This is a genomic window from Quatrionicoccus australiensis, assembly GCF_020510525.1.
In the GTDB taxonomy this organism is placed as follows: Bacteria; Pseudomonadota; Gammaproteobacteria; order Burkholderiales; family Rhodocyclaceae; genus Azonexus; species Azonexus australiensis_B.
Map to the genome: position 1 here is coordinate 168806 of NZ_CP075188.1, position 57671 is coordinate 226476.

Consider the following 57671-nt stretch of genomic DNA (forward strand, 5'->3'; position numbering starts at 1 on the left):
GCGGCTGAAGCCGAGTGTCATGGCGACGGCCAGGGCGAGTGCGATGCGCAGGCGGAAATCGACGACCAGCGCGGCGATCGCCACGGTGGCGATGACCCCCAGCCAGGCCGACATCTGGCGGCGGTCGGAGGCCCACCAGGCGGCAGCGCCGAGGCCGTAGGAGCCGAAGAAGTAGATCGCCCAGTTGTCGAGTTCGGCATCGCGGTTGAACCAGAACAGCGACGCGGTGGCGACGAGCAGAACCAGTGCCGGCGCCAGGATGCGGATGCGGCCGGACCAGAGCAGGACAGCCATCAGTGCGAAGAGCTGGAAGTCGATCGCGATGTACCAGACGCCGGCCGACAGCGCGTCGATGCCGAGCACGCCGTGCAGCAGCAGCGCATGTGCCAGCCACTGGCTGAAGGTGGCGCGGGCCGGGATCGCCTCGTCGTCCATCCATTGGTCGGCGAGCGCGGCGGCGGCAATGGCCAGGCCGATTGCTGCCAGGTAAGGTACGGCCAGACGCAGGTAACGTTTCCAGAGCAGCGGCAGCGGCGACACGGCGAGCGCCTGGCCTTCGCGCGACAGGGCGCGGGCGGCGAGGAAGCCGGCGATGACCAGGAAAATCTGGACAGCCATGCGGCCGTATTCGAAAAGCCAGCCGAACAGGCCCGGAAACGCATCGCGGGCAATCGCCGCGAGCGGGCCGTAGGACGAAAAGTGATTGGAGAGAACGAGCAGGGCCGCGATTGCCTTGAGGGCGTCGATCAGCGGCATGCGATTTGAATTGATAGCCATGGCGAGTTATTTTACACCGCGTGCTGCGGTGCACAAATCAGATTCCCGGGTGTTTTGTAGGGGTAATTACACAAAACGCGCGACGAAGGATTTGGTGTACAAGGCCGGCAAATCAACCCAGACCCGGTGACCGCTGCCCGGCGCGACGGTGATGGCCTCGCCGGCCTTGTTTTCCATGCGCAGCAGTTGCCAGACATGGTTGCCGGCCGGATGCACGCATTCGAGGCGGTCGCCGACGGTAAACTTGTTTTTGACCTCGATTTCCATCAGGCCGCGTACCTCGTCGAAACGCACGGCGTCACCGACGTAGAGGCTGCGTTCCGATTCCGAATGGCCGCGCAGGTAGTTCTGGTAATCGGCATCGTGGTGGCGCTGGTAGAAGCCATCGGTGTAGCCGCGGTTGGCGAGGCCTTCCAGTTCGCTGAGCAGTTTCGGGTCGAGCGGCCGGCCGGCGACGGCATCGTCGATCGCCTGGCGATAGGATTGCGCGGTGCGTGCGACGTAATACGGGCTCTTGGTGCGGCCCTCGATCTTCAGCGAATCGACGCCGATCTCGACCAGGCGCTGGACATGCTCGATGGCGCGCAGGTCCTTGGAGTTCATGATGTAGGTGCCGTGCTCGTCTTCCTCGATCGGCATCAGTTCGCCCGGACGCTGGCGTTCTTCGAGCAGGATTTCCTGGTCGGGGTGGCTGTAGAACTGTACCGGCTGGTTCAGTGTCTCGCCGGGCTTGTCCGAGCTCGACACCTTGTAATCCCAGCGGCAGGAGTTGGTGCAACTGCCCTGATTCGGATCGCGGTGATTGAAGTAGCCGGAGAGCAGGCAGCGGCCGGAATAGGCGATGCACAGCGCGCCGTGGATGAAGACTTCGAGTTCGATGTCCGGGCATTGCTGGCGGATTTCGGCGACTTCGTCGAGCGACAGTTCGCGCGACAGGATGATGCGGGTGAGCCCGAGCTTCTTCCAGAAACGCACGGCCGCCCAGTTCACGGTATTGGACTGGACCGAGAGGTGGACCGCCTGGTCCGGCCAGGTTTCGCGAACCATGTCGATCAGGCCGGGGTCTGACATGATCAGCGCGTCCGGCTTCAGTTCGATGACCGGCGCCATGTCGGCAAGATAGGTGGTGAGCTTGGCGTTGTGCGGGAAGATGTTGCTGACGACAAAAAACTGCTTGCCGCGGGCGTGGGCTTCGTCGATGCCTTCCTTGAGCGCGCCTATGGTGCTGAAGGAGTTGTTGCGCACGCGCAGGCTGTAACGCGGCTGTCCGGCGTAGATTGCGTCGGCACCGAAATCGAAGGCGGTGCGCATCATTTCGAGCGAGCCGGCAGGGGCGAGAAGTTCAGGCGCCTTGCGCATAGTAGAATCCAGCAAAAACCGCGAATTGTAGAGTGTATGAGCGAAGAAATACTGATCAATTTCACGCCGCAGGAGACCCGCGTTGCCGTGATGCAACAAGGCGTTGTCCAGGAATTGCATATCGAGCGCACCGCCAGCCGCGGTCTGGTCGGTAATGTCTATCTCGGACGCGTCGTGCGCATCCTGCCCGGCATGCAGTCGGCATTCGTCGATGTCGGGCTTGAACGCACCGCTTTCCTGCATGTTGCCGATATCTGGCAACCGCGCGAGACGGCCACCGAGCGGCCGATCGAGAAAATCCTCTTCGACGGTCAGAGCGTTCTCGTGCAGGTCGTCAAGGACCCGATCGGGACCAAGGGCGCCCGCTTGTCGACGCAGATTTCGATCGCCGGCCGCATGCTGGTCTATCTGCCGCAGGAAAAACATATCGGCATTTCGCAGCGCATCGAGTCCGAAGCCGAGCGCGAGATGTTGCGCGAGAAGATCACCCGCCTCGTGCCGGCTGACGAGAAGGGCGGTTTCATCGTCCGCACCATGGCCGAGAATGCCAGCGACCAGGAGTTCGCCAACGACATCGCCTACCTGCGCAAGACCTGGGCCGACATTCGCGAAAAGGCCCGCGTTTCGCCACCGCCCAGCGTGCTCTATCAGGAGCTGTCGCTCGGCCAGCGCGTACTGCGTGACTTCGTCAATCCGGAAACCGGCCGCATCGTCATCGACTCGCGCGAAAACTTTCAGAAACTGACCGGCTTTGCCGAGGAATACACGCCGGCCGTACTGCCCTTGCTTGATCACTACATTGGCCAGCGACCGCTGTTCGATCTCTACGGCGTCGAGGAAGAAATCCAGAAGGCGCTGGCCCGCCGCGTCGATCTCAAGTCGGGCGGCTACCTGATCATCGACCAGACCGAGGCGATGACCACCATCGACGTCAATACCGGCGGTTTCGTCGGCGTGCGCAATTTCGACGACACCATCTTCAAGACCAATCTCGAAGCCGCCGTCACCATCGCCCGCCAGCTGCGCCTGCGCAACCTGGGCGGCATCATCATCGTCGATTTCATCGACATGGAAAACGAAGAGCACAAGAAGGCCGTGCTCGAGGAATTCAACAAGGCGCTGGCGCGCGACCATACGCGCCTGACGGTCAACGGCTTCACGGCACTTGGTCTGGTCGAGATGACGCGCAAACGGACGCGCGAATCGCTCGCCCACATCCTCTGCCAGCCCTGTCCGACCTGTGGCGGGCGCGGCGAGGTCAAGACGGCGCGCACCGTGGCCTACGAAATCCTGCGCGAGCTGCTGCGCGAGGCGCGTCAGTTCAATGCCCGCGAATACCGCATCCTGGCCGGGCCGGCCGTCGTTGATCTCTTCCTTGACGAAGAGTCGCAGGCGCTGGCCATGCTTTCCGACTTCATCGAGAAGCCGGTTTCCCTGCAGTCGGAGCCGAGCTACTCACCGGAGCAGTACGACATTGTTTTGATGTAATCAGAAAATGGAGACAGGCGCATGCAAACCGATCCCGAGTTCGACAGTCTTGTTCCGGCACAGTCCTTCGATCGCCGGAGATTTCTCGTGACCAGCCTGGGCGCAGGTTTTGCCGCGGCCGTACAGCCGGTGATGGCGCAGACGGCGATCAGTACCGATGTTGCCGGCCTGTTGGCAGGCGAGGTCAAGGTACCGGTCGGTGATGGCGAAATGGTTGCCTACCGCGCGACGCCTGCAGGCAAGGCCAAGGCGCCGGTCGTGCTGGTTGTCTCGGAGATATTCGGTGTGCATGAGTACATCAAGGACGTTTGCCGCCGCCTCGCCAAGCTGGGTTACTGCGCGATTGCGCCCGAATTGTTTGCCCGGCAGGGCGATCCGCGTCTGACCAGCAGCATTCCCGATATTCTTGCCAATATCGTCAACAAGACGCCGGATGCGCAGGTGCTGGCCGATCTTGATGCCTGCGTCGCCTGGGCGGCCGGGCAAGGAGCCGATGGCAAACGGCTGGCGATCACCGGCTTCTGCTGGGGCGGGCGTATCACCTGGCTGTATGCCGCCCACAATCCGCAGCTCAAGGCCGGGGTTGCCTGGTACGGTCGTCTGGTCGGGGCGACAAGCGAATTCATGCCGAAATATCCGATTGATCTCGTTGGACAATTGCAGGCGCCGGTGCTCGGCCTGTATGGCGGTCTCGATACCGGCATTCCGCTGGAAACCGTCGAGGCGATGGAGGCAGCCCTCAAGCAGGGCAACGCGGCGGCACGGGCTTCGCACATCGAGGTTTACGACAATGCACCGCATGCCTTCCACGCCGACTATCGGCCGAGCTACCGCAAGCCGGAAGCCGAAGATGGCTGGCAGCGCATGCTGGCCTGGTTTGCCCGCAACGGGGTCTGATCAGGAAATTGGGAATGGGAAACCGGAAATGAAAAAAGGCCAGTCATCGACTGGCCTTTTTAGAATCTGGTGGGGCGCGACAGATTCGAACTGTCGACCTACGGATTAAGAGTCCGCTGCTCTACCAACTGAGCTAGCGCCCCAGATTTCCCTTTTTCCGACTGGTGGGTCGGGCGAGATTCGAACTCGCGACCAACGGATTAAAAGTCCGCTGCTCTACCGACTGAGCTACCGACCCGCCTAGGGAGCCGCGAATTATATAGATGCCGCATGGGGTCGTCAACGCACTTTTTGCTTTGTGAAGAATTGTTTTTGCCGGGTATCCAAAGGGATTCGCTGGCTAAAATGCCTCCGTTGGCAACATTTGTTGTCCAAGTGATTGAAATTTAAAATTTTTGGAGGATTGCGATGACAGAACAGGATATTTCCCGCTATCAGGATCTTTTACTGACAACGGCCACCGATATTGGCCTGAAAATCCTGGCGGCAATCGTTTTCTGGGTCGTTGGCCGCTGGTTGATCGGTGTCGCCTTGAACATGGTGCGTGCTTCGCTGGAGCGCCAGAAGGTTGATCCAACCGTGTTGCGCTACCTCGGCTCGGTGATTTCGGTGACCCTGAATGTGCTGCTGGTGGTTGGTATTTTGGGTTATTTCGGTATCCAGACGACGACCTTCGCGGCCTTGATTGCCGCGGCCGGCGTCGCCATCGGCATGGCCTGGTCCGGCCTGCTGGCACATTTTGCTGCGGGTGCCTTCCTGGTCGTCCTGCGCCCGATGAAGGTGGGCGATTTTGTCACCATCGCCGGCGTGACCGGTACCGTGACCGAGCTTGGCCTCTTCACGACGACCCTGAATACGCCGGACAACGTGCAGACCATCATCGGCAACAACAAGGTTTTTGGCGACACGATCCAGAACTTTACGGTCAACCCTTTCCGCCGGGTTGATTTGAAATGCCAGTTGTCGGGCGCTGCCGATCATCAGGCAGCCATGGTTTTGTTACGTGAAAAGATTGCGTTGGTAGCGAATGTCTTGCCCGAGCCCAAGGTCGATGTCGAAATTCTGGATTTCAATCTGGTTGGCCCGGTGCTGGCGGTACGGCCGTATTGCCATAACGACAATTACTGGCAGGTTTATTTCGATTGCAACAAGGTCTTGCGTGAAGCCCTGGCCGATGCCGGTTTCCCGGCGCCGATGCCGGCCCAGAGCGTGATAGTCACGCAGGCGGCCTGAGTCCGTCGGAAAAAAAGGAGCCCGTCGGGTGACGGGCTCTTTGCAGGGAAAGCAGCTTTTCGCGGAAGACTTTCCGACTTTTATTCCTTGAACGGCTTTTTGCAGCCGGAGTCCGCGAAGGGTCCCTTGACCGCAACCCAGTCGTCGCCTGGTGAAAACTGTGCGCAGATCTCAATGTCGGCGGACGGGCTGCGCCACTTGTACCAGGCAGCTGGGCCGGCCCAGACGGTGGTGCAGAGCAGTGTTGCGGCGACGATCAGTGCGCTTGCCTTCATGTCTTCACCTATCCCTTGCCGTGATTGCGGGTTTGCTCAGCCGAGACGCTTGCAGATTTCCGTGGTCAGCGCCGACTGGTTCATTGAGTAGAAATGCAGGCCGGGGGCGCCGCCCTGGAGCAGACGTTCGCACAGTTCGGTGACGACATCGAGGCCGAAGGCGCGGATCGAGTCGGCATCGTCGCCGAAGCTCTCGAACTTCTTGCGCATCCAGCGCGGGATGTCGGCGCCGCAGGCATCCGAGAAACGGGCCAGCTTGGTGAAGCCGACGATGGGCATGATGCCGGGGACGATGGGCACGTCGACGCCGAGCGCCTTGGCTTCATCGACGAAATGGAAGTAAGCGTCGGCGTTGTAGAAATACTGCGTGATTGCCGAATTGGCGCCGGCCTTGACCTTGCGCGCGAAGGCATCGAGGTCGTCCTTCGGGCTGCGTGCCTGCGGGTGCCATTCCGGGTAGGCGGCGACTTCGATGCTGAACCAGTCGCCGGTTTCGGCGCGGATGAATTCGACCAGTTCGTTGGCGTAGCGGAATTCACCGGTTTCGGCCATGCCCGAAGGCAGGTCACCGCGCAGGGCAACCGTGCGCTTGATGCCGGCGGCCTTGTATTCGCCGAGGATCTCGCGGATCGAGTCGCGCGTCGAGCCGATGCACGACAGGTGCGGTGCGGCGTCGAAGCCCTCGGCGGCGATTTCCTTGACCACCGAGAAGGTGCGCTCGCGCGTCGAGCCGCCGGCACCGTAAGTTACTGAGAAGAAGGCGGGATTGAGTTTGGCCAGCTCGGCGCGCACAGCACGCAGCTTATCGACGCCTTCCGGCGTTTGCGGCGGGAAAAACTCGATGGAGATTTCTTTGTTCATTTTTTCAACCAGATGAAGAATTCGCGGTTACCGTCGCCGCCGGTGATCGGACTGTCCAGCCATTGCCGGACGGTCAACCCGAGATTTTGGGCCGTTTTGCGCAGCTTGCCTTCGACTTCGCCGTACAGCGCAGGGTCGCGCACGATGCCGCCCTTGCCGATGTTTTCCGGGCCGACTTCGAACTGCGGCTTGACCAGCACCAGGATGTCACCCTGATCGGCGAGCAGGGCCGGCAGTTGCGGCAGGATCAGCGTCATCGAAATGAAGGAGACATCGCCGACGATGAGATCGAAACCGCTGGCCGGAAAATGCTCGCCCAGATCGGCGGCGGTCAGGTTGCGACAGTTGATGCCTTCGATGGCGGTCAGGCGCGCTTCGCCGAACAGGCGGCGACTCAACTGGCCGTGTCCGACATCGACCCCGACCACGTGGCCGGCCCCGGCCTGCAGCAGGCAGTCGCTGAAACCGCCGGTGGACTGGCCGACATCGAGGCAGTGCTTGTTGCCAACTGAAATGCCGGTTTCGGTCAGTGCGCCGGCCAGTTTGAGGCCGCCGCGCGAGACGAAACGGTCTTCCGGATCACTCTGTACGGTCAACGTCGTTTCAGAGGGCAAATCCAGCGCCGGTTTCTTGACGATGCCGCCCGGCCAGCTCACCCGGCCGGCCGCGATCAGCCGCTGGGCGGCTGTGCGCGAAGCGGCGAGGCCGCTTTCGACGAGCAGTTGGTCGGCGCGTGCCACTCAGCGTTTTCCCGGTGAAAAGAGGATGGCGCTGAGTGCCCAGGAAATCAGGCTGTAAACGATGGAACCGAGCAAGGCAGACGAGAAGCCGCCGACATTGAAGCCGTCGACCAGATTGCCGGCGAGCTGGAAGAGCAGGGCGTTGATCACGAAAATGAACAGGCCCAGCGTCAGCAAGGTCACCGGCAGGGTCAGCAGAATCAGCAGCGGGCGCAGCACGGCGTTGATCAGCCCGAGAACGAGGGCGACGAGCAAAGCCGTGCCGAAACTCGCCACCTGGACCGACGGCACGACATACGGCAGCGCCAGCAGGGCGAGCGCGTTGATGGTCCAGATGGCAAGCAGGCGCATGGCTTAGTAGCGGTAGTGGTCGGCCTTGTACGGGCCTTCCTTCGGTACGCTGATATAGGCGGCCTGTTCGTCGGTCAGTTCCGACAGCTGGGCGTTCAGCGTCTTCAGTTGCAGACGGGCGACCTTTTCGTCCAGGTGCTTGGGCAGCGTGTAAACGCCGACCGGGTACTTGTTCGAACCCTTGACGGCTTCCGTCCACAGTTCGATCTGGGCGATGGTCTGATTCGCGAAGGACGACGACATCACGTAGGACGGATGGCCCGTACCGCAGCCGAGGTTAACCAGGCGGCCCTTGGCGAGCAGGATGATGCGCTTGCCGTCCGGGAAGATGACGTGATCGACTTGCGGCTTGATCTCTTCCCACTGGTACTTCTCGATCGAGGCGACGTCGATTTCGTTGTCGAAGTGACCGATGTTGCAGACGATGGCGTTGTTCTTCATCGCGGCCATGTGGTCATGCGTGATGACGTGGAAGTTGCCGGTCGTGGTGACAAAGATGTCGGCCTTGTCGGCAGCGTATTCCATGGTGACGACGCGGTAGCCTTCCATCGCGGCCTGCAGGGCGCAGATCGGGTCGATTTCGGTAACCCAGACTTGTGCCGACAGGGCGCGCATGGCCTGGGCCGAGCCCTTGCCCACGTCGCCGTAACCGGCGATGACGGCGATCTTGCCAGCGATCATCACGTCGGTGGCGCGCTTGATGCCGTCGACCAGCGATTCGCGGCAGCCGTAGAGGTTGTCAAACTTGGACTTGGTCACCGAGTCATTGACGTTGATGCCGGGGAACTTGAGTTCGCCGCGCGCATGCATCTGGTACAGGCGATGCACGCCGGTGGTGGTTTCTTCGGTGACGCCCTTGATCTGGGCCAGACGCACGGAATACCAGGTCGGATCGACAGCCAGCTTGGCCTTGATGGCGGCGAACAGGATGGTTTCTTCTTCCGAACCCGGCTTGGCCAGAATCGAGATGTCCTTCTCGGCACGGGCGCCGAGATGCAGCAGCAGGGTGGCATCGCCGCCGTCGTCGAGGATCATGTTCGAATAACCGCCATCGGCCCATTCGAAGATGCGGTGCGTGTAATCCCAGTAATCAACGAGGGTTTCGCCCTTGACGGCGAAGACCGGGATGTTCTGCGCGGCGATCGCAGCGGCAGCGTGATCCTGCGTCGAGAAGATGTTGCAGGAAGCCCAGCGGACTTCGGCGCCGAGCGCGGTCAGCGTCTCGATCAGCACGGCGGTCTGGATGGTCATGTGCAGCGAACCGGTGATGCGCGCGCCCTTGAGCGGCTGGGTCTTCGCGAATTCTTCGCGAATGGCCATCAGGCCGGGCATTTCGCCTTCGGCAATGAGGATTTCCTTGCGACCCCAGTCGGCAAGGGAAAGATCGGCAATAACGTAGTCTTTGAATTCAGCCACAGTAAGCTCCTAAATAACTGTGACGGGGAGGGGAATAACGGCGTTGTTGCTCACCGGCGGCCCCCTGCGCCCGGCAGGGTTGATCAGTGAGCGCCGTTTTAAACCGAGCCTGGGAGAAATCTCCTGCAGCGCCCCTCGGTAGGTTGCGGATTATAAACCGCTTTCAGGCTGTTTCGGCAGCCCAGTAGCGGTCAACATCCTTGATACCCCATTTTTCGGCATCCTCGCGGCCGGCAATTTTCTCGGCACTGCGCGCCAGATCAATGGTTTCGGGTTTGATGTAGGCCTGCGATCTGGTCGAAAAGAAAACTTTGACCCTGGGCTTGAGCAGCGACTGCTCGCCTTGCTCGGTAACAACGCCGAGCTTGCCCGATTCCAGGCGAACCAGCGAACCGATCGGGTAGATGCCCAGGCTCTTGACGAAGGCCTGGAAGACTTGCGGGTCGAAATGGCCTTTCCATTCGGCCATGCGCTTGATCGATTCGGCCGGGTCCCAGCCCGCCTTGTACGGGCGGTTCGAGGTGATCGCGTCATAGACGTCGCAGACTGCACCCATCTTGGCGAACAGGCTCAGTGTCTCGCCATTCAGTGCTTTGGGATAACCGCTGCCATCAACCTTTTCATGGTGATGCAGGCAGACATCCTTGACCACGTCGCTGATGCCCTGGCCTGAGAGCAGAAGCTTGTGACCTTCAGCCGGGTGGGTCTTGATGATGGCGAATTCGGCATCGGTCAGCTTGCCGGGCTTGCTCAGTATTTCATTGGGAATCAGCGCCTTGCCAAGGTCGTGCAGCAGGCCCGCCATGCCGGCGTCGCGGGTCTGTTCCTCACTCAGGCCAAGCTGGCGAGAGAGTGCAATCATCAGGGCGCAGACGGCGACCGAGTGCATGTAGGTGTAATCGTCGGAGGTCTTCAGACGGGCCAGGCTGATCAGGGCGCCCGGGTTGCGCATCACCGAATTGGAAATTTCTTCAACCAGCGGTGCCGCCGCTTCGGCCTCGATCGCCTTGCCCATGCGTGCTTCCTGGAACATCGAGACAACGGCTTCCTTGCCGCGTGCGCAGATTTTTGCCGCGCGCTTTACTTCATCGTTGAAGGAGGTTTTGGCAACGCTTTCCGGTGGCGGGGCCGGGATTTCCTCGGCGGTCGACGCCTCCAGATTGCCACTTTCTTCGCCGGGTTCGATGTCCAGACCCTTGGCCAGGTTGATCCAGACTTCCTTGATCTGGCTTTCCTGGATCAGGGCGATGTCTTTCGGATCGGTCAGAACAAACTTGGTCCGCCAGAACGGATGGTCCAGCCAGGCGCCGCAGAATGCCTGCAGGTGCATGCCGAGACGAACATGTTCAACGGAGATTTTTTTGAGCATATTTGTTAATTTTAACGAAAAAAGGGAGCCGTAGCTCCCTTTTTGTATGCGGCGAGAATGCTGGCCTCGCCAGTTGTGCTCTTCGTGCTTACAGCCCGGCGTCGTTGCGCAGCACTGCCGCGCGATCCGTCGAGTTGGCTTCGGCCGGCACAATGTGCCTTAACCTGGCCGGCGAGCGGCCAGGTTAGCCTCATCCGGCGAAGATTCGCGGCTTCGCCAGGGCTGCAAGCTGGCGCTTACAGCCCGGCGTCGTTGCGCAGCACTGCCGCGCGATCCGTCGCCTCCCAGGTGAATTCCGGTTCGTCGCGGCCGAAGTGGCCGTAGGCGGCGGTTTTCTGGTAGATCGGGCGCAGCAGGTCAAGCAAGCTGGCGCTTACAGCCCGGCGTCGTTGCGCAGCACTGCCGCGCGATCCGTCGCCTCCCAGGTGAATTCCGGTTCGTCGCGGCCGAAGTGGCCGTAGGCGGCGGTTTTCTGGTAGATCGGGCGCAGCAGGTCAAGCATGTTAACGATGCCCTTCGGGCGCAGGTCGAAGTGCTTGCGGATCAGTGCGGTCAGGGTTTCGTTGCTGACTTTGCCGGTGCCGTAGGTTTCGACCATGATCGAGGTCGGTTCGGCGACGCCGATGGCGTAGGAAACCTGCACCAGGCAGCGCGAGGCCAGACCGGCGGCGACAATGTTCTTGGCGACGTAGCGGGTGGCGTAGGCAGCGGAGCGGTCAACCTTGGACGGATCCTTGCCGGAGAAGGCGCCACCGCCGTGCGGCGCGGCCCCGCCATAGGTGTCGACGATGATCTTGCGGCCGGTCAGGCCGCAGTCGCCCTGCGGGCCGCCGACAACGAAGCGGCCGGTCGGGTTGACCAGGAACTTGATGTCGCCCTTGATCAGTTCTTTCGGCAACACCGGCTTGATGATCTGTTCGATGGTCGATTCGCGCAGGTCTTCCAGGCTGATGTCCGGCGAGTGCTGGGTGGACAGCACGACGGTGTCAATGCAGTAGGGTTTGCCATCGACGTACTTGATGGTGACCTGCGACTTGGCATCCGGACGCGCCCACGGCAGGCGGCCATCCTTGCGCAGCATGGCCTGGCGCTCGACGAGGCGGTGCGACAGGTAGATCGGCAGCGGCATCAGCGACGGGGTTTCGTCGCAGGCGTAGCCGAACATCAGGCCCTGGTCGCCGGCGCCCTGATTGAGATTGTCGTCGTAGGCCTTGTCCACGCCCTGGGCGATGTCCGGGCTCTGCTTGTCGTAGGCGACGAGCACGGCGCAGCCTTTGTAGTCGATGCCGTATTCGGTATTGTCGTAGCCGATGCGCTTGATGGTGTCGCGGGCAACCTGGATGTAATCGACGTTGGCGTTGGTGGTGATTTCACCGGCCAGGACAACCAGGCCGGTGTTGCACAGGGTTTCGGCAGCAACGCGGGAATGCTTGTCCTGGGCCAGGATGGCATCGAGGATGGCATCGGAAATCTGGTCGGAAACCTTGTCCGGATGACCTTCGGAAACAGATTCCGAGGTAAAGAAATACTCGCTCATGGCTACTCCATTCGGTCCTTGGTCCGGCGTTACCGGCTTCGGACCACGAGCGGGCGACGCTTTAGCGGTATTTATTAGTCGCCCCGCAAGTTGTCTCTTTAACTCGGCGAACGGATAATACTAAACTTTTCTCGGCAGGTTTCAACCCCCGGAGCAGCATGGTTTCTATCTTCCGTTTTCTCGGCTGGCTGCCGTTGTGGCTGGTGCATGTGCTGGGTGGGGCCCTTGGGCGCCTGGCCTACTGGTTGTCGCCGACCTATCGCCGGCACTTGCGCGAGAATCTCGCCCAGGCCGGCATGGATCCGGCTTTGCGTCTGGCGGCGGCCGCCGAGTCCGGCAAGCAGATGCTGGAGTTGTCGCGCATCTGGATGCGGACGCTGGATGAGGCTTGCGAGCAGGTGGTCGAGGTCGTCGGCTGGACGCATGTCGAGGCAGCCAGGGCGAGCGGCAAAGGCATCGTTTTCCTGACGCCGCATCTCGGTTGTTTCGAGATTACGGCCCAGTATCTGTCGTCGCACTTTCCGATCACCGTGCTCTATCGACCACCGAAAAATGCCAGTTTCCAGTACCTGATCGAGACCGGCCGCCAGCGCGAACAACTGCACCTGGCACCGGCTGATCTGTCCGGCGTCCGTTCGCTGATCAAGGCACTCAAACGTGGCCAGGCGGTTGGTTTGCTGCCCGACCAGGCACCGAAGACCGGCGAAGGTGTCTGGCTGGATTTCTTCGGTCGCCCGGCCTATACGATGACGCTGGCCGCCCGCCTGACCGAAACCGCGGCGACGACGCTGATGACCTGGGGCGAGCGACTGCCGGATGGGCGCGGTTATCGCGTTCATTTTGCACCGCCGCAAACTGAGCTCACCGGTGATACGGTCAACCGTGCGCAGCAGATAAATTCCGAGGTCGAGCACCTGGTGCGCCAGTGCCCGGAGCAATATCTCTGGGGCTATAACCGTTACAAACGTCCTGCCGGTGCCGAAGCGCCGCCAGAACGACAAGGGATTTCACAATGAGGGCTGGCTTTACCTATCTTCTTCTTGGTTTCCTCTGGCTGTTGCACTGGTTGCCCCTGCCTGTCCTGCGCCTGATCGGCCGCGGGTTGGGCAAACTGCTCTATGCTTTCGGACATGAACGGCGCAATGTCGCACTGATCAACCTGCGCCTGTGTTTCCCGGAAAAGACGGAAGCCGAGCGCGAAGACATCGCCCGTCGCCATTTCATTGCCCTTGCCCAATCCGTGCTTGATCGCACCCTGGGCTGGTGGGCATCGCCGGAGCGGCTGAAGCGCATCATCCGCGTGCATGGTCTGGAGCATCTTACCGATTCCTGCGGTGCGCCGACCATCCTGCTTTCTGCCCACTTCGTCGGGCTCGATGCGGGGGCGACGCGCATCACCATGGATGTCGAGGGCTGCAACATCTACTCGCAGCAGAAGAACAAGGTGTTCGAGCGGGTCATGCAGAACGGCCGCAAGCGCTTCAAGGAAGGCATCCAGCTGTCGCGTCAGGACGGCATGCGCAAGATCATCAAGGCGATCAAGGCGGGCTATCCGCTGTATTATTTTACCGATATGGATTACGGCCCCAAGGAGTCGATCTTCGTGCCCTTTTTCGGCGTTCCGGCAGCTACCATCACCGGTGTCTCGCGTCTGGTTCGCCTGACCGGTGCCCGCGTGGTGACTGCAATCACGCGCCAGGTCGAAGATGGTTACGAGGTCGAGATCAGTCCGCCGTGGACGGATTTTCCACGTGAAAGCGTTGAGGCCGATACGTTGTACGTGAATCAGTATATTGAAAGCCAGGTGCTGCGCATGCCGGAGCAGTATTTCTGGGTGCATAAACGCTTCAAGACCCGGCCGCCCGGAGAACAGAGGTTTTACAAATGAACAGCCTGAACATCGAAATTCGTCCCGTCACGCCACCCGACGTGCCGGCCATCTCGTCGTTGGCGCGTGAAATCTGGCAAGCCACCTACCCGGGCATCATCACCCAGGACCAGATCGACTTCATGCTCGAGCAGCGCTACGGGCATGAGCGCCTGTACGATGATCTTGAAGATGCCGACAAATGGCTGGACCAGGCCTTCCAGGACGGGCGCCGGGTCGGCTTCGCCTTCAGCGAGATCTACAAGGGCGAGTTCAAGCTCGACAAGCTCTACATTCATCCGGATGTGCAGCGCAAGGGCGTTGGCGGCCAATTGATCGAGCACGTCGCACAGCGGGCAAGAAAGCTGGGTTACCCCTGCGTCATCCTGGCGGTCAACAAACGCAACGAAAAAGCGATCGGTTCGTACAAGAAATACGGTTTCGTCGTGCGCGAAACGATTGTTGACGACATTGGCCGCGGCTTCGTGATGGACGATTTCATCATGGAGAAAAAACTTTAAGAATTTGAGGTAACTTGCTGCCTCTGTTATTCTTTTTTAATTAATCAACGGAGCAGCTTGTGAAGCTCAAATTCTCGAAAATGCATGGTTTGGGCAACGATTTCGTTGTCCTTGATGGCGTCCGCCAGGCGGTTTCCCTGACGCCGGAACAACTGCGCTATCTGGCCGACCGCAATTTCGGTGTCGGCTGCGACCAGATCCTGCTTGTCGAAGCGCCTGGCCAGGCCGGCGTCGATTTCCGCTACCGCATCTTCAATGCCGACGGCAGCGAGGTCGAGCAGTGCGGCAACGGCGCGCGCTGCTTCGTGCGTTTCGTGCATGAGCAAGGCCTGACCGACAAGCGCGAGATCAAGGTCGAGACGAAGCGCGGCATCATTACGCCGCGCCTCGAGGCGAACGGCAGCGTCACCGTGGACATGGGCGAGCCGCGCTTCCTGCCGGCCGAGATTCCCTTCCTGCACGACGAGGACGTGGTCATCTACAACCTCGATGTGGCCGACGAAACGCTGGAAATCAGCGTCGTCTCGATGGGCAATCCGCACGCCGTACAGGTCGTCGATAGCGTAGACACGGCGCCGGTCGGTCAACACGGTCCGTTGATCGAAAACCACGAACAATTCCCGCAACGCGTTAACGCCGGTTTCATGCAGGTTGTCGACCGGCATGCGATCAAGCTGCGCGTTTTCGAGCGCGGTTCCGGCGAAACGCTGGCTTGCGGCACCGGCGCTTGCGCCGCCGTGGTCACCGGTATCCGCCGCGGCCTGCTCGACTCGCCGGTGCGCGTCACGACGCGCGGCGGCGACCTCAATATCGCCTGGGGCGGCCCCGGCCGTCCGGTCCTGATGACCGGCCCGGCGATGACTGTATTCACTGGAGAAATCGAATTATGAGCGCGCTGTTCCCGGAAGAAGTTGCCGATTACCTGAAGAACAATCCCGGTTTCTTCGAGCAGTACGCCGATCTGGTGGCGCAGATTTTCGTGCCGCATCCGCACGGCGGGCGGGCGATTTCGCTGGCCGAACGGCAGATGCTGACGCTGCGCGAGAAGAATCGCCAGTCGGAAAGCAAGCTGGCCGAGTTGATCGCCTTTGGCGAAGAAAACGACGCGATCAGCGAAAAGGTGCATCGCCTGGCGGTCGGCCTGGTCGCCGCGGAAACCTTCCAGGCGGTCATCCATTTGCTCAATTTTCACCTGCGTGACGATTTCTCGGTGCCGCATGTTGCCTTGCGTCTGTGGAACAAGCCGGCCGATATCGATGATCTGCCGGAATTCGCTGCGGTCAGCGAGGAGTTGCAGGTTTTTGCCGAAACGCTGGGGCGGCCGTATTGCGGCTCGACCGCCGGTTTCGGCACGGCCTCGTGGTTCGGCGAGCACGCCAACCACATCCGTTCGCAGGCGCTGATCGCGCTGCGCAACGGTGGCGGCACGATCGGCATGATCGCGCTGGGCAGCGAGGAAGCCCAGCGCTTTTACGCCGACATGGGCACGCTCTATCTCGAACGTCTGGGCGAGATGGTCTCGGCCGCGCTGGCCCGGGTGACCAAGAGCGTTCTGTGAGTCAGGCGGCTGACGCCGTTGCTGCCTGGCTGGCCGAGCTGGCCGAGCAGCGCCGGTTATCGCCGCACACGATCAGCAATTACCGGCGCGATCTCGACAAGTTGCTGAGCGCGGCCGGTGAAATGCCGCTCGCCGAATTGCACGGCCAGCAGATTCGCCGCTTCATTGGCCAAATGCACGCGCAAGGCCTGGGCGGTCGCTCGCTGGCTCGCACCCTGTCGGCCTGGCGCGGCTTTTTCGCCTGGCTCGGCAGGCATGGCGCAGTGCCGGCCAATCCGTGCGAGGGCGTGCGTTCCCCGAAGTCACCCAAACTGTTGCCCAAGGCCTTGTCGGTCGATGAGGTCAATCGCCTGCTCGAGCCTTTCGCCGACGACGATCCGCTGCTGGCGGCGCGCGATACGGCGATGTTCGAACTGTTCTATTCCTCCGGCCTGCGTCTGGCCGAGCTGGCCGCGCTCGACCGCGATGCGCTCGATTCCATCCTGCACGAAGGCGAGGTCAGGGTGCTCGGCAAGCGCAGCAAGGCGCGCATCGTGCCGGTCGGGCGCATGGCGCAGCGGGCGCTGGCGGCCTGGGCCGAGGTGCGCGACCAACTGGCCGGTGCCGATGAGGTGGCCTTGTTCGTTGGCCAGCGCGGCCGGCGGATCAGTCATCGCGTGATCGAGGATCGCCTGGCCAAGCGTGCCGTGCAGCTCGGTCTGCCGCGCCACGTGCATCCGCACATGCTGCGCCATTCGTTCGCCTCGCATGTGCTGCAGTCCTCCGGCGACCTGCGCGCGGTGCAGGAAATGCTCGGTCATGCCAGCATCGCGTCGACCCAGGTTTATACGCATCTCGACTTCCAGCATCTGGCGCGAACCTACGATGCGGCGCATCCGCGGGCCAAGCGCAAGCCCTGATCCGGGCTGGCAAAATCGCCTGTGGCAGGCGGTCGACCGCTAAAAAAGCAGGAAAATCCGGCTTCAATTGACCTGCGGGCTGTCTACCTCTATGATTCACGGTTTTGAAAATTCGCCGGAATCAAGGAGTTAGTCATGGCTATCAATCGCACCCGCCGCTCTTCCCTCGAGCGCCGCAGCATTTCCAAGTCTGCCAAGCGTCTGTTCAAGGGCGACGGCAAGACCGCATTCAAGGTCATCTACGCTGCCGAATGCCACGCTCGTAACCGCAAGGCACTGGGCGCTTAAGCTGCTGTACCGTATTTCGAGCCCCGGTTGCCGCAAGGCAGCCGGGGCTTCTTTCATTGTGAAGCCGCTTTTTGCCGGCTTCGTGGCGCGACAAGGCGGAAAAATCTTATGGCTCAACTGATCCTGATGCCGGGCAAGGAACGTTCGGCGTTCAAGCAGCATCATCCCTGGGTGTTCGCCGGCTCGGTCGGTCGCCTCGAAGGGCGTGCCCGCCCCGGCGATACGGTCGAGGTGCTGGCTGATAACCTGCGCCCGCTCGGGCGCGCCGCCTACAGCCCGAAATCGCAGATTCGTGCCCGCTTCTGGACTTTCGATGCCGAAGAGTCGATCGACGACGCCTTCTTCAAGCGCCGTGTCGCGAGCGCCGTTGAACGCCGTCGCGCCTTGCCCGAGTTGCGCGGCCAGCAGGGCCTGCGCCTGATCCATGCCGAATCGGACGGCCTGCCCGGCGTCATCGCCGACCAGTACGGCGACACCATCGTCGTCCAGCTCACCTCGGCCGGTGCCGACAAGTGGCGCAACGCCATCGTTGCCGGTCTGGTCAAGGCGACCGGCTGCGCCCGCGTCTATGAGCGCTCCGATTCCGACGTGCGCGGCATGGAAGGCCTGGAGCCAACCACCGGCTGGCTGTATGGCGAAGCGCCGGCGACACCGCTGTCCATCGACGAGAATGGCGTGCGCCTGGCGGTCGACGTCGTCGGCGGGCACAAAACCGGTTTCTATCTCGATCAGCGCGACAACCGTGCGCTGCTCGGCCAGCTCGCGGCCGGCAAGGACGTCCTGAACTGTTTCTGCTACACCGCCGGTTTCTCGCTGCAGGCGCTGGCCGGCGGTGCCGCCAGCGTGCTCTCGATCGATTCCTCCGGCCCGGCCCTGGCGCAGGGCAAGGCCAATCTGGCGCTCAATCCGCAATTGCCGGCCGAACGCGCGCACTGGCAGGAAGCCGACGTCTTCCAGGCCTTGCGCGATTTCAAAAAGGAAGGCCGTCAGTTCGACCTGATCGTGCTCGATCCGCCCAAGTTTGCGCCCTCCGCCTCGCACGCCGAGCGCGCCGCCAAGGCCTACAAGGACATCAATGTCTTCGGTTTCAAGCTGTTGAAGCCGGGCGGCCTGCTGATGACCTATTCCTGTTCGGGCGGTATCGGCCTCGAACTGTTCCAGAAGATCGTTGCCGGTGCGGCGCACGACGCCGGACGCGAGGCGCGCATCGTGCGCCGCCTGGCCGGTGCGGCTGACCACCCGGTCGCGTTGAACTTTCCGGAAGGCGAATATCTCAAAGGTCTGCTCGTCCAGGTCGATTAAGTTGCCATCTTGAATCCGCTGCGCCATCTCCTTCTCGTTGTTGTCCTCTGCTTCGCCCAACTGGCGGCGGGGGCGCATGCCGTCGAGCATGCCGCGGGCAAGGAAGGGACGCTGCCGGCGCATGCCTGCGAACTCTGCCTGGCGGCACACGACCTGGGGGCGGCGCTGCCATCGCTGGCGGTTCTGCCGCCGGTGGTGGCTGCCTGTCTCGTTCCGGAAGCGCTGCACTCGCATGCGCGTACGGCTTTCCCCTCGCCGCTGGCCCGCCAGCGCGATCCTCCTGCTGCCTGAAAACTGCCCTTTTTGAAGCGTCGACCGTCTGACGCGCCTGTCTTTGCCGACAAGCGCTGACGCCGGTCGCAACCGTGCATTTTCAGGAGAATTCCCATGCAAAAGTCCTTTGCCATGGCTGCCTTGCTTGCCGCGTCCTGCGCGGCCCAGGCGGCTGGCAGCGACGCAGATCTGGCCGCCATCCGCGCCCAGATCGCCGATATGAAGAAAAGCTACGAGCAGCGCATTGCCGCGCTCGAGAACAAACTTGCCGAAGCGGAAAGCCGGACGGCCCAGAGCGCCCAGAGCGCCCAGAGCGCCGCTGCGCCCGTCGTCGCCGCTCCGGCGGCCCAGTCCGCGGCCAATGCCTTCAATCCCGAGGTGTCGCTGATTCTGCAGGGCAAGGTGCGCCGTTCCAAGGACATCGCCAATCGCGGCATCACCGGCTTCTTCCCGACCGAGGTCGAGGGGGCCAATGCGCGCGGCTTTTCGGCTGACGAAACCGAGCTGGTGCTTGCCGCCAATATCGATCCCTACTGGCGCGGTCAGGCCATCGTCGCCCTGGCCGGCGGCGAAGCCGAAGTCGAGGAAGCCTGGTTCCAGTCGCTGGCGATCGGCCACGGTGTCGGCCTCAAGGGCGGGCGCTTCCGCTCGGGCATTGGCTACCTCAACGAGCAGCATCCGCATGCCCGCGATTTTGCCGATGCACCGCTGATGTACCAGGCGATGTTCGGTGACAGCTACGCCCAGGATGGTGTGCAGCTCAAATGGCTGGCACCGACGCCGCTGTTCGTCGAGTTCGGCGCCGAAGTCGGGCGTGGCGCGAACTTCCCGGGGACCGACCGCAATCGCAACGGCGCCGGCGGTTCGGCGCTGTATGTGCATGTCGGCGACGATCTGGGGGTTTCGAACAATTGGCGGGTCGGCCTGTCCTGGCTGAAGACCAAGGCCAGCGAACGGAGCGCCGAGTTCACCGATCTCGGCGGCGTGGCGGCGCAGGGTGCCTTCACTGGCGACTCGACGACCTGGCTGGCCGATTTCGTCTGGAAATGGGCGCCGAACGGCAATCCGAAATACCAGAACTTCAAGTTCCAGGGCGAGTATTTCTCGCGCCAGGAGAAGGGCGCGCTGAATTGCAGCTCGGATGATGCTGCCAGCCTGTGCAATGTCGCCGTTGAAAGCAGCTACCGCACGCGTCAGTCCGGCTGGTATACGCAGGGTGTTTACCAATTCACTCCCGAATGGCGGGCCGGTCTGCGTTACGAGCAGCTCGACAGCGGTACGCGCGATTTCGGCCTGAATGCGGCCAACCTGGCGGTCGACGCCTACAAACCGAAGAAAACCACGGCCATGGTCGATTACAGCTGGAGCGAGTTTTCGCGCGTCCGCCTGCAGTACGCCCAGGACAAGTCGATGGCGGGGATCACCGACAACCAGTGGACCCTGCAGTACATCATGAGTCTCGGCGCCCACGGTGCCCACAAGTTCTAGGAGCCGACGATGAACAAGCTGTTTGCAATCCTGCTTTTGACCCTGGCCGCACTGCCGGCGCAGGCTGATCTCAAGGTCTTTGCCACGGTGCCGGAATGGGCGGCGCTGGCGCGCGAGATCGGTGGCGACAAGGTGCAGGTTTACGCCGCAACCACCGCCTTCCAGGACCCGCACCGGATCGAGGCCAAGCCTTCGCTGCTGGCGCAGGCGCGCCAGGCCAATCTGGTCGTTGCCGCCGGCGCCGATCTGGAAATTGGCTGGCTGCCGCTGGTGCTGCGCGATTCCGGCAACGCCGCGATCCAGCCATCGCAGCCCGGTTATTTCGAGGCCTCGGCCTGGGTCAACCGCCTGGAAGTGCCGACTGTCCTCGACCGGGCACATGGTGACGTGCACGCTGCCGGCAATCCGCACATCCATCTCGATCCGCGCAACGTGCTCAAGGTCGGCGAAGCGCTGACGGCGCGCATGGCCGAGCTCGATCCGGCTCAGGCCGCGACCTATCGGGCCGGTTTCAAGACTTTTGCCGGCAAGTGGCAAGTCGCCATGGCGCGCTGGGAGAAGGAGTCGGCACCCTTGCGCGGCGTCGGCGTGCTGGTGCATCACCGTTCTTTCGTCTATCTGGAGAACTGGCTGGGCATGCGCGAACTCGGTGCCCTTGAGCCGAAGCCGGGCATCGAGCCGACCAGCGGCCACCTGACCAGCCTGCTCGCCCGCCAGCAGGCGACGCCGGCGAAGATGGTCCTGCGTGCGGCCTACCAGCAGGATGGTCCAAGCCAGTGGATTGCCGGCAAAGCCGGTATCCCGGCCGTGTTGTTGCCCTATACCGTCGGCGGCACGCCGGAAGCGAAAGACTTGTTCGGGTTGTTCGACGATACCGTGCAACGTTTGCTGAAAGGCCTGCATTGAGTCTGTTGCTCGATGCACAAGGTCTGGTGGCCGGCTGGGAACAGCCGGCCACCAGACCCTTTGATTTCTCGGTCGGGGCCGGTGAAGTGGTCGGCCTGACCGGGCCGAACGGCGTCGGCAAGAGCACGGCGCTCGCGGTTTTTGCCGGCCGTGCGACGCGTTTTGCCGGTCGCCTCGAACTGGCACCCGGCCTGCGCCTCGCCCTGCAAACGCAGGACGTGCCGCCGCTGCTCGGCCTGCCGGTTTCGGCGCGCGAACTGCTCGCCCTGACCGGCGCCACGCCGGACGGTCTGCCGCCCTGGCTGGGCGAGCGTCTCGACCTGCGCCTCGACCGCCTTTCCGGTGGCCAGCGTCACTATCTCGCCTTGTGGGCCATCCTGCAGGCGCCGGCCGATCTGGTGCTGCTCGACGAGCCGACCAACAATCTCGATGCGGCCGGTGTCGCGCACCTGACGGTCCACCTGCGTGAACGGGCCAAAACCGGCGCCGGCATCGTCGTGGTCAGCCACGACGCGGCCTTCGTCGCCGATGTCTGCGATCGCGTCGTCGTGTTGGGAGCCAGCGATGTGGCATGAGCTTTTCCTGGTTCCTTTCCTGACCGGGCTGGTCCTGGCCGTGCTGCTGCCCTTGCTCGGTTGCTACCTGCGCCTGCGCGACGAATGGCTGGCGGCGCTCGCCTATTCGCACGTTGCGGCAGCCGGCGCCTTGCTGGCCCTGGTCGCCGCTTTGCCCCCGGCTCTGGGGGGCTTGGGAGCGGCAACCGTGGTCGGTGCTGGCAAGCGTTTTTTTGCTCGCCGTCTGGCCGGCGGGGCGAGTTATGCGCTCCTGCTGCTCGGGGGCTGGGCCGTCGCGGTGCTGGTTGCCGCCAACCAGCCGAGCGCGGAGCGCCTCGGGCATGCCTTGTTCGACGGTCAGCTCTATTTCGCCGACAGCCTGCAGCTGTGGCTGGTCAGCCTGTTTGCCGGCGTGGCTTTACTGGTATTGCGCCTGTTGTCGCAGCACTTGCTGCTGGCCCATCTTTACCCCGATTTTTTCCGGGTGCGTGGTTTGCAGGCCTGGCCGATCCAGAGTGGCTTCGACGTGCTGGCTGCGCTGGCACTGGCGCTGGCGACCATGAGTCTGGGTGTGATGGGCGCTTTCGCCCTGGTCTTCATCCCGCCCTGGCTCGCCTTCCGGCGGGCGGCGAACTGGCGCAAGGGGCTGCTCCTGGCCGTGCTGATCGGCGTACTGGCCTATGTTGCCGCTTTCCTCGGCGCACTGGTGCTGGACCAGCCATTCGGACCAATGCTGGCTCTTGTGTTAATCACTGTCGGCCTGGTGATTGCATGACATTCGGCGGCGTGCTAAAACACTGGTTCTGTGTGCGGAGCAGTTATGGTCTTTTCCTTTTTCAAGAAGCAACCCCAAAAAATGCCGGAGCGGCCGGCGGCTCGTCCCAAGGCGCCGGTGGAGTTGCCGAAGGAGGCTTTGCCTGACATAGCACTGCCGCCGCTCGATGATCTGGAATTCACGGCCAGTGAATTGCCTGCTGCCGTGGCCAAGCAGAATTCCGCACCAGCCCAGACTGCCATGCCGGAAAAGCCAGCCAAGCCGCTGGCCGTCGACGACGATCTGGATTTCACGATGGCCGAGTTTGATCGTGACTTCACCGATTCGAGCGTCATGGCGATTGACGTCGATCACGACCTTGATCCCTTGCAGGCCGATCTCGAACAGGCCGTCGTGCTCTTCGCCAACGGTCAGGATGCCGCCGCGCGTTCCCTGCTCGAAGTTCTGATCCGCGCCTATCCGGGCAGCGAGGGCAAGCGTTTCTGGCAACTGTTGTTCGATCTGCTGCAGATTGTTGGCGACCGTGCTGCCTTCGACAAATTCGGTGTCGAATTCGCCGAGGCCTGTGAAACCTCGCCGCCCGCCTGGCGTCTCGAGCAGCCGGTCGTGACCACGACCGAGGAAGGCGCCAAGCTTTTTACCCTGCAGGGCGTGTTGACCGATGAGTGCATCGCGCCGCTCGCCGAACTGGCCGATCTGATTGCCCGCAAGCAGGCGGCCATGGTGGACTGCGGCAAACTGATCGGTTGCGATGACGAAGTCGCCGGGCGTTTGGCCACTCTGCTGGCCAGTGCCCGCAAAAATGGCGTGGCGATCACGCTGCTCCAGCCGGAGGCCTTCCAGCGGCGGCTAAATGACCGGCTGCAGGTGGGCGAGGCGGTGCATGCACCGTCCTGGCTGCTGTTGCTCGAACTGCTGCAGCGGCACGGTACGCAGGAGGCCTTCGAAGAACGCGCGGTCGACTATGCCGTCACCTTCGAATTGTCGCCGCCATCGTGGGATGTCCGGCCAGCCGTCGCGGCCGCCAAGACGGCGACACTGCCGGTACTGCGTGATGATGCGCACTACCTGAGCGGTGATCTGAAAAGTTGTCGCTTCGAGGATCTGGTTCCGGTCATCGAAGGTCAGGAAACGCCCATTCTCGATTTCTCCGGCGTGCGCCGGATGGATTTTTACTCGGCCGGGCAACTGGTCAACCGGCTGGCCCCGTACAAGGCGGCTGGCCGCGAAGTCGTCGTGCGCAGCCCGAACCATCTCGTTGCCGAGTTGATGGCCGTGGTCGGCCTCAACAAGCAGGCGCGCATCATCGTTCCCAAGTCTTGAGGTAGCAAAACATGGAGCAATATCACGGCACGACGATCCTGTCGGTGCGCCGGGGCAGCGTCGTCGCCATGGGCGGCGACGGCCAGGTGACGCTGGGCAATATCGTCATCAAGGCGACCGCCAAGAAGGTGCGTCGTCTCTATCAGGGCCGCATCCTGGCCGGCTTTGCCGGCGGTACGGCGGATGCCTTTACGCTGTTCGAGCGCTTCGAGGCCAAGTTGGAAAAGCATCAGGGCAACCTGACGCGCTCGGCTGTCGAGTTGGCCAAGGACTGGCGTTCCGACCGCGCCTTGCGCCGGCTGGAAGCCATGCTTTCGGTCGCAGACAAGGATGTCTCGCTGATCATCACCGGCAACGGCGATGTGCTCGAGCCGGAGCATGGCATCGTCGCCATCGGATCGGGCGGCTCCTACGCGCAGAGCGCGGCGCGTGCCTTGCTCGAGAACACCGACTTGTCGCCGCGCGACATCGTCACCAGGTCGCTGGAAATCGCCGGCGACATCTGCATCTACACCAATCGCAACTTCACCATCGAGGCGCTCGAATGACGACCATGACGCCGCAGGAAATCGTTTCCGAACTCGACAAGCACATCGTTGGCCAGCACAACGCCAAGAAATCGGTCGCCATTGCCCTGCGCAACCGCTGGCGGCGTTCGCAGGTCGCCGAACCGCTGCGCCAGGAAATCACACCCAAAAATATTCTGATGATCGGCCCGACCGGCGTCGGCAAGACCGAAATTGCGCGGCGTCTGGCGCGCATCGCCAACGCACCCTTCATCAAGATCGAGGCGACCAAGTTCACCGAGGTCGGCTATGTCGGCCGCGATGTCGAGACCATCATCCGCGACCTGGTCGAGATGGCGATCAAGTCGCACCGCGAACGCGCCATGAAGCAGATGCGGGCGCGCGCCGAGGATGCCGCCGAGGATCGCATCCTCGATGCCTTGTTGCCGCCGGCGCGCAGTCCGGGCTTTTTTGCCGAAAACAGCGAGTCGACCGCTACGGATAACACGACCCGCCAGAAATTCCGCAAGAAGCTGCGCGAAGGCGAACTCGACGACAAGGAAATCGACATCGAGCTCGCCGCGCCGAGCATGCAGGCCGAAATCTTCGCGCCGCCGGGCATGGAAGACCTGACGCAGCAGATCCAGGGCATGTTCCAGAACATGGGCCAGGGCCGCAAGAAGTCGCGCAAGCTGCAGATCAAGGAAGCCTTGAAGCTGCTCACCGACGAGGAAGCCGCCAAGCTGGTCAATGACGAGGACGTCAAGCTGGAAGCGGTCAAGGCCGTCGAGCAGAACGGCATCGTCTTCCTCGACGAACTCGACAAGATCGCCAGCCGCTCCGAGGCCCAGGGCGCCGACGTCTCGCGCCAGGGCGTGCAGCGCGACCTGCTGCCGCTGGTCGAGGGCACCACGGTGTCGACCAAGTACGGCATGATCAAGACCGATCACATCCTGTTCATCGCCTCCGGTGCCTTTCACCTGTCGAAGCCGTCCGACCTGATTCCGGAACTGCAGGGCCGTTTCCCGATCCGCGTCGAGCTGGATTCGCTGTCGGTCGCCGATTTCGAATGCATCCTGACCCAGACCGATGCCTGCCTGACGCGGCAGTATCAGGCGCTGCTCGAAACCGAGGGCGTGCAGCTGCAATTCGCCGACGACGGCATTCGCCGCCTGGCCGAGATCGCCTTCCAGGTGAACGAGAAGACCGAGAACATCGGTGCGCGGCGTCTGCACACGGTCATGGAAAAACTGCTCGAGGAAATTTCCTTCGAAGCCGGCAAGGCCGGGCCGCAAACCATCGTCATCGATGCCGCGGCGGTTAACGAGCGTCTTGGCGAACTCGCCGCCGACGAGGATCTGTCGCGCTACGTGCTGTAAGCGGCTGCGGCCGGGCTCAGGGTCATCCCTGATCGCCCGGCCGCGCCAACTGCGCCGATAATCGGCGCCTCATTCCTTTTTTTCAAGGTGCCCGCGTGGACGAACAAAGCCTGAGTTTTCGCCTGCTGGCCATCCTTTTCCCGATTTTCGCCATCGTTGCCGCCGGCTTTTTCTACGCGCGCAAGCACAAGCCGGAAATGGCCGTCGCCAACCGGCTGAACATGGATGTCTTCGTGCCGGCCCTGGTCTTTGCCGCGATGGCCGGCAAATCCTTCGATCTCACGGTTTACGCGCCGCTCGCCCTCGGCGGTTTTCTCGTGCTGGCGACCTGCGGCCTGCTCGCCTGGCCGGTTGCCCGGCTGTTCGGCATCCAGCCCAAGACGCTGGTGCCGCCGATGCTGTTCAACAACTCCGGCAACATCGGCCTGCCGCTCGCCGTGCTGGCCTGGGGCGAAAATGCGCTGCCGGCGGCGGTGATCCTGTTCATGGTCGAAAATACGCTGCATTTTTCCTTCGGTGCGCGCCTGCTCGACCCGACGACGCGCTTGCTCACCCTGTGGCGCATTCCCGTGGTTTTTGCCGCCATTGCAGGGTTGACCGTCGCGCTTCTCAAAGTGCCGGTCTGGCAGCCGGCGGTGATCGCCATCAAGATGCTCGGCGACGTCTCGGTGCCCCTGCTGCTCTTCTCGCTGGGGGTGCGCATGACCGACGTCACGTTCGGCGAATGGAAGCTGTCGCTGGGCAGCGCGCTGCTGCGGCCGCTGGCCGGCATGGCGGTGGCCTACGGGGTGATCGCCCTGCTCGGCCTGCACGGGCGCGATGCCGCCATGCTGCTGGTGTTCGGTGCCTTGCCGCCGGCCGTGCTCAACTTCCTGTTTGCCGAGCGCTACAAGCAGGAGCCGCAGCGGGTCGCCTCTATCGTGCTGGTCGGCAACATGGCGGCGCTGATTTTCCTGCCGCTGGCCCTGGCGCTGGTTTTGTAGGTTTCTGGACGGTCGACCGTCCAGAACAGGCAAAAATGCCTAGCGCAGGCGATCCATCTGACGGCGGTCGCGCTTGGTCGGCCGGCCGTGGATTTCGGTGGCCGGTTCGTGCTCGAACTTGCGTCTGGCCTGTTCCGCTTCGCGGGCGGCAATGCTTTCCGTTGTTTCTTCGTAGAGCAGGCGGGCTTCGGCGGCCGGGCCGCGCTTTTCGGCAAGGGCCTGCACGACGACACTCCAGCGCGTCTCGCCATTGAAGACGTCGAGCTTGTCGCCGACCTTGACGTCACGCGCCGGCTTGGTCGGCGCCCCGTTCAGCTTGATCTTGCCGCCGCTGACGGCATCGGTGGCGAGGCTGCGCGTCTTGAAGAAACGCGCAGCCCACAGCCACTTGTCGATGCGGATGCCGTTCAAGCCGGCAGAACCTGCTCGCCGGCGTAGAGTTGTTCGACCGTTTCGCGCTGGCGAATGACGTGCACCGTCTCGCCATCGACCATCAGTTCGACGGCGCGCGGCCGCGTGTTGTAGTTCGAGGCCATCGCCATGCCGTAGGCACCGGCCGACATCACGGCGAGCAGGTCGCCGGCTTCGATGGCGAGTGGCCGGGCTAGGCCGAGGAAATCGCCGGATTCGCAGACCGGGCCGACCACATCGTAATCGCGCGTCGCGCCGCTACGCGGCACGACCGGCAGGATGTCATGCCAGGCTTCGTACAGTGCCGGGCGCATCAGGTCGTTCATGGCGGCATCGATGATCGCGAAATTCTTGCCTTCGCCGGGCTTCAAAAATTCGACGCGGGTCAGCAGCAGGCCGGCATTGCCGACCAGGCGGCGGCCCGGTTCGAGCACGACCTTGAGGCCGCGACCGGCCAGCTTGTCGAGCAGCGGCGTCAGGTAGGAAGCGACGGTCGGCTGGACCTGGTCGTCCTTGTACTTGATGCCGAGGCCGCCGCCGAGGTCGAGGTGATGCACGTTGATGCCTTCGGCGGTCAACTGGTCGATCAGGGCCAAAACGCGGTCGAGTGCCTCGACGAAGGGCGCCGGGTCGAGCAGTTGCGAACCGATGTGGCAGTCGATGCCGGCGACTTCGATATTCGGCAGCGCAGCGGCGCGGCGGTAAAGGGCCAGCGCATCGTCGTAGGCAACGCCGAACTTGGCTTCCTTGAGACCGGTCGAGATATACGGATGGGTCTTCGGATCGACATTCGGATTGACGCGCAGGCTGACCGGCGCCTTCTTGCCGCACTGGCCGGCAACCGCGTTGAGGCGCTCGAGTTCGGGGGCGGATTCGATGTTGAAGCAGAAGATGCCGACGTCCAGCGCCAACTGCATTTCGGCAGCCGTCTTGCCGACGCCGGAGAAAACGACTTTCTTTGGATCGGCGCCGGCGGCCAGCACGCGCTGCAACTCGCCGCCGGAGACGATGTCGAAACCGGCACCGAGGCGGGCGAACAGGTTGAGGATGGCGAGATTCGAGTTGGCCTTGACGGCATAGCAGACCAGCCCGCCAGCGCCGGCCGGGTGAGCGGTCAGGACGTCGAGAAATTCGCGCAGCGCGCCTTCGAGGGCGGCGCGCGAATAGACATAGGCCGGCGTGCCGAACTGATCGGCGAGGGCGGGCAGGGCGACGGATTCGGCGTGCAGGACGCCGTTCTTCAGGCTAAAGGAGCTCATTGGGGATTCGCGGTTTTGGTTTTGGTGGCCGTGCTAACATTCGGCGCAATCGTTGCCGGCTGGCTGGCAGCGGGTTTGGCGTTGCCGAGCAAGGGTTCCGGCGTCGGTCTGTCCGGCATCCGGAGCGGGGCTTTCGTGCCACAGGCTGCAAGGCACAAGGTCAGCAAAACGGTGACAACTCTGGACATTGGTGACGAACCGGTCAGCAAAGAGCGGGATGGTAGCATACGATGGAAGACAAGGAATTTAACGCGCTGGCCGACCTGGCGTTGACCGCGATAGATGCAGCACTTGAGGCGAGCGGTGCAGATGTCGATTGTGAACTTGCAGCCGGCGGCGTGCTCGAAATCGAGTTTGCCGATGGCAGCAAGATCATTGTCAATCGGCATGGTGTGGCGAAGGAAATCTGGGTCGCGGCCCGCGCCGGCGGTTTCCATTTTCGCTGGGACGGCGCCGTCTGGCGCGACACGCGCGATGGCACCGAACTGATGGAAAAGCTGTCTGCTCTCGCCAGTCAGCAAGCCGGCGAGAGCATTCGTTTCAACTGATCAGTCGCTTGGCGGCTTGTCGAGCTCCGGCTTGGGCAAGGGGGTTGCCTCGGCTTCTTCGGCCGGGCGTTCCTTGGCTGCATTTTCAGCGTAGATGTAACTGCGCTCGCGTCCCTCGCCGTAGCTGATGATGCCTTCCGGCGCCTGCGGGGTCTGGATGGGAACATCCTTGAGCGCCCGGTTCATGTAGCCGATCCAGATCGGAAGCGCAGCCGCACCGCCGGTTTCCTTGTCGCCCAGTTTTTTCGGCTGGTCGAAGCCTATCCAGGCGCAGCCGGCAGCCGTCATCTGATAGCCGCAGAACCAGGCGTCAATGTATTCATTGGTGGTGCCGGTCTTGCCGGCGAGATCCTGCCGTTTCAACGCAACGGATGCGCGGGCGGCGGTGCCGTAGATGGTGACGTCGCGCAGCATGGCATCCATCATGAAGGCATTGCGCGGGTCAATGGCGCGGATGGATTCGTCGCCGGCTTCAACTTCGGCTGAGCGGGCGAGCACCTGGTTTCTTTCGTCGCGAATCTCGCGCACGACAAAGGGATTGATCTTGAAACCGCCGTTGGCGAATACCGAGTAGGCCGTCACCATCTGCCATGGCGTTACCGAGCCGGCACCCAGCGCCATGGTCAGATAGGGCGGATGCTTCTCCGGGTCAAAGCCGAAACGTCCGGCGTAGTCCTGGGCGTAGTGCGTACCGATCGATTGCAGGATGCGGATCGAGACCATGTTTTTCGACTTGGCCAGCGCCGTGCGCATTTTCATCGGTCCTTCGTATTTGCCGTCGTAGTTGTGCGGTTCCCAGGCTTGTGCGCCAGTCTGGCTGGCCGGAATGACGATAGGCTCGTCGGCGATCACGCTGTTCGGGCTGAACCCCTTTTCCAGCGAGGCTGAATAGATGAAGGGCTTGAAGCTGGAACCCGGCTGGCGCCACGCCTGTGTGACGTGATTGAACTTGTTGCGATTGAAATCGAAGCCGCCGACCAGGGCGCGAATGGCCCCGTCCCTTGGGTCGACCGCCACGAATGCCGACTCGACCTCCGGCAACTGGGCGATTTGCCAGCTGCCCTTGTCGTCCTTCTGCACACGAATGATGGCGCCACGTTTGATGCGCTTGTTGGGCGGCGCCTTGTCATCCAGCATTTTGGCTGCGAACTTCATCGCATCGCCGGTCAGGGTGATGCTTTCTCCCCCCTTGCGATAAACGCGAATCTGTTTGGCGTCGGCAGCGAGGACCAGCGCCGGGATCAGGTCGCCGGCATCGGCGATGTCCTGCAGGGCTTCATCAATCGCTTCATCCTGATCGGACTTCATGTCCTGCATGTCGAGATAGGATTCTGCCCCGCGGTAACCATGGCGCCGGTCGTAATCCATGACGCCTTTGCGCAGGCTGGTGTAGGCCGCTTCCTGCTCGGCCTTGATCAGGGTGGTGTAGATGCGCATGCCGCGCGAGTAGACATCTTCGGGGAAGCGTTCGGCGGCGATCTGGCGTGCCATTTCGGCAGCAAATTCGGCGTGGACCGCATAATCACCGAGTTCCCGTTTGACGATCAGGGGTTCCTTCAGTGCGCTGTCCTGCTGCGCATCGGTGATGAATCCCAGTTCGTGCATCCGGCGCAGGACGTATTGCTGGCGCAGTCTGGCGCGTTTGGGATTGACGATCGGGTTATAGGCGGAAGGCGCTTTCGGCAGGCCGGCCAGCATCGCGGCTTCGGCAATCGAAATGTCTTTCAGGGGCTTGCCGAAATAGATTTGCGCAGCAGCAGCAAACCCATAGGCGCGTTGGCCCAGGAATATCTGGTTGATGTAGAGCTCGAAAATCTGGTCCTTGGAGAGATTGCTTTCAATCTTGAAGGAGAGCAGTGCCTCGTAAAGCTTGCGGGTATAGGTTTTTTCGCCGGTCAGGAAAAAGTTTCGGGCAACCTGCTGGGTGATCGTCGAGGCACCCTGTCGTTTGCCTCCGCCCAGCAGGTTGGTACCCGCTGCGCGCAAAATTCCCAGGTAATCGATTCCGCCATGCTTGTAGAAGCGATCGTCTTCTGCCGCGAGGATCGCCTGTTTCATGACATCCGGGACGTCGTGTATGTTGACCACGGCCCGTCTTTCCTCGCCAAACTCGCCGATCAGGAAACCATCCGCCGTGAATATGCGCAACGGAATTTTCGGGCGATAGTCGGTGAGGACTTCCAGTGAGGGGAGATTGGGGTAGGCAAGCACCAATATGATCAATCCGATGGCAATTCCCATGGCAATCAAACCGGCAATTATGAGAAACGGATAGAGGAGGATGCGGATCGGCAAGGGCAAGGAAGGCAAGGCGGTATTCGCTCGGATTTGAGTTGTTTCGATTATACGCTGTCGCCAGATGCCTCCGCGAAAGTGCTTTACATGCCGGGGGCTTGTTGCTAGGATTTCAAGTGGATTATTGGTTGTTTAGCTAACTTCGCATTCTGTAAGGACTTTTTGGGGGTCTGGTGCGCTTCGATATCTCTGCTTTATTAAATCCCAAGGCGCGTTCCTTGCTCGGACTAGACATCAGTTCGTCCGCTGTCAAGATGGTCGAATTGACCGCCAATGGGAAGGATGGCTACCGTGTCGAGCGCTACACCATAGAGGTGTTGCCGAAGGATGCGGTGTCCGATGGCAATATTGCCAATCTGGATGGTGTAGTCGATTGCGTAAAGCGCGCCTGGAAGCGTTTGGGGACATCCACGCGCAATGTAGCAATGGCTTTGCCAGGATCGGCTGTCATCACCAAGAAAATTATCGTTCCGGCGGGCTTGCGGGATGAGGAACTCGAGGTTCAGGTCGAGTCTGAGGCCAATCAATACATTCCCTTTTCGATTGAAGAAGTCAATCTCGATTATCAGGTTTTGGGCCCCGCGCCTTCCGTGCCTGATGAGATCGAGGTGCTGATCGCTGCGTCAAAAAAAGAGCGCGTTGAAGATCGCGTTGCGGTCGCTGATGCGGCCGGTTTGAAGGCAGTGGTTGTTGATGTCGAATCGCTTGCCTCATTGGCTGCGTTCGAATTGATTGAGCGTCAGCTGCCTGACGGCGGCAAGAATCAGATCATTGCCTTGATCGATGCGGGGGCGCATGTCATGAATCTGACCGTCTTGCGCAACGGGCAGCAGGTCTATGCGCGCGAACAGGCTTTCGGTGGTGGTCAGCTGACCCAGGATATTGCTCGGCATTACGGCATGAACTACGAGGATGCCGAGGCTGCGAAGCGCAGCAGCAATTTACCCGAAGGCTACGAGGCAGAGTTGTTGAATCCGTTCATGGAGAATCTGGCTCTTGAGGTGTCGCGAGCACTCCAGTTCTTCTTTACCTCTACTCAGTACAATCAGGTGGACCATCTGATTCTGGCTGGCGGATGTGCTGTTATCCCCGGAATTGACGAAGTCGTGGCAACGCGCACGCAGGTGAATACACTGATTGCCAATCCTTTTGCCAACATGGTGCTTTCCGATCGTGTGCGGGCGAAGAGCCTGCTGGCTGATGCCTCTTCATTGATGGTGGCATGCGGTCTGGCTCTGCGGAGGTTTGATCCATCATGATTCGCATTAACCTCCTGCCTCATCGTGAAGAGGCCAAAAAGGAAAGGCGGCAGCAGTTCTTTGTGCTTTCAGGATTGGTTGCTGTGCTTGGGGTACTTATTGTTTTTGCCGTTTATACGTCAATCGCGGGTTATATCGGCGCGCAGGAAGGTGCCAACGATTTTCTGAAAAAGGAAATTGCCGTTCTTGACAAGCAACTGGATCAGATCAAGCGCTTGAAAGAGCAGACGCAGGCCCTTCTGGCGCGTAAGCAAGTGATTGAGGATCTGCAGCGGGATCGGGGCGAAACCGTTTATTTGTTGAGCGAAATGGTCAAGCAGGTGCCGGAAGGAATTTACTTGAAGTCCTTGAAGCAGGATGGTCTTAACGTAAATATCACCGGCTATGCCCAGTCGAACGCTCGCGTTTCTGCATTGATGCGGAATTTGGAGGCTTCACCCTGGCTGGAATCTCCGCAGCTGGTTGAGGTCAAGGCCATTGTTCTCAATGGTCGCCGCAGCAACGAGTTTGCAATGAATGTGGCCTTGACGCGAGTCAAAGCGGATGACGGGAAGGTGAATAAATGAGCGCCAAATCCGTAAGCCTTCCCAATATTGATTTTCAGGCGATTGCTGACGACTTTCGCTACATGAATCCGAATGATCCGGGGGCTTGGCCTCTGGTTCCGAAAATTACGGTTCTTGTCGGCATGTTGCTGCTTTTGCTGCTCGGCGGTTGGTGGTTTTTCTGGAGTGATCAGCTGGCTGAATTGGAAGCCAAGCAGAATGAGGAAGAGTCGCTGCGCCAGCAGTATCTGGAAAAAAAGCGCCAGGCGATCAATCTCGATTTGTATACTCAGCAACTGGCCGAAATTGACCGGTCGTTTGGTGCCTTGCTCAAGCAATTGCCCGACAAATCCGAAGTTGAAGCACTGCTGATTGAAGTCAATCAGGCCGGGTTGGGGCGGGGGCTGCAGTTCGAGCTTTTCCGTCCGGGGGCTGAAGTCGTCAAGGATTTCTACGCTGAATTGCCGATTTCGGTAAAAATCAACGGCTCATACCATGACTTGGGCGCCTTCGCTGCTGACATTGCCAAGCTGCCGCGCATCGTCACCCTGAACAATATTTCCATTGCTCCAATCAAGGATGGGGGGGGATTGACGCTGGACGCAACCACCAAGACCTTCCGCTATCTGGATGAAGAGGAAATTGCCAGACAGAAGAAACCTGCTAAAGGAGCTGCGAAGTGAAACGACTGTTTCTCATCGCCATGTGTGGAGCCTTGGCGGCTTGCTCGGGTGGCGACCACGAAGACCTGAAGCAATGGATGGAAGAGAGTGCCAAGGACATGCGGGGGAATATTCCGAAATTGCCTGAAGTGCTTCCCTATCAGCCTGTCCCCTACGATGTTGAGGCGCTGCTGGATCCGTTCAAGCCGGGCAAGATCGAGCCTGAATCAAAGTCTCGCCAGGGGGGGGGCAAGGGAGGTGCATTCCAGCCTGACTTCGAAGCCAGGGAGTTGCGTAACAGCCTGCTTGAAAAGTATCCCGTCGAGTCGTTGAAAATGATTGGTTACATGAATGTCAACAAGCAGCCGCTGGCGGTCATTCAGGTTGAGGACAAGGTAAAGCAGGTCAAGGTGGGGGATTACATTGGCCTGGATTTCGGGATGGTTACGAAAATTACCGACAAGGACGTCGAGTTGCGTGAGTTGATTCAGGATTCTGCCGGAGACTGGAGCGAGCGAAAGAGTTCGTTGTTCCTGCAGAGCAAGGAGGGAAGCAAAAAATGAAATTGGTTAACTATGTCTCGGTTGCCGTCGCAGCGACCTGCCTTGCCTTTTTTTCGTCTGTCCAGGCGCAGACGGCAGAAAACTCGATTGATGCCATCAATGTGGCCCAACAGGGTACGGAGATCGCTGTAAAAATTGATTTGAAAGATGCGTTGAGTTTGCCTCCGGCAGGATTCAGTGTTGCCAATCCTGCCAAGGTTGCATTTGACTTTCCCGCAACGGTCAATGGTTTGGGTAAGACTACTCAGGTAGTAAACACCGGTGATTTGCACAGTTTGAATGTGGTTCAGGCAGGAGGACGGACCCGACTGGTTTTGAATCTTGTTCGCGCAATGAACTACAGCACGCGTCTGGATGGGAAGTCGCTGTATGTTGTCCTGGCTCCTATTGCGCGCCTTGGCGGTTCTGCCGCCGAAAAGGTGACTCGCTTTACCGAGGAAAGTGTTGTTGGTCAAAAACATGCCGTGCGTGATGTGGTGTTTCGGCGTGGCAAGGATGGAGAAGGCCGGATCGTTGTTGATCTGAGTGATGCCGGGACTGGCATTGACATACGTCAGCAGGGGTCGAATCTGATTGTTGATTTTGTCAAGACCAGCGTTCCTGATCACCTGCGTCGCAAGCTGGATGTCAATGATTTCGCGACGCCGGTCAGTTCGGTTGAAACGAAGGCTATTGGTGACAATGTTCGCATGACCATTTCTCCCAAGGGGCTGTGGGAGCACAATGCATATCAGAGTGATAGCCAGTTCATTGTCGAAGTCAAAAAGATTATTGAAGATCCGAACAAGCTTGTTCAGGGCAGCAAAGTCGGCTACCAAGGTCCGCGTGTAAGTATCAATTATCAGAACGGTGATGTTCGGGCATTGCTTCGCTTGATGGCGGAGGAGCTAAACCTGAATGCAGTGATCAGCGAGACGGTGACTGGTACTACCACGCTGGTACTGAAGGATGTTCCGGCTGATCAAGTGATCGATATCATCTTCCAGCAAAAGGGTCTGGACATGCGCAAGAAGGGAAACATCATCCTGATTGCGCCGCGTGATGAAATTTCGACTCGGGAAAAGCTTGAATATGAGTCCAAGCAGCAGATTGGCGATCTGGAGCCGCTGCAGTCCGAGCAATTCATCCTGAATTACCAGAAGTCAGCGAGTGTAGCCAGGCTTCTGGCAGGCTTGTCTCCATTGCCGGGGGCGCCGACCAATTCTGCGCTGAAGATGCTGAGTAAGCGTGGTTCGGTCATCGCGGATGATCAGTCGAACATCCTTTTCGTAAATGACACCCCGTCAAAACTTGATGAAATTCGTGCCTTTATCAAGGCAATTGATACTGGCGCCAGACAGGTTCTGATTGAGGCTCGAGTTGTTGAGGCGACGGATGACTTCAATAAGCAACTGGGGGCCAAACTGAATTTTTTCAACTCGCGAGCAAGTACATACAGTGGTAGCGGAATCAATATGGTTGGCGGTAGTTATGCACCAGGCACTAGTACTGCTACCTATAACAGTGCGACAGGGGTGTGGACGACGGCTAAAACAGCCGCGGTTTTGACTCAGTCGCCAGCGCTAGGAGTAAACCTTCCTTCCTACTCCAACTCAGGCGGGAGTGTTGCCCTTTCTTTATTCAATTCGTCTTTGAGTCGGATTCTGAATCTGGAGATTTCTGCGTTGGAAGCTGATGGCATCGGTAAAATAATTTCCAGTCCTCGAGTAATTACGGCTAACAATGTGAAGGCAAAAATCGAGGACGGTACTGAAATTCCCTATCAGGTATGTTCGGGTTTTGGGGAAAGTCGTACTTGTAGCGTATCGTTCAAGTCGGCCAAGTTATCCTTGGAGACCACTCCACAGATTACCCCGGAGGGTTCGGTAAAGATGGCCTTGGTTATCAAGAAAGAAGATCCGGATTGGCCAAATGCGATCAATGACAATCCGCCGATCAAGAGTTCAATCGTGGAGACCAATGTCGTGGTCGATAACGGCGGTACAGTGGTGGTTGGTGGTGTATTCATCACCAAAACCGAGTCTACGACGGAGAAGGTTCCTTTCCTGGGTGATATTCCCTATCTGGGTGCCTTGTTCCGGGTCAAGACTGATTTGGGCAAACGCCGCGAGTTGTTGATTTTCATCACGCCGCGGGTCATTTCGGAAAAAGTTCGTTTCGATTGAGTGTGCATCAATTCAAAAAAGCCGGCATCGCCGGCTTTTTTTTCGGCTTCGACCCGGCTTCGGATAAAATTGGCGGGTGAATAATCGTACGAATATCTATCTGGTCGGCTTGATGGGGGCTGGCAAGACGACTGTTGGGCGTCAGTTGGCGCGACGACTCGGGCGGGTTTTTTATGACTCGGACCATGAGATAGTCGAGCGAACGGGGGTGCCCATTCCCACCATTTTCGAGATCGAGGGCGAGGATGGTTTTCGCCGCAGAGAAGCTCAGACCATTGCCGAGCTCTCGATCAACGACAATATTGTCCTGGCAACGGGGGGCGGGGTTGTTCTGAACCCTGAAAACCGTCGCCGGTTGCATGAGACGGGTTGGGTGGTCTATCTGAATGTCCCGCCGGTCATGCTCTTCGAGAGAACGCGGAATGACCGGAATCGTCCGTTGCTGCGAGTGCCGGATCCTCTGGCCCGGTTGGAGGAGTTGCACGCCTTGCGTGATCCGCTCTATCGGGAGACTGCGCATCTGGTGGTGGATGGCTCGCATCTGATCGCGTCCGGTATCGTGCAGCACCTGTTGAGGGAGTTTGGCCTTTTATGCAAAAAATGATGCAGACTTTGCAGGTGGCGCTGGGTGAGCGTTCTTACCCGATTCATATCGGTAGCGGTGTATTGTCGAATCACGAGTTATTTTTTCCGCATATCCGGCAGAAAAAGGTGGTTGTGGTCAGCAATACGACGGTGGCGCCGCTGTATCTTGACCTCTTGCGGTCGACGCTAGAAAAAGCAGGGATTTCAGTTCTCCCGGTCATCCTGCCGGATGGCGAACAATACAAGACCTGGGAAACACTGAATCTGATCTTTGATGCCTTGCTGGGCAATCATTGCGAGCGGAGCACGACATTGATCGCCCTTGGTGGGGGGGTTATCGGTGATATGGGGGGCTTCGCTGCCGCCTGCTATCAGCGTGGCATGCCCTTTATCCAGGTGCCGACGACACTGCTTTCCCTGGTCGACTCTTCTGTCGGAGGAAAAACCGCGATCAATCATCCGCTAGGCAAGAACATGATTGGTGCGTTTTATCAGCCCAAATTGGTGATGGCTGATATCTCGACGCTGGCTACCTTGCCTGAGCGTGAATTGAAGGCAGGCTTGGCCGAGGTGATCAAGTACGGTTTGATTCGTGATCCGGAATTTTTTGTCTGGCTGGAAAACAATCTGGACAAGCTTCTCGGGCGCGATGAGGAGGCGTTGATATACGCCGTGCATCGCTCCTGTGCCAATAAGGCAGAAGTGGTTGCGGCCGACGAGCGGGAAACCGGCGAACGGGCCTTGCTTAATCTGGGTCATACGTTTGGCCATGCCATCGAGACTGGCCTGGGGTACGGCGAGTGGTTGCATGGTGAAGCAGTGGCTGCCGGCACATTAATTGCTGCAGAACTCTCCTGCAGTCTGGGGTGGTTGTCGCGGGAGGCGTTGCTGAGAGTCGAGACGATCTTTGTTCAGGCCGGTTTGCCAGTGCGGGGAGCGCCTCTTGGTGCGGCGCGCTATCTTGAATTGATGCGGCATGACAAGAAGGTGCAAGATGGAAAAATGCGTCTGGTGCTGCTCCGGGATATTGGCAAGGCGGTTGTCTCCGACGAGGCAAGCGAAGCGCAGATGGCGGAAGCGATAGACGCCAGATGCACCTGAGTAGTGATGGTCTGGCTGTTTTGGGCCGTATTGGTGCGTTGCAGCATCTTGAATTGACAGGGGTTTACCAGTATATTTGATGGTTGCCTCTAATTTTCGTACAGGCCGACGCAAGAAATAATGATGCGCGGCTTTTTTCATCATTGGTCTTTGTTCACCGGCCAAGTTATTTAAGGAATGCGTGTGATGGAACCGGCAGTACCTGAGCAGCAGGGTTTGTACGACCCCGCGAACGAGCACGATGCTTGTGGTGTGGGCTTTGTAGCCCATTTTAAGGGCCAGAAAAGTCATAGCATTGTCGAGCAAGGTTTGTTGATCCTGAAGAATCTGGATCACCGCGGCGCCGTGGGTGCCGACCCGTTGCAGGGTGACGGTGCCGGTATTCTGATCCAGATTCCCGACCAGTTTTATCGCGAAGAGATGGCCAAGCAGGGCGTGAACCTGCCGCCCCTTGGCGAATACGGTGTCGGTATGGTTTTCCTGCCGCAGGAGGCTGCTTCGCGCCATGCCTGTGTCGAGGAAATCGAACGTTCAGTCAAGGCCGAAGGCCAGGTCGTACTGGGCTGGCGCGATGTGCCGGTCAATGCCGAAATGCCGATGTCGCCGACAGTGCGTGCCAAGGAACCGGTGATCCGCCAGATCTTCGTCGGTCGCGGTCCGGATGTTTTCGTGACCGATGCCCTCGAGCGCAAGCTTTACATCATTCGTCGCCGCGCTGCGAATGCCATCAAGTCGCTGAAGCTGAAGCATGGTCAGGAGTTCTATGTGCCGTCCTTCTCGGCGCGCACGGTGAACTACAAGGGCTTGTTGCTGGCCGATCAGGTTGGTGTGTATTACCTCGATCTTCAGGACAAGCGCACGACGTCCGCCCTGGCATTGGTGCACCAGCGTTTCTCGACCAATACCTTCCCGACCTGGGATCTGGCGCACCCGTTCCGCTACATCGCCCACAACGGCGAAATCAACACGGTGCGCGGCAACGTCAACTGGTTCAAGGCGCGTGAACAGGCGATTTCTTCGCCGATTCTCGGCGAAGACCTGAAGAAGGTATGGCCGCTGCATTACCCGGGGCAGTCTGACTCTGCATCCTTCGACAATGCGCTCGAGCTGCTCGTCATGGGGGGTGGTTACTCGCTGGCCCAGGCCGTCATGCTGATGATCCCGGAAGCCTGGGAAAAGCACACGACGATGGACGAAAACCGTCGCGCCTTCTACGAATACCATGCTGCCATGATGGAGCCTTGGGACGGCCCTGCCGCCGTGGCCTTCACCGATGGTCGCCAGATCGGCGCGACGCTCGATCGTAACGGTCTGCGTCCGGCCCGTTATCTGGTCACCGATGACGACCTCGTGGTCATGGCTTCCGAGTCCGGCGTGCTGCCAATCCCGGAAAAGAAGATCGTCAAGAAGTGGCGCCTGCAGCCGGGCAAGATGTTCCTGATCGACATGGAACAAGGCCGCATCATCGACGACAAGGAGCTCAAGGACTCGCTGGCCAAGGCCAAGCCTTACCGCGAATGGATCGAGAAGATCCGCATCAAGCTCGACGAAATTCCGGCTCCGGCCGAAACCTGCGATGCAGCGACGGCTTCCCTGCTCGATCGCCAGCAGGCCTTCGGCTACACCCAGGAAGACATCAAGGTCATTCTGGAGCCGATGGTTCAGACCGGTGAAGAGGCCAGCGGCTCGATGGGCACCGATTCGGCATTGCCGGTTCTGTCTGCCAAGAACAAGACGCTTTACACCTACTTCAAGCAACTGTTCGCGCAGGTGACCAATCCGCCGATCGATCCGATCCGTGAAGAACTGGTCATGTCGCTGGTGTCCTTTGTTGGTCCGAAGCCGAACCTGCTGAATACCGCCGACATCAATCCGCCGATCCGTCTCGAAGTCTCGCAGCCGGTTCTGACCAAGGGCGATATCGAGAAGCTGCGTCACATCGGCAAATACACATCCGACAAGTTCAAGTCCTTCGAACTGGACATCTGTTATCCGGTGGGCTGGGGCAAGGCCGGTGTCGAGGCTCGTCTCGCTTCCCTGGCAGCCGATGCCGAGGATGCAGTACGTTCCGGTGCCAACATCCTGATTGTCTCCGACCGCAAGCTCGATGCCGATCACGTCGCCATCCCGGCACTGTTGGCAACCTCGGCAATTCACCAGCACCTCGTCAAGAAGGGCATGCGCACCAGCACCGGTCTCGTCGTTGAAACCGGTTCGGCACGCGAGGTCCATCACTTCGCGCTGCTTGGTGGCTATGGTGCCGAAGCGGTCCACCCCTACCTGGCGCTCGAAACCATCGAAGGCTTTGCCAAGGGTGATGCCGAGAAGGCCGAGAAGTACGTCAAGAATTTCGTCAAGGCGATCGGCAAGGGCCTCAACAAGGTCATGTCCAAGATGGGCATCTCGACCTACATGTCCTACACCGGTGCGCAGATTTTCGAAGCGATCGGCCTGCAGAAGGACTTCATCGAGAAGTACTTCACCGGCACGCCGTCTAACGTCGAAGGTATCGGCCTGTTCGAAGTGGCGGAAGAAGCCATTCGCCTGCATACCGAAGCTTTCTCGGCCGACCCGGTGCTCTCGAGCATGCTCGATGCCGGCGGTGAGTACGCTTACCGCACGCGCGGCGAAGAGCACATGTGGACGCCGGATTCGATCGCCAAGCTGCAACACTCGACCCGCTCCGGCAAGTACGAGACCTACAAGGAATACGCCAAGCTGATCAACGATCAGACCAAGCGTCACCTGACCCTGCGCGGCCTGTTCGAATTCAAGCCGCAAGGCGCGCCGGTGCCGCTGGAAGAAGTCGAGTCGGCCAAGGAAATCGTCAAGCGCTTCGCAACGGGCGCCATGTCGCTTGGCTCGATTTCGACCGAAGCCCACACCACGCTCGCCCTGGCGATGAACCGCATCGGCGGCAAGTCGAATACCGGCGAAGGTGGCGAGGATGCCAAGCGTTTCGCTCCGGTCAAGGCAGGCACGATGCTCTCCGACATCATCGGCAAGAGCCGTATCGAGCGCGACATCGAGATGAAGGAAGGCGATTCGCTGCGTTCCGCCATCAAGCAGGTCGCTTCCGGCCGCTTTGGTGTGACCGCCGAATACCTGGTCAATGCCGACCAGATCCAGATCAAGATGGCACAAGGCGCCAAGCCGGGTGAAGGCGGCCAGTTGCCGGGTCACAAGGTGTCCGAGTACATCGGCTTCCTGCGTCACTCGGTGCCGGGCGTCGGCCTGATTTCGCCGCCGCCGCACCACGACATCTACTCGATCGAAGACCTGGCACAACTGATTCACGATCTGAAGAACGCCAATTCGCGTGCTTCGATCTCGGTCAAGCTGGTTTCCGAAGTCGGTGTCGGTACGGTTGCTGCTGGTGTCTCCAAGGCCAAGGCTGATCACCTGGTGATCGCCGGCTTTGACGGCGGTACGGGTGCTTCGCCGCAGTCGTCGATCAAGCATGCCGGTACGCCGTGGGAACTTGGCCTGTCCGAAACCCAGCAGACCCTGGTTCTGAACCGCCTGCGTTCGCGTATCCGCGTCCAGGTCGACGGTCAGATCAAGACCGGTCGCGACGTCGTCATCGGTGCCCTGCTCGGCGCCGACGAATTCGGTTTCGCCACCGCACCGCTGGTTGTCGAGGGTTGCATCATGATGCGCAAGTGTCACCTCAACACCTGTCCGGTCGGCGTTGCGACGCAGGATCCGGAGCTGCGCAAGCGCTTTACCGGTCAACCGGAACACGTCGTCAATTACTTCTTCTTCGTTGCCGAGGAAGTCCGTGAAATCATGGCCGAGCTGGGCATTCGCAAGTTCGACGACCTGGTCGGTCGCGCTGACCTGCTTGATACCCGTCCGGGCATCGAACACTGGAAGGCCAAGGGTCTCGACTTCTCGAAGATCTTCTACCAGCCGAACGTTCCGGCCAGCGAGCCGCGTCGTCATACCGAGACGCAGGATCACGGCCTGGCCAAGGCGCTCGACCACAAGCTGATCGAGCAGGCCAAACCGGCGCTGGAAAAGGGCCAGAAGGTCCAGATCGAAACCTCGATCATCAACGTCAACCGCACCTGCGGCACCATGCTCTCGGGCGAAGTCGCACGTCGCTACGGCAACGACGGTCTGCCGGACGACACCATTCACGTCAATCTGACCGGTACTGCCGGCCAGGCCTTTGGCGCCTTCCTGGCCAAGGGCGTGACGCTGGAACTGTCCGGCGAAGGTAATGACTACGTCGGCAAGGGGCTCTCCGGTGGTCGTCTGATCATCAAGCCGAGCCCGGATTTCCGTGGCAATACGCAGGAAAACATCATCGTCGGCAACACCGTGATGTACGGTGCGACGACTGGTGAAGCCTTCTTCGCGGGGGTTGGCGGCGAGCGCTTTGCCGTGCGCAACTCCGGTGGTACTGCTGTCGTTGAAGGTGTTGGCGACCATGGTTGTGAATACATGACCGGCGGTACCGTGGTGGTTCTCGGCATGACTGGGCGCAACTTCGCCGCTGGCATGTCGGGCGGCATTGCTTACGTGCTGGACGAAGATGGCAGCTTCAAGCAGCGTGCCAACCTCGCCCAGGTCGCCCTGGAAAAGGTTCTGCCGGCCAGCCGTCTGGCTGCTGGCGAGCCGCTGCATCAGGGCGTCGCCGACGAAGTTCAGCTCAAGGAGCTGATCACGCGTCACGTCGAATATACCGGCAGCGCCACCGCCAAGGCTCTTCTGGCTGACTGGGAAGTCAGCCGCGAGAAGTTTGTCAAAGTTTATCCGCATGAGTACAAGCGGGCGCTCACCGAGCAGGCCGCTGCACAGAAGGAGGCCGCATAATGGGCAAGCCGACTGGCTTTATGGAATTCGAGCGTCTGTCCGAGGGTTACGATCCGGTTGAACAGCGCCTGAAGCACTACAAGGAATTCGTTCATACCCTGAACGATGACGATGCCAAGACTCAGGGTGCCCGTTGCATGGACTGCGGCATCCCGTTCTGTAACAACGGCTGTCCGGTGAACAACATCATTCCCGACTGGAATGATCTGGTTTATCGCGGCAACTGGAAGCAGGCCCTGGACGTGCTGCATTCGACCAACAATTTCCCGGATTTCACCGGCCGCATCTGTCCGGCGCCCTGCGAAGCCGCCTGTACCCTGGGCATCAATGCCGCGCCGGTGGGCATCAAGTCGATCGAGCATTTCATCATCGACAAGGGCTGGGAAATGGGTTGGGTCGTGCCGCAACCGCCAAAAGCGAAGACTGGCAAGAAGATTGCCATCGTCGGTTCCGGTCCGGCCGGTCTGGCTGCTGCCCAGCAACTGGCGCGCGTCGGTCACGATGTGACGGTGTTCGAGAAGAGCGATCGTATCGGCGGTCTGCTCGGCTACGGCATTCCCGACTTCAAGCTGGAAAAGACGGTGATCGATCGCCGTGTCGCCCAGATGGAAGCCGAAGGCGTGACCTTCAAGACCAAGGTGGTGGTTGGCAACAAGGACGTACCGGCGGGCATCAACAATGATGCCAGCGCTTTTGTCTCTGCCGATCAGCTGACCAAGGAATTTGACGCGGTGATCCTCGCCGCCGGTTCCGAAGTGCCGCGCGACCTGCCGGTGCCGGGCCGCGAGTTGAAGGGCATCTACGCCGCGCTTGAGTTCCTGATTCCGCAGAACAAGGAAGTCCAGCAGGGCAAGGCCAACCCGATCAACGTCAAGGGCAAGCACGTCATCGTCATCGGTGGCGGCGACACGGGTTCTGACTGCGTCGGCACCTCGAATCGCCATGGTGCTGCCTCGGTGACCCAGTTCGAACTGATGCCGATGCCGCCGGAGCAGGAAAACAAGGCGCTGACCTGGCCGTACTGGCCGTACAAGCTGCGCACTTCTTCCTCGCACGATGAAGGTTGCACCCGCGACTTCGCCGTTGCCACCAAGGGCTTCGTCGATGACGGCAAGGGTAACGTCAAGGCACTCAAGGCCGTGCGTCTGGACTGGAAGGACGGCAAGATGAGCGAAGTCGCCGGTTCGGAATTCGAGCTGCCGTGCGACAACGCCTTCCTGGCGATGGGCTTCGTCAATCCGGTCGGTGGCCTGCTCGAAGCTTTTGGTGTCGAGAAGGACAACCGCGGCAATGCCAAGGCAACGACTGATGGTGCCGGTTGCTACGCTACCAACGTCGGCAAGGTTTTTGCCGCCGGTGACGTGCGCCGCGGTCAGTCGCTGGTGGTCTGGGCGATCCGCGAAGGTCGTCAGGCTGCACGTGAAGTCGATGCATTCCTGATGGGCTGCACGACGCTGCCGCGTTAATTCGTTCTTGTTCGAAACAAAGGCCCTGCCGACGATAGTCCGCAGGGCCTTTGTTTTTTCCACCAGGCGTCGGATCGTGGGAAAATAAACAGCATTACAGGGGGAAACAATATGTCGGCAGAACTGCAAACCGCCTTTCAGGTCACTACACCAACCGGTGCGCTCGATGGGCACATGCTGCTCATCCTGCTGATCATGGTCTGTGCCGGCGTGCTTGGCGGCGCGGCCAATTATTTTCTCGCCGATCGGCAGGCCTCGCCCTCCCGGCACGACTGGATCAAATATCCGGTTTTGGGCATCGTGGCAGCGTTGACCGTACCGCTCTTCCTGAACATGATTGCCAGCACCCTGCTCGAAGGGGCACGTACCAAGCCGGTGGATTTCTTCACCTTTGCCGGGTTTTGCCTGATTTATGTGATCGCATCCCGTCGTTTGCTTGAAAACGTCGCGCAGCGCCTGATGGGGCAGCTTGATTCGGTCAAGCGTGAAGTCGGTCACCTGAAACAGCAGAAGCAGGCCGAGCAAATGGTTCTGAGCAGTCGCGAAGAGACCCCGGTCGCCAATGATCAGCGGCCGGAACCGCGGGAAGTGCTTTCCTATAATGACGTTGAAATACTGCGCGCCCTGGCTGAAGAAAGCTTTGTTTACGGCAATCTGGCAGCCCTCTGCGATCGTACCGGTCTGGCCCGCGATTTCATCAGCCAGCGTCTGACGGTAATGAAGACCATGGGCGTCATCGAAACCCGCATCAATGACAAGAATGTCCTGCACTGGGGGGTTTCCGGGCGTGGCAAGGCCTTGCTCGGCGAAATCCTGACCGGTCAGGACGAAAAGAAAGCCGGCTGATTCCCGCCGGCAAGCTGCCGGCCGCAACCTGAAGAGAAATCCATGAACATCGTCATCCTCGCTGCCGGCCAAGGCAAGCGCATGCATTCCAATCTGCCCAAGGTCTTGCATCCGATTGCCGGCAAGGCTCTGGCCCAGCATGTCATCGATACGGCACGCAAGCTGGCACCGGAAAAACTGATCGTCGTGCATGGGCATGGCGGTGATGTCGTCAAGGCGACCCTGGCTGCACCCGATGTAACCTGGGCCGAGCAGGCGCAACAATTGGGTACCGGCCATGCCGTCGCCCAGGCCGTGTCGGCGTTGGGATCGGCCGCCCAGACCCTGGTGCTTTACGGCGATGTGCCGCTGACCAGTGTTGCGACCCTGAAGCGCCTGTTGCAGGCGGCCAAGGATGGATTGTCGATTCTTACTGTTGACCTGGCCAACCCGGCCGGCTACGGCCGTATCGTCCGCGATGCTGCCGGCAACGTGCAGTGCATCGTCGAGGAAAAGGACGCGACACCGGAGCAGAAGGCGATCCGTGAGGTCAATACCGGCATCATGGCAATGCCGACGGCCCGTCTGGCCGACTGGCTGGGCCGCCTGAAAAATGACAATGCCCAGGGCGAGTACTACCTGACCGACATTGTTGCGCTGGCGGTTGCCGAAGGCCTGCCGGTGCGCACAGCGCAGCCGGAAGGCGAGTGGGAAGTGCTCGGCGTGAACAGCAAGGTCCAGCTGGCCGAACTGGAACGGCAGCATCAACGCAACATTGCCGAGCAGCTGCTGGTCGCCGGCGTGCGCCTGGCCGACCCGGCCCGCATCGATGTGCGCGGCGAACTGAAGCATGGCCGCGATGTGGCGATCGATGTCGGCTGCGTTTTCGAAGGCATTGTCGAACTTGGCGATGCCGTCGAAGTCGGTCCCTACTGCGTCCTGAAGAACGTCAAGGTCGGCGCCGGGACGCGGATCGCCGCCTTTTGTCATTTCGAGGATGCGGTGATCGGCCCGGATGGCGTGCTTGGTCCGTATGCCCGCCTGCGTCCTGGTACCGAGCTTGGTCGGGAAGTGCACATCGGCAACTTTGTCGAGGTCAAGAAGAGCAGTATCGGCGCCCAGTCGAAGGCCAATCATCTGGCCTATATCGGTGATGCCGAGATCGGTCAGCGGGTCAATGTCGGGGCCGGTACCATCACCTGCAACTATGACGGCGCCAACAAGTTCAAGACCGTCATCGAAGATGATGTGTTTATCGGTTCCGATACCCAGCTGGTCGCACCGGTGACGGTTGGACGCGGTGCCACGCTCGGTGCCGGTACGACCCTGACCAAAAATGCCCCGCCGGATGCGTTGACCGTATCGCGGGCCAGGCAGGTGACGCTGGCCGGCTGGCAGCGCCCACAAAAAGGAAAAAAATAATGTTCACGGCATTTGCTCTGGTCTCGACGCTGGCTCTCGCCGGTGGCGGCTTGCTTCTCCTCATCGGCTACATCGGAACCCTGCCGGCCGCATTCAATCAGGGGCTGCGGGTCGGCTTGCCGGTCTTGCTGTTGCCGCTGATTGGCCCCCTGTGGTTTGCTCATCGTCAGGGCGCGGAATTCCGGCGTGAAGTCATCCAGCTGGTTGCCGGCAGTTTGCTCGTTCTGCTCGCAGCCGGTCTGATCATGACCTACGGTCCGTATTTTGCCGAGCAACAGGCAGCTGAGCTTATTGAGGCGGCCAAGCAACGTTAAGGGTCGCCGGTTTGTTTCATTCAGGGAGAATAAAATGTCCAAATACACCACCGAGGCAATCCGTTCCATCGCGCTGGTAGGTCACGGCGCATCCGGCAAGACTTCCCTGGCCGAAGCCTTGTTGTACGCCACCGGCGCCATCCAGGCCAAGGGCACGATCGAGCGCGGCAGCACAGTCTGCGATTTCGATGCCCAGGAAAAGGAAGCCGGCCACTCCCTGAACTCCGCGATCGTCAATTTTGCCCATGAAGATCGCCATATCCATCTGATCGATACCCCGGGTTACCCCGATTTCGCCGGGCAGGCGGTTGCCGCGCTGGCCGGTGTCGATACGGCGCTGATCGTGGTCAATGCGCAAAGCGGTGTCGAACTGATGACCGAGCGCATGATGCGCCATGCGGCCGAGCGCAATCTGTGCCGGATGATCGTCATCAACAAGATCGATGCCGACAATCTTGACCTGCCCGGCCTGGTCGCCGACATTCGCGATCGTTTCGGCAAGCAGTGCATGCTCCTCGACCTGCCGGCGCATGGCGCGGCCGAGGTCGTTGAAGTGCTCGAACACGCTGCCGGCGATGCCGACTTCGAGTCGGTTGCCGCCGCGCACCGCGCGCTGATCGACCAGATTGTCGAAGAAGATGAGGATCTGCTCGCCCAGTATCTGGAAGATGGTGCCGATCCGACGGCTGCCGCATTGCATGCCCCGTTCGAGAAGGCCCTGCGCGCTGGTCACCTGATTCCCATCCTCTTTGTTTCCGCCAAGACCGGTGCCGGCATCAAGGAGCTCCTGCATGTCCTAGCGAGCCTGGCACCGAGTCCGGCCGAAGGCAATCCGCCGCCGTTCTACAAGGGCGAGCCGGGCGACCGGACCGAGCCTTTCGAGGCCGAGCCGGATGCCGGCAAGCATGTGTTGGCCCACGTTTTCAAGGTGGTGGCCGATCCCTACATGGGCAAGATCGGCATCTTCCGCGTACACCAAGGCACGATTCGCAAGGATGCCCAGCTTTTTGTCGGTGACGGCAAGCGTCCGTTCAAGGTCGCCCACCTCTACCAGTTGCAGGGCAAGGACAGCATCGAAGTCGATGCGCTGCTTCCCGGCGACATTGGCGCCATCGCCAAGGTCGAGGAAATCGACTTTGACAGCGTGCTGCACGACTCGCACGATGAAGATCACATCCACCTCGTGCCGCTCGAATTTCCCAGGCCGATGGCCGGCCTGGCGGTCGAGACGAAGAAGAAGGGCGACGAGCAGAGGCTGTTCGACATTCTCAACAAACTGGCCATGGAAGATCCGACCTTCGTCGTCGAACGCCATCCGACCAGCAACGAGACGGTGATCCGCGGTCTCGGCGAAATCCATCTCAAGGCCAAGCTTGACAAGATGGCCAGCCAATACAAGCTGGAAGTCGACACCAAGCCACCGCGCATTCCCTATCGCGAAACCATTACCGGTGCCGCCGAAGGCATTCATCGCCACAAGAAGCAGTCGGGTGGTGCCGGCCAGTTTGGCGAAGTGCATCTGCGCATTGAGCCGAAAGGGCGTGGCGAGGGCTTTGAATTCGTCGATGCGGTCAAGGGCGGGGTTATTCCCGGCGTCTTCATGGCGGCGGTCGAGAAGGGCGTGCGTCAGGGCCTGGAAGGCGGTGTCGTTGCCGGCTATACGGTCGACGATCTGAAAGTGACCGTTTTCGACGGCAAGACGCATGCGGTGGACGGCAAGGAAGTGGCTTTCGTCACAGCCGGCCGCAAGGCGGTCATCGAAGCGATCCGCGCCGCGAAGCCGATCGTGCTCGAGCCCATCGTCAATATCGAAATCGTCGTGCCGGAAACGGCAATCGGCGATCTGACCGGCGATCTGGCCGGCCGCCGTGGTCACATCACCGGTACCGACGGTCGGGGTCACGGCATGGCCGCGATCAGCGGTGAAGTGCCGCTGGCCGAACTCAACGACTACCAGTCGCGCCTGAAGTCGCTGACCGGCGGCCAGGGCAGTTATACCATCGAGTTTGCCCGCTACTCGGCGGTGCCGCCCAACGTGCAGCAACAACTGGCAAGCAAGTTCCAGCTGCATGACGAAGATGAGTAAGCACCTTCGCTGCTGAATGAAAAAGGGGCTGATCAGCCCCTTTTTTTCATGTGCCGGCGGCCGTGCAGCGGTTCAGCCGGAAGCGGTGTCGGTACTTTCTTCCGCCGGCCATTTGACGGTGGCGAGAAAGAGATAGCCGGCACCATAGACGGTCTTGATGAAGGCCGGGCCGAGCGGATCGGGCTCGAGCTTGCGGCGCAAGCGCGAAATGCGCACGTCGATGCTGCGGTCGGTTGGTGCCAGGTCGCGGGTGCCCATCAACTGTTCGCGTTGCAGGATGCGGTTCGGGTGGCTGACAAATACCTTGAGCAGTTCGGCCTCCGAGGTGCTGAGCAGAAGCTCGTCACCATTGCTGGCATGCAGGGTGTTATTGCCGAGATTGAAACGCCAGTTGCCGAATTCGGCAATTTCCCGGGCTGGCGTGGCGGCGCCATGGCCGGTTTCCCGGCGGCGCAGGATGCTGCGCACGCGGGCGACCAGTTCGCGCGGCTCGAAGGGTTTCAGCACGTAGTCGTCGGCGCCCAGTTCGAGGCCCATGACACGGTCGCTGACGTGGGCGCGTCCGGTCAGGATGACGATGCCGCACGCCGACTGGGCGCGCACGCGCTGCATGACCTCAAGGCCGTCCATGTCGGGCAGGCCGAGGTCGATGATGCACAGGTCGGGGGTCAGGGTGCGCAGGCGGCGCAGCAGATCGGCCGCACTGCGGCACCAGACGGTGCGGAAGGAAAAATCGCCGAGCACCTGCTCGATGATGCGGGCGACATCCGGGTCATCCTCGACAATGGCGATCAGTTTGCTCAAGTCGGCATCGGTCGCTGGTTTCATGCTTTGCCTCGATTCACGCGCTGCAGGGCGCGGGCCAGATCCTGCCGGACAAAAGGCTTGGCAAGCAGCGGCAGGTCGCTGGTGCCTTGGTCGTCGTTTTCGTCGGCATAGCCGCTCATCAGCAGGATCCTGATCGGGTGGCGATGTTGCCTGACCCATTCGGCCAATTGGCGACCATCGATGCCGCCGGGCATGATGATATCGCTGACGATGATTGCGATGTCGGGAATATGCTCGATCATTTCCAGCGCCTGGGCGCCGTTTTCCGCTTCGATCACCGGGTAGCCGAGATCGATCAGTTGTTGCCGGACAACGCGCCGGACATTCGGCTCGTCCTCGACGAGCAGTACCAGCTCGCCGCCCAGCAACAGCGGCGCATCGTCGAGCGGCGCATCGCTGTCCTGCTCCGGCGCCGTCAGCGGCAGCACCATCAGCACGGTCGTGCCCTGGCCCGGCTGGCTCTGGATCAGGACGCCGCCGCCCGATTGCTTGGCAAAGCCATACGCCATCGACAGGCCCAGACCGCTGCCCAGTCCGAAGCGCTTGGTCGTGAAAAAGGGTTCGAAAACGCGGGCCAGGGTGGCTGGGTCCATGCCGCTGCCGTTATCGACGACTTCGATCATGGCGTAGGCGCCCGGTGCAACGTCGAAGGCTGCGGCGTCGGTCGACAGTTCGACCGGGCGCGCGGCGATGTGCAGACGACCGCCGGCCGGCATCGCATCGCGCGCATTGAGCGCGAAATTGAGCAGGGCGCTTTCCAGCTGCCCGGGATCGACCAGGGCGTGCAAGGCCGATGGCAGGTCGGTGGAGACGGCGATCGATTCCGGCAGCGAGCGGCGCACCAGCTTGGCCAGGCTGACAATCAGCTGGCCGATATCGACGGCTTGCGGTTCCAGCGGTTGCTGCCGGGAAAAGGTGAGCAGGCGCTTGATCAGCTGAACGCCGCGGCGGGCTGATTGCAATGCCGGTTCGACGAATTCGTTCACTTCGCTGTCGCCCGGGCGATGATCCTGCAGGGCGGCAAGATTGCCGATGATGACGGTAAGCAGGTTGTTGAAGTCGTGGGCCAGGCCACCGGTCAACTGCCCGATAGCCTCCATTTTCTGGGCCTGGACGAGGGCGGCCTGCATCCGCTTCTGCTCGGTGATTTCGTGCGAGAAAACGAAGAAGCCGAGCGGCTCGTTTTCCGGGCCGATTTCCGGAACCAGCGTGCTGCGTGCAAAAACCGTCTGCCCCAGGCGGTCCATCTGGTATTCGTAGGTTACCTGCTGTCCGGCCAACGCCCGGCGTACCGAGTCGCGGACCTGGCCATAGACCTGTTCGCCGATCACTTCGCGTACCCCGCGGCCGGTGACGCCGCCCTCCGGGTGGCCATACCAGTCGGAATAGCCTTTGTTGGCGTACTGGTAAACCTCGTTGGCGTCGACGTAACCGATCAGGATGGGAATGGTGTCGTTGATCAGGCGCAGGCGCTCTTCGCTGCGGCGCAGGGCAGCGGCGATGCGGGTATTTTCGGTGTTGGCGCGGGTCAGGTTGGCATTGGCGTTTTCCAGCTGGGCGGTACGGCGCCGCACGCGCTCTTCGAGCTGGATGTTCTGATATTCGGCCAGGTTTTCGATATAACGCTGTTCGGTGACGTCGCTGTAAAGGGTGACAAAGCCCTTATTGGCCAGCGGTTCGCCGCGCAACAACAAAACGCGCCCGTTCGGGCGCTGGCGTTCGGTGACATGCGCCGCAAAGCTGCCGGCGGCGGCAATCCGTTCGGCAATCTGGCTTTCGATGTCACCCGGGCCGTATTCGCCACGGGCTGCATTGAAGCGGATGAAACTCTCGAAGGGCGCACCGACGTAAGCCATCGCGGCAGGGAAGTCGAGCAGGCGCAGGAAGGGTTCGTTCCACGCCACCAGGCGCAATGCGGCATCGAACACGGTGATGCCCTGATCAAGCAGGTCGAGCCCGGCCTGCAGCATTTCGTAACGTTGTGCGGTGTCGGGAGGTGGCGGCGAGAGTTCCATCAGGCGATTCTAGTGCAGGCCGGGAGCGGACTTCTGTGACGTAACGATTCGTTACATTCGACCAATAGTTTTGCAAGAGTGTTTTGCGATTCTTGCACAAAAAGAAGATGCCCCAAAAAAGAGAACAGCACTTTCAATAGCATCGTGAGGAGATTGTTGTGGCTGCAAATCCGTATGCGGTTGGTCTTGAGCAGAATCAGGCCAACTATGTTCCGCTTTCCCCGTTGAGTTTTCTTGAACGCTCGGCCTTCATTTATCCGAAGCGTATTTCCGTCATCCAGGGCGCGCGTCAGTACACCTGGAAGGAATCCTACGACCGTTGCCGCCAGCTTGCTTCGGCGCTGACCAATCGCGGCATCGGCAAGGGTGACACCGTGGCAGTGATGCTGCCCAATTCGGCGCCGATGTTCGAGTGTCATTTCGGCGTGCCGATGACCGGTGCCGTACTCAATACCCTGAACACCCGTCTTGATGCCGAAGCCATCGCCTTCATGCTGACGCATGGCGAAGCCAAGGTGCTGATTACCGATCCGGAGTTCTCCGCCATCGTCAAGCCGGCCCTGGCCCTGCTCGAAGGTCCGAAGCCGCTGGTCATCGATACCCTCGATCCGGAATTCACCGGCGGTGAAGCGCTCGGCGAAAAGGACTACGAGGCTTTCCTGAACGAAGGCGAGCCCGACTTTGCCTGGCAACTGCCAGAAAGCGAGTGGGACGCCATCGCGCTCAACTACACCTCGGGCACGACCGGCAATCCGAAGGGGGTGGTTTACCACCATCGCGGTGCCTACCTGAATTCGGCCTCCAACATCATTTCCTGGGGCATGCCGCAGCATTCGGTTTACCTGTGGACCTTGCCGATGTTCCATTGCAACGGCTGGTGCTTCCCGTGGACCATGGCCGCCAATGCCGGTACCAGCGTCTGTTTGCGCAAGATCGATCCGGCTCTGATCTTTGGCCTGATCAAGGAACACAAGGTCAGCCACATGTGCGGCGCGCCGATTGTGTACGGCATGATGATCAATGCCCCGGCCGAACTGAAGGAAGGCATTACCCATCAGGTCAATGGCCTGATCGCCGGTGCTGCGCCTCCCGCTGCCATCATCGAGGGCTGCGAACAGATGGGTTTCAACATCACCCACGTTTATGGCCTGACCGAAACCTATGGTCCGGCTTCGGTCTGCGCCAAGCACCCGGAATGGGACAAGCTGCCGATCGACCTGCGTGCGGCGCGCAACGGCCGCCAGGGCGTGCGCTATCACATGCAGGAAGCCATTGCCGTGCTCGACCCGGTATCGATGGAGCCGGTGCCATGGGATGGCGAGACCATGGGTGAAATCATGTTCCGCGGCAACCTGGTGATGAAGGGTTACCTGAAGAACGAGAAGGCGACGACCGAAGCCTTTGCCGGCGGCTGGTTCCACACCGGCGACCTGGCGGTGGTGCACAGCGACGGCTACGTCAAGATCAAGGATCGCTCGAAAGACATCATCATTTCCGGTGGCGAGAACATCTCCTCGCTGGAAGTCGAAGACGTGCTCTATCGCCATCCGGCGGTGGTGGCTGCGGCGGTTGTGGCCAAACCCGACGAGAAGTGGGGCGAAGTCCCGGCTGCCTTCCTCGAGCTGAAGGCTGGTGCGGTCTGCACCGAGGCCGAGATCATCGAGCATTGCCGTGCGCATCTGGCCCGCTTCAAGGTACCGAAGCAGGTCGTGTTTGGTGAATTGCCGAAGACCTCCACCGGCAAGATCCAGAAGTACGTCCTGCGCCAGCACGCCAACTCCGCGCTCGCTATCGAGTAATCCGTCTTCCCCCTGCCGCGCCACCTAGGCGAGTGGCAGGGGGCTTTTTTGTCCGGAACAGGAATACCCATGAAAATTCTCGTCCCCGTAAAGCGGGTGGTTGATTACAACGTAAAGGTCCGCGTCAAGGCGGATGGCTCGGGCGTCGATCTGGCCAACGTCAAGATGAGCATGAACCCGTTTGACGAAATCGCGGTTGAAGAAGCGGTGCGTCTGAAGGAAGCCGGCATTGCGACGGAAGTGATCGCGGTGTCGTGTGGTGTGGCCGCCTGCCAGGAAACCCTGCGCACGGCGATGGCGATCGGTGCCGATCGCGGCATTCTGGTTGATTGCGGTGATGTTGACCTGCAGCCGCTGGCTGTGGCCAAGCTGCTCAAGGCACTCTGCGACAAGGAAGCACCGGGTCTGGTCATCTGCGGCAAGCAGGCGATCGACGACGATGCCAACCAGACCGGCCAGATGCTCGCCGCACTCGCCGGCTGGCCGCAAGCCACCTTCGCCTCCAAGGTCGTGATTGCCGACGGCAAAGCCACGGTTACCCGTGAAATCGACGGCGGCCTGGAAACCCTGGCCATTTCGCTGCCTGCGGTGGTGTCGACTGATCTGCGCCTGAACGAGCCGCGCTACGCGACCCTGCCCAACATCATGAAAGCCAAGAAGAAGCCGCTCGACACCGTCAAGCCGGCCGATCTCGGTGTTGATGTCGCACCGCGCCTGAGCACGCTGAAAGTTGCCGAGCCGGCCAAGCGCAGCGCCGGCGTGATGGTGGCCGATGTCGCCGAACTGGTGAACAAACTCAAGAACGAAGCCAAGGTAATCGCGTGAGCTACCAAGCAGGGGCCCCGCGTGCGGGGATGCGCGTAAAGCGAATCGCGATACGCCGCCGAGCCCCTGGTCTTCAATCAAGCACTGGCCGCATTGAGGCGGCCTGAGGAAGAATCGAATGCCTATATTAGTTATCGCTGAACACGATCACGCCAGCCTCAAGGCGGCCACCCTGAACACCGTTGCGGCTGCCGCCAAAATCGGTGGCGACATCCACGTGCTGGTCGCCGGCAGCAACTGTGCCGCCGCCGCGCAGCAAGCCGCTGGCCTGCAAGGCGTGGCCAAGGTCAAGCTGGCCGATGCCGCGCACTACGCCAGCCAGACGGCCGAAAATTTGACCGCTCTGGTCATCGCCAACGCCGCCGGTTACAGCCACATCCTGGCGCCGGCCACGACCTTCGGCAAGAACCTGCTGCCGCGCGTCGCCGCGCTGCTCGATGTTGCCCAGATCTCGGAAATCACCGGCGTCGAAGCCGCTGACACCTTCGTGCGCCCGATCTACGCCGGCAATGCGCTGGCCACGGTGAAGAGCGCCGATGCGGTCAAGGTGATCACCGTGCGGACCACCGCCTTCGATGCGGTCAACGCCGGAAACAATGCCGAAATCGAAGCCATCGCTGCGGCCGCCGATACCAACCAGGCGCAACTGACCAACCGCGAGCTGACCAAGTCGGAACGCCCGGAACTGGGCGCCGCCAAGATCATCGTCTCCGGCGGGCGTGGCCTGGGCAGCGGTGAAAACTATCACCAGCTGCTCGAGCCGCTCGCCGACAAGCTCGGTGCCGCCCTGGGCGCCAGCCGCGCCGCGGTCGATGCCGGCTTCGTGCCGAACGACTACCAGGTCGGCCAGACCGGCAAGATCGTCGCGCCGCAGCTCTACATCGCGGTCGGCATCTCGGGTGCGATCCAGCACCTGGCCGGCATGAAGGATTCGAAGGTGATCGTCGCGATCAACAAGGATCCGGACGCCCCGATCTTCCAGGTCGCCGATTACGGCCTGGTCGGTGACCTGTTTGACGTTGTGCCGCAACTGGCGGCAGCTGTTTAAACCAATAAATATCCAGGAGATAAACCCATGAGTGTCTATACCGCCCCGCTGCGCGACATGCAGTTCGTCCTCAATGAAGTCGCCGGTCTCGAAGAGATCTGTGCGCTGCCCGGCAACGAGGAATGCTCGGTCGAACTGGTCGAATCCATTCTCGACGAAGCCAGCAAGTTCGCCACCGGCGTGCTCGACCCGATCAACCGCGTCGGCGACCGTACCGGTCACGTCTGCAAGGATGGCGTCGTGACCACGGCGCCCGGCTTCAAGGAAGCCTACAAGCTGTTCATCGAAACCGGCTGGAACTCGATGCCTTTCTCGCCGGAATTCGGCGGTCAGGGTCTGCCGGCTGTCGTCTCAATGGCGGTCAACGAAATGTGGAAGGGCGCCAACATGGCCTTCGGCCTGTGCCCGATGCTGACCGGTGGCGCCATTGAAGCGATCGCCCACCACGCCTCCGAAGAACTGAAGCAGAAGTACCTGCACAAGATGGTCGAAGGTACCTGGACCGGTACCATGAACCTGACCGAGCCGGCCGCCGGCTCCGATCTGGCGGCCATTTCCACCAAGGCCAAGCCGGCTGGCGATGGCAGCTTCCTGGTCACCGGCACCAAGATCTTCATCACCTGGGGCGAGCATGACGTCGCCGAGAACATCATTCACCTCGTGCTGGCCCGCCTGCCGGATGCGCCGCCGGGACTGAAGGGCATTTCCCTGTTCATCGTGCCGAAGTTCCTGGTTAACGAAGACGGTTCGCTCGGCAAGCGCAACGACCTGATCTGCTCCTCGATCGAACACAAGCTCGGCATCCACGGCAGCCCGACCGCCGTCATGTCCTATGGCGACAACGAAGGTGCCGTCGGCTACCTGGTTGGCGAAGAGAACAAGGGCATCGGCTACATGTTCACGATGATGAACCATGCCCGCGTCAATGTCGGCCTCGAAGGCGTCGGCATCGCCGAGCGCGCCTACCAGCACGCGCTGTGGTACGCCCGTGAGCGCGTCCAGGGCAAGATCATCGGCGACAAGTCGGCCGACAAGAAGACCATCCTGCACCACCCGGATGTACGTCGCCTGCTGATGGAATGCAAGGCCCGCACCGAAGCCATGCGCACGCTGGCCTACTACGCCGCCGCCAATATCGACAAGGCCCACGCCGGTGATGCCGCCGCCCAGTCGCGCGTCGATCTGCTGACGCCGGTCGTCAAGGGCTGGAGCACGGAACAGGGCGTCGAGCTGTCGTCGACCGCGCTGCAGGTGTTCGGTGGCGTCGGCTTCGTCGAAGAAACCGGTGCCGCGCAGTACTACCGCGATTCGCGCATCACCACCATCTACGAAGGCACGACGGCCATTCAGGCCAACGACCTGGTCGGTCGCAAGCTGGCCCGCGAAAAGGTGCCGGGCGCAGCGATGAAGACCTTGATTGCCGAAATGTCGGCAACGGTTGAAGAAATCGCAGGTGATGCACAGCTGGCCGGCATTGCCGCCAATCTGAAAAACGGCATTGCAGCACTGTCGACCGCTACCGACTGGATCATCGCCAACTACGAGAGCGCCCCGGCCGCCGTACATGCCGGTTCCGTGCCCTTCCTGAAGCTGACCGGCATTGTCGTCGGCGGCTGGCTGATGGCCAAGTCGGCCGCGATTGCCGTCAAGCACATTGCGGCTGGCAGCAGCGATGACTTCTACAAGGCCAAGCTGGCCACGGCGACTTACTTTGCCGCGCACCAGCTGCCGTTCGCCGCCGCTTACTCGGCCGAAATGACCGGTGGCAGCGACTCGGTCTTCGCCCTGCCGGAAAACCTGTTCTAAGAAACTGCTTCACCTCGTCCCGTCCGCAGCAGCGGTCGGGGCGGTGGTGGCGACAAGCAAGGAGAAAGCATGCGCACTGATCGCGATGCAATGGAATA

54 protein-coding genes, 2 tRNA genes and 1 riboswitch (2 of these 57 running past the window's edge) are annotated in these 57671 nt (G+C 60.7%); of the genes, 39 read left to right on the forward strand and 17 right to left on the reverse strand.

Translation table 11 applies throughout. From position 1 onward, the window contains the following. Positions 1 to 777, reverse strand: partial view of an acyltransferase family protein gene (locus tag KI612_RS00800; RefSeq protein ID WP_226441933.1) — the 5' portion only. The gene continues 333 nt to the left of window position 1, outside the view; only the first 777 of its 1110 coding nucleotides appear in the window; its start codon is at positions 775 to 777; its stop codon lies beyond the left edge, outside the window. Between the two features lie 66 nt (positions 778 to 843). After that, on the reverse strand, positions 844 to 2136 hold the full coding sequence (gene trhP, locus KI612_RS00805) for a prephenate-dependent tRNA uridine(34) hydroxylase TrhP (protein ID WP_226441937.1): 1293 nt from the start codon (positions 2134 to 2136) through the stop codon (positions 844 to 846). A gap of 36 nt (positions 2137 to 2172) precedes the next feature. On the opposite strand from trhP, the gene rng reads away from it, so the two are divergent. Then, complete coding sequence (rng, locus tag KI612_RS00810) at positions 2173 to 3624, forward strand: ribonuclease G (protein WP_226441938.1); 1452 nt, start codon at positions 2173 to 2175, stop codon at positions 3622 to 3624. Between the two features lie 21 nt (positions 3625 to 3645). Beyond that, positions 3646 to 4521 carry a dienelactone hydrolase family protein gene (locus tag KI612_RS00815; RefSeq protein ID WP_226441940.1) on the forward strand — a complete coding sequence of 292 codons (876 nt, stop codon included), beginning with the start codon at positions 3646 to 3648 and terminating at the stop codon, positions 4519 to 4521. 67 nt (positions 4522 to 4588) lie between these two features. Here the strand turns inward: KI612_RS00815 and KI612_RS00820 are convergent. After that, a tRNA-Lys gene (locus tag KI612_RS00820) sits at positions 4589 to 4664 on the reverse strand. A gap of 19 nt (positions 4665 to 4683) precedes the next feature. Beyond that, a tRNA-Lys gene (locus KI612_RS00825) sits at positions 4684 to 4759 on the reverse strand. Positions 4760 to 4929: 170 nt separating this feature from the next. Between KI612_RS00825 and KI612_RS00830 the strand changes: the two genes are divergently transcribed. Next, positions 4930 to 5754, forward strand: coding sequence for a mechanosensitive ion channel family protein (locus tag KI612_RS00830; protein WP_226441944.1), 825 nt, complete (start codon positions 4930 to 4932; stop codon positions 5752 to 5754). Positions 5755 to 5834: 80 nt separating this feature from the next. Here the strand turns inward: KI612_RS00830 and KI612_RS00835 are convergent, their stop codons facing one another. From KI612_RS00835 to metK, 8 genes are all read right to left on the reverse strand, one after another. Beyond that, positions 5835 to 6029 carry a hypothetical protein gene (locus KI612_RS00835; protein WP_226441945.1) on the reverse strand — a complete coding sequence of 65 codons (195 nt, stop codon included), beginning with the start codon at positions 6027 to 6029 and terminating at the stop codon, positions 5835 to 5837. Positions 6030 to 6065: 36 nt separating this feature from the next. Then, a complete protein-coding gene (metF, locus tag KI612_RS00840; protein ID WP_226441946.1) occupies positions 6066 to 6890 on the reverse strand; it encodes a methylenetetrahydrofolate reductase [NAD(P)H] in 825 nt (274 codons plus the stop codon). Continuing rightward, on the reverse strand, positions 6887 to 7630 hold the full coding sequence (locus tag KI612_RS00845) for a TlyA family RNA methyltransferase (protein WP_226441947.1): 744 nt from the start codon (positions 7628 to 7630) through the stop codon (positions 6887 to 6889). Before KI612_RS00845 ends, metF begins: the two co-directional genes overlap by 4 nt. Further along, complete coding sequence (locus tag KI612_RS00850; RefSeq protein WP_226441948.1) at positions 7631 to 7981, reverse strand: phage holin family protein; 351 nt, start codon at positions 7979 to 7981, stop codon at positions 7631 to 7633. Between the two features lie 3 nt (positions 7982 to 7984). Then, on the reverse strand, positions 7985 to 9397 hold the full coding sequence (ahcY, locus tag KI612_RS00855; RefSeq protein ID WP_226441949.1) for an adenosylhomocysteinase: 1413 nt from the start codon (positions 9395 to 9397) through the stop codon (positions 7985 to 7987). 81 nt (positions 9398 to 9478) lie between these two features. Next, positions 9479 to 9540, reverse strand: a riboswitch (S-adenosyl-L-homocysteine riboswitch). 20 nt (positions 9541 to 9560) lie between these two features. After that, on the reverse strand, positions 9561 to 10766 hold the full coding sequence (locus KI612_RS00860; protein WP_226441950.1) for an HD-GYP domain-containing protein: 1206 nt from the start codon (positions 10764 to 10766) through the stop codon (positions 9561 to 9563). A 236-nt stretch (positions 10767 to 11002) separates the two neighbouring features. After that, positions 11003 to 11131, reverse strand: coding sequence for a methionine adenosyltransferase domain-containing protein (locus tag KI612_RS19805; RefSeq protein WP_404818069.1), 129 nt, complete (start codon positions 11129 to 11131; stop codon positions 11003 to 11005). An 8-nt stretch (positions 11132 to 11139) separates the two neighbouring features. Further along, on the reverse strand, positions 11140 to 12303 hold the full coding sequence (gene metK / locus KI612_RS00865; RefSeq protein WP_226460191.1) for a methionine adenosyltransferase: 1164 nt from the start codon (positions 12301 to 12303) through the stop codon (positions 11140 to 11142). A 158-nt stretch (positions 12304 to 12461) separates the two neighbouring features. Here metK and KI612_RS00870 point away from each other — a divergent pair, with 158 nt between their 5' ends. From KI612_RS00870 to KI612_RS00950, 17 genes are all read left to right on the forward strand, one after another. Next, complete coding sequence (locus tag KI612_RS00870; protein WP_226441951.1) at positions 12462 to 13319, forward strand: lysophospholipid acyltransferase family protein; 858 nt, start codon at positions 12462 to 12464, stop codon at positions 13317 to 13319. Beyond that, positions 13316 to 14191, forward strand: a complete 876-nt coding sequence (locus KI612_RS00875; RefSeq protein WP_226441952.1) for a lysophospholipid acyltransferase family protein — start codon at positions 13316 to 13318, stop codon at positions 14189 to 14191. The genes KI612_RS00870 and KI612_RS00875 overlap by 4 nt, the downstream gene beginning before the upstream one ends. Then, positions 14188 to 14691 carry a GNAT family N-acetyltransferase gene (locus tag KI612_RS00880; RefSeq protein ID WP_226441953.1) on the forward strand — a complete coding sequence of 168 codons (504 nt, stop codon included), beginning with the start codon at positions 14188 to 14190 and terminating at the stop codon, positions 14689 to 14691. Before KI612_RS00875 ends, KI612_RS00880 begins: the two co-directional genes overlap by 4 nt. Positions 14692 to 14750: 59 nt before the next feature. Continuing rightward, positions 14751 to 15581, forward strand: coding sequence for a diaminopimelate epimerase (gene dapF / locus KI612_RS00885; protein ID WP_226441954.1), 831 nt, complete (start codon positions 14751 to 14753; stop codon positions 15579 to 15581). After that, positions 15578 to 16249 (forward strand): DUF484 family protein, encoded by a 672-nt coding sequence (locus tag KI612_RS00890; protein WP_226441955.1) that lies wholly within the window; start codon positions 15578 to 15580, stop codon positions 16247 to 16249. Before dapF ends, KI612_RS00890 begins: the two co-directional genes overlap by 4 nt. Then, positions 16246 to 17148: a tyrosine recombinase XerC gene (gene xerC, locus KI612_RS00895; RefSeq protein ID WP_226441956.1), complete on the forward strand. Its 903-nt coding sequence runs from the start codon at positions 16246 to 16248 to the stop codon at positions 17146 to 17148. The genes KI612_RS00890 and xerC overlap by 4 nt, the downstream gene beginning before the upstream one ends. Positions 17149 to 17283: 135 nt before the next feature. Next, entirely contained in the window at positions 17284 to 17436 is a 153-nt protein-coding gene (locus KI612_RS00900) for a hypothetical protein (protein WP_226441957.1), read from the forward strand. 108 nt (positions 17437 to 17544) lie between these two features. Beyond that, a complete protein-coding gene (locus tag KI612_RS00905) occupies positions 17545 to 18738 on the forward strand; it encodes a class I SAM-dependent rRNA methyltransferase (RefSeq protein WP_226441958.1) in 1194 nt (397 codons plus the stop codon). Positions 18739 to 18747: 9 nt separating this feature from the next. Then, the gene (locus tag KI612_RS00910; RefSeq protein ID WP_226441959.1) at positions 18748 to 19029 is read left to right on the forward strand and encodes a hypothetical protein; all 282 of its coding nucleotides are present in this window, start codon (positions 18748 to 18750) and stop codon (positions 19027 to 19029) included. 96 nt (positions 19030 to 19125) lie between these two features. Then, on the forward strand, positions 19126 to 20499 hold the full coding sequence (locus tag KI612_RS00915) for a TonB-dependent receptor (RefSeq protein WP_226441960.1): 1374 nt from the start codon (positions 19126 to 19128) through the stop codon (positions 20497 to 20499). Positions 20500 to 20508: 9 nt separating this feature from the next. Continuing rightward, complete coding sequence (locus tag KI612_RS00920) at positions 20509 to 21405, forward strand: metal ABC transporter substrate-binding protein (protein ID WP_226441961.1); 897 nt, start codon at positions 20509 to 20511, stop codon at positions 21403 to 21405. Further along, positions 21402 to 21980 (forward strand): ABC transporter ATP-binding protein, encoded by a 579-nt coding sequence (locus tag KI612_RS00925; protein ID WP_226441962.1) that lies wholly within the window; start codon positions 21402 to 21404, stop codon positions 21978 to 21980. The genes KI612_RS00920 and KI612_RS00925 overlap by 4 nt, the downstream gene beginning before the upstream one ends. Continuing rightward, positions 21970 to 22734, forward strand: a complete 765-nt coding sequence (locus KI612_RS00930) for a metal ABC transporter permease (protein ID WP_226441963.1) — start codon at positions 21970 to 21972, stop codon at positions 22732 to 22734. Before KI612_RS00925 ends, KI612_RS00930 begins: the two co-directional genes overlap by 11 nt. 138 nt (positions 22735 to 22872) lie before the next feature. After that, positions 22873 to 24057: an STAS domain-containing protein gene (locus tag KI612_RS00935; protein WP_226441964.1), complete on the forward strand. Its 1185-nt coding sequence runs from the start codon at positions 22873 to 22875 to the stop codon at positions 24055 to 24057. An 11-nt stretch (positions 24058 to 24068) separates the two neighbouring features. Beyond that, entirely contained in the window at positions 24069 to 24605 is a 537-nt protein-coding gene (gene hslV / locus KI612_RS00940) for an ATP-dependent protease subunit HslV (RefSeq protein ID WP_226441965.1), read from the forward strand. Beyond that, entirely contained in the window at positions 24602 to 25942 is a 1341-nt protein-coding gene (gene hslU, locus KI612_RS00945) for an ATP-dependent protease ATPase subunit HslU (protein ID WP_226441966.1), read from the forward strand. Before hslV ends, hslU begins: the two co-directional genes overlap by 4 nt. 95 nt (positions 25943 to 26037) lie before the next feature. Further along, complete coding sequence (locus KI612_RS00950; protein WP_226441968.1) at positions 26038 to 26925, forward strand: AEC family transporter; 888 nt, start codon at positions 26038 to 26040, stop codon at positions 26923 to 26925. Positions 26926 to 26964: 39 nt separating this feature from the next. On the opposite strand, the gene KI612_RS00955 is transcribed toward KI612_RS00950, so the two are convergent. Together KI612_RS00955 and lysA are read right to left on the reverse strand one after the other, a co-directional pair. Continuing rightward, complete coding sequence (locus tag KI612_RS00955; RefSeq protein WP_226444087.1) at positions 26965 to 27327, reverse strand: RNA-binding S4 domain-containing protein; 363 nt, start codon at positions 27325 to 27327, stop codon at positions 26965 to 26967. Positions 27328 to 27332: 5 nt separating this feature from the next. Next, positions 27333 to 28595, reverse strand: coding sequence for a diaminopimelate decarboxylase (gene lysA / locus KI612_RS00960; RefSeq protein WP_226441970.1), 1263 nt, complete (start codon positions 28593 to 28595; stop codon positions 27333 to 27335). 230 nt (positions 28596 to 28825) lie between these two features. Between lysA and cyaY the strand changes: the two genes are divergently transcribed. Beyond that, complete coding sequence (gene cyaY, locus KI612_RS00965) at positions 28826 to 29143, forward strand: iron donor protein CyaY (RefSeq protein ID WP_226441971.1); 318 nt, start codon at positions 28826 to 28828, stop codon at positions 29141 to 29143. Here cyaY and KI612_RS00970 read toward each other — a convergent pair whose 3' ends face one another. Further along, the gene (locus KI612_RS00970) at positions 29144 to 31354 is read right to left on the reverse strand and encodes a penicillin-binding protein 1A (RefSeq protein WP_404818070.1); all 2211 of its coding nucleotides are present in this window, start codon (positions 31352 to 31354) and stop codon (positions 29144 to 29146) included. It abuts the gene before it with no gap. Between the two features lie 257 nt (positions 31355 to 31611). Between KI612_RS00970 and KI612_RS00975 the strand changes: the two genes are divergently transcribed. From KI612_RS00975 to fusA, 13 genes are all read left to right on the forward strand, one after another. Beyond that, entirely contained in the window at positions 31612 to 32697 is a 1086-nt protein-coding gene (locus KI612_RS00975) for a pilus assembly protein PilM (protein ID WP_226441973.1), read from the forward strand. Further along, entirely contained in the window at positions 32694 to 33263 is a 570-nt protein-coding gene (locus tag KI612_RS00980) for a PilN domain-containing protein (protein WP_226441974.1), read from the forward strand. Before KI612_RS00975 ends, KI612_RS00980 begins: the two co-directional genes overlap by 4 nt. Continuing rightward, complete coding sequence (gene pilO / locus KI612_RS00985; protein WP_226441975.1) at positions 33260 to 33925, forward strand: type IV pilus inner membrane component PilO; 666 nt, start codon at positions 33260 to 33262, stop codon at positions 33923 to 33925. The genes KI612_RS00980 and pilO overlap by 4 nt, the downstream gene beginning before the upstream one ends. After that, positions 33922 to 34467, forward strand: coding sequence for a pilus assembly protein PilP (locus KI612_RS00990; protein ID WP_226441977.1), 546 nt, complete (start codon positions 33922 to 33924; stop codon positions 34465 to 34467). The genes pilO and KI612_RS00990 overlap by 4 nt, the downstream gene beginning before the upstream one ends. After that, positions 34464 to 36632 (forward strand): type IV pilus secretin PilQ, encoded by a 2169-nt coding sequence (pilQ, locus tag KI612_RS00995; RefSeq protein WP_226441978.1) that lies wholly within the window; start codon positions 34464 to 34466, stop codon positions 36630 to 36632. The genes KI612_RS00990 and pilQ overlap by 4 nt, the downstream gene beginning before the upstream one ends. 112 nt (positions 36633 to 36744) lie before the next feature. After that, positions 36745 to 37236, forward strand: coding sequence for a shikimate kinase (locus KI612_RS01000; protein WP_264180859.1), 492 nt, complete (start codon positions 36745 to 36747; stop codon positions 37234 to 37236). Further along, the gene (aroB, locus tag KI612_RS01005; RefSeq protein ID WP_226444089.1) at positions 37236 to 38318 is read left to right on the forward strand and encodes a 3-dehydroquinate synthase; all 1083 of its coding nucleotides are present in this window, start codon (positions 37236 to 37238) and stop codon (positions 38316 to 38318) included. The genes KI612_RS01000 and aroB overlap by 1 nt, the downstream gene beginning before the upstream one ends. Positions 38319 to 38504: 186 nt before the next feature. After that, positions 38505 to 43139 (forward strand): glutamate synthase-related protein, encoded by a 4635-nt coding sequence (locus KI612_RS01010; protein WP_226441981.1) that lies wholly within the window; start codon positions 38505 to 38507, stop codon positions 43137 to 43139. Continuing rightward, positions 43139 to 44605: a glutamate synthase subunit beta gene (locus KI612_RS01015; RefSeq protein ID WP_226441982.1), complete on the forward strand. Its 1467-nt coding sequence runs from the start codon at positions 43139 to 43141 to the stop codon at positions 44603 to 44605. The genes KI612_RS01010 and KI612_RS01015 overlap by 1 nt, the downstream gene beginning before the upstream one ends. Before the next feature lie 111 nt (positions 44606 to 44716). Beyond that, a complete protein-coding gene (locus KI612_RS01020; protein ID WP_226441983.1) occupies positions 44717 to 45451 on the forward strand; it encodes a YEATS-associated helix-containing protein in 735 nt (244 codons plus the stop codon). A 42-nt stretch (positions 45452 to 45493) separates the two neighbouring features. Beyond that, complete coding sequence (gene glmU, locus KI612_RS01025; RefSeq protein ID WP_226441984.1) at positions 45494 to 46852, forward strand: bifunctional UDP-N-acetylglucosamine diphosphorylase/glucosamine-1-phosphate N-acetyltransferase GlmU; 1359 nt, start codon at positions 45494 to 45496, stop codon at positions 46850 to 46852. Continuing rightward, positions 46852 to 47166 (forward strand): hypothetical protein, encoded by a 315-nt coding sequence (locus tag KI612_RS01030; RefSeq protein ID WP_226441985.1) that lies wholly within the window; start codon positions 46852 to 46854, stop codon positions 47164 to 47166. The genes glmU and KI612_RS01030 overlap by 1 nt, the downstream gene beginning before the upstream one ends. A 34-nt stretch (positions 47167 to 47200) precedes the next feature. Further along, entirely contained in the window at positions 47201 to 49252 is a 2052-nt protein-coding gene (fusA, locus tag KI612_RS01035; protein ID WP_226441986.1) for an elongation factor G, read from the forward strand. 72 nt (positions 49253 to 49324) lie between these two features. Here the strand turns inward: fusA and KI612_RS01040 are convergent, their stop codons facing one another. Then, entirely contained in the window at positions 49325 to 50080 is a 756-nt protein-coding gene (locus KI612_RS01040) for a response regulator (protein ID WP_226441987.1), read from the reverse strand. Next, positions 50077 to 52095, reverse strand: a complete 2019-nt coding sequence (locus KI612_RS01045) for a PAS-domain containing protein (protein ID WP_226441988.1) — start codon at positions 52093 to 52095, stop codon at positions 50077 to 50079. The genes KI612_RS01040 and KI612_RS01045 overlap by 4 nt, the downstream gene beginning before the upstream one ends. 158 nt (positions 52096 to 52253) lie before the next feature. Between KI612_RS01045 and KI612_RS01050 the strand changes: the two genes are divergently transcribed. The 5 genes from KI612_RS01050 to KI612_RS01070 all read left to right on the forward strand — a co-directional run. Next, entirely contained in the window at positions 52254 to 53894 is a 1641-nt protein-coding gene (locus KI612_RS01050; RefSeq protein WP_226441989.1) for an acyl-CoA synthetase, read from the forward strand. A gap of 69 nt (positions 53895 to 53963) precedes the next feature. Next, positions 53964 to 54719 carry an electron transfer flavoprotein subunit beta/FixA family protein gene (locus KI612_RS01055; RefSeq protein WP_226441990.1) on the forward strand — a complete coding sequence of 252 codons (756 nt, stop codon included), beginning with the start codon at positions 53964 to 53966 and terminating at the stop codon, positions 54717 to 54719. A gap of 118 nt (positions 54720 to 54837) precedes the next feature. After that, positions 54838 to 55767: an electron transfer flavoprotein subunit alpha/FixB family protein gene (locus KI612_RS01060; RefSeq protein WP_226441991.1), complete on the forward strand. Its 930-nt coding sequence runs from the start codon at positions 54838 to 54840 to the stop codon at positions 55765 to 55767. Positions 55768 to 55794: 27 nt separating this feature from the next. Continuing rightward, a complete protein-coding gene (locus KI612_RS01065; protein ID WP_226441992.1) occupies positions 55795 to 57573 on the forward strand; it encodes an acyl-CoA dehydrogenase C-terminal domain-containing protein in 1779 nt (592 codons plus the stop codon). A gap of 69 nt (positions 57574 to 57642) precedes the next feature. After that, positions 57643 to 57671, forward strand: partial view of an electron transfer flavoprotein-ubiquinone oxidoreductase gene (locus tag KI612_RS01070; protein ID WP_226441993.1) — the start only. Its footprint extends 1609 nt past the window's final position; only the first 29 of its 1638 coding nucleotides appear in the window; the start codon lies at positions 57643 to 57645; its stop codon lies off the right edge, out of view.

Coding starts and splice junctions, on each gene's coding strand:
- trhP (WP_226441937.1), bottom strand. CDS start 2,136: ATGCGCAAGGCGCCTGAACTTCTCGCCCCTGCCGGCTCGCTCGAAATG.
- rng (WP_226441938.1), top strand. CDS start 2,173: ATGAGCGAAGAAATACTGATCAATTTCACGCCGCAGGAGACCCGCGTT.
- KI612_RS00815 (WP_226441940.1), top strand. CDS start 3,646: ATGCAAACCGATCCCGAGTTCGACAGTCTTGTTCCGGCACAGTCCTTC.
- KI612_RS00830 (WP_226441944.1), top strand. CDS start 4,930: ATGACAGAACAGGATATTTCCCGCTATCAGGATCTTTTACTGACAACG.
- KI612_RS00835 (WP_226441945.1), bottom strand. CDS start 6,029: ATGAAGGCAAGCGCACTGATCGTCGCCGCAACACTGCTCTGCACCACC.
- metF (WP_226441946.1), bottom strand. CDS start 6,890: ATGAACAAAGAAATCTCCATCGAGTTTTTCCCGCCGCAAACGCCGGAA.
- KI612_RS00850 (WP_226441948.1), bottom strand. CDS start 7,981: ATGCGCCTGCTTGCCATCTGGACCATCAACGCGCTCGCCCTGCTGGCG.
- KI612_RS00860 (WP_226441950.1), bottom strand. CDS start 10,766: ATGCTCAAAAAAATCTCCGTTGAACATGTTCGTCTCGGCATGCACCTG.
- metK (WP_226460191.1), bottom strand. CDS start 12,303: ATGAGCGAGTATTTCTTTACCTCGGAATCTGTTTCCGAAGGTCATCCG.
- KI612_RS00870 (WP_226441951.1), top strand. CDS start 12,462: ATGGTTTCTATCTTCCGTTTTCTCGGCTGGCTGCCGTTGTGGCTGGTG.
- KI612_RS00875 (WP_226441952.1), top strand. CDS start 13,316: ATGAGGGCTGGCTTTACCTATCTTCTTCTTGGTTTCCTCTGGCTGTTG.
- KI612_RS00880 (WP_226441953.1), top strand. CDS start 14,188: ATGAACAGCCTGAACATCGAAATTCGTCCCGTCACGCCACCCGACGTG.
- KI612_RS00890 (WP_226441955.1), top strand. CDS start 15,578: ATGAGCGCGCTGTTCCCGGAAGAAGTTGCCGATTACCTGAAGAACAAT.
- KI612_RS00900 (WP_226441957.1), top strand. CDS start 17,284: ATGGCTATCAATCGCACCCGCCGCTCTTCCCTCGAGCGCCGCAGCATT.
- KI612_RS00905 (WP_226441958.1), top strand. CDS start 17,545: ATGGCTCAACTGATCCTGATGCCGGGCAAGGAACGTTCGGCGTTCAAG.
- KI612_RS00915 (WP_226441960.1), top strand. CDS start 19,126: ATGCAAAAGTCCTTTGCCATGGCTGCCTTGCTTGCCGCGTCCTGCGCG.
- KI612_RS00920 (WP_226441961.1), top strand. CDS start 20,509: ATGAACAAGCTGTTTGCAATCCTGCTTTTGACCCTGGCCGCACTGCCG.
- KI612_RS00930 (WP_226441963.1), top strand. CDS start 21,970: ATGTGGCATGAGCTTTTCCTGGTTCCTTTCCTGACCGGGCTGGTCCTG.
- hslV (WP_226441965.1), top strand. CDS start 24,069: ATGGAGCAATATCACGGCACGACGATCCTGTCGGTGCGCCGGGGCAGC.
- hslU (WP_226441966.1), top strand. CDS start 24,602: ATGACGACCATGACGCCGCAGGAAATCGTTTCCGAACTCGACAAGCAC.
- lysA (WP_226441970.1), bottom strand. CDS start 28,595: ATGAGCTCCTTTAGCCTGAAGAACGGCGTCCTGCACGCCGAATCCGTC.
- cyaY (WP_226441971.1), top strand. CDS start 28,826: ATGGAAGACAAGGAATTTAACGCGCTGGCCGACCTGGCGTTGACCGCG.
- KI612_RS00980 (WP_226441974.1), top strand. CDS start 32,694: ATGATTCGCATTAACCTCCTGCCTCATCGTGAAGAGGCCAAAAAGGAA.
- pilO (WP_226441975.1), top strand. CDS start 33,260: ATGAGCGCCAAATCCGTAAGCCTTCCCAATATTGATTTTCAGGCGATT.
- pilQ (WP_226441978.1), top strand. CDS start 34,464: ATGAAATTGGTTAACTATGTCTCGGTTGCCGTCGCAGCGACCTGCCTT.
- KI612_RS01000 (WP_264180859.1), top strand. CDS start 36,745: ATGGGGGCTGGCAAGACGACTGTTGGGCGTCAGTTGGCGCGACGACTC.
- aroB (WP_226444089.1), top strand. CDS start 37,236: ATGCAGACTTTGCAGGTGGCGCTGGGTGAGCGTTCTTACCCGATTCAT.
- KI612_RS01010 (WP_226441981.1), top strand. CDS start 38,505: ATGGAACCGGCAGTACCTGAGCAGCAGGGTTTGTACGACCCCGCGAAC.
- KI612_RS01015 (WP_226441982.1), top strand. CDS start 43,139: ATGGGCAAGCCGACTGGCTTTATGGAATTCGAGCGTCTGTCCGAGGGT.
- KI612_RS01020 (WP_226441983.1), top strand. CDS start 44,717: ATGTCGGCAGAACTGCAAACCGCCTTTCAGGTCACTACACCAACCGGT.
- glmU (WP_226441984.1), top strand. CDS start 45,494: ATGAACATCGTCATCCTCGCTGCCGGCCAAGGCAAGCGCATGCATTCC.
- KI612_RS01030 (WP_226441985.1), top strand. CDS start 46,852: ATGTTCACGGCATTTGCTCTGGTCTCGACGCTGGCTCTCGCCGGTGGC.
- fusA (WP_226441986.1), top strand. CDS start 47,201: ATGTCCAAATACACCACCGAGGCAATCCGTTCCATCGCGCTGGTAGGT.
- KI612_RS01040 (WP_226441987.1), bottom strand. CDS start 50,080: ATGAAACCAGCGACCGATGCCGACTTGAGCAAACTGATCGCCATTGTC.
- KI612_RS01045 (WP_226441988.1), bottom strand. CDS start 52,095: ATGGAACTCTCGCCGCCACCTCCCGACACCGCACAACGTTACGAAATG.
- KI612_RS01055 (WP_226441990.1), top strand. CDS start 53,964: ATGAAAATTCTCGTCCCCGTAAAGCGGGTGGTTGATTACAACGTAAAG.
- KI612_RS01060 (WP_226441991.1), top strand. CDS start 54,838: ATGCCTATATTAGTTATCGCTGAACACGATCACGCCAGCCTCAAGGCG.
- KI612_RS01065 (WP_226441992.1), top strand. CDS start 55,795: ATGAGTGTCTATACCGCCCCGCTGCGCGACATGCAGTTCGTCCTCAAT.